This is a genomic window from Archaeoglobus sp. UBA230, from assembly GCA_002507545.1.
In the GTDB taxonomy this organism is placed as follows: Archaea; Halobacteriota; Archaeoglobi; order Archaeoglobales; family Archaeoglobaceae; genus Archaeoglobus.
This window is the reverse complement of sequence record DAVR01000003.1, coordinates 1-55,741: the sequence shown is the minus strand read 5'-3', so window position 1 is coordinate 55,741 and position 55,741 is coordinate 1. Positions and strand designations below refer to the sequence as shown.

The following is a 55,741-nucleotide window of genomic DNA, read 5'->3' as shown; positions in this document are numbered from 1 at the left end:
GCCCCTTTGCACTCCTCAGCCCACACAGCCCTCACTCTCATTCCCAGCCTCACATCCTCGGGTTTTACGTTCAGCAAGGGTAGGATCATTGACGATGATGTCCCCTCAAAGCGAACCATTGCCAGTATCACTCTCTCCCCCTCTTTCAGAAATCCTGCCTGCACCGCGTCGATTCCGGCAATAACAACCTTCCCCTTCTCAAGTGGCGGAGAGACGAGAAAAGCCATCACTTCTCCATACTGGCTTACCTCTACCTTCTCCGTTATCTCTTTAAAGCAGCGAGCACAAATTTCCCTTGGTGGAACGTAAACTCTTCCACAACCTCTGCACAGTGTCCCCGTAATTTTCCTGTCCTTGAAATTCCTGACGAACTCGTCAAGGTAGCCTTCAGGAGCCTTGTATCTGTAAGCTCCGACGTTCCACTCTCCCTCCACTTGCATCGTTTTCTCATACTTCTCCTTGATCAACCCCATCTCCCTCACCTCCTCTTTGGAGAGTCTCCAAGCACCATCACGGTGTTGAACTGCACCTGCCCTCCCCATGCGTGTGCAACAGCATTTCTGACATCCTTCGGAATCTGATGCTCCTCAGCCTTCCTCATTATCTGCAAAGCAGCCTCCACAACCCTCTGCATACCCGAAGAGCCAATGGCGTTGGTCGCATTTACCCCACCAGAGGGGCAGATGGGAAAGTCCCCATCAATCTCCGTAACCCCTTCTTCCACAGCCTTCCATGCCATCCCATCATCGAAAAATCCAAGCCTCTCGCTGAACATCAGCTCCTGATGCGGGAAGGGAGCGTAGATTTCCGCCATATCTATCTCCTTCTTTGGATCCTTAATCCCTGCCCTTTCATATGCTTTTATTGCAGAGATTACAGCTCCGGTCTGATCGGAATAGTCAGAAACAGCTGTACCCTGATACGATTCTCCCTGATCTGCCTCTTCATCGGCGTAGGCAGCAACTCCCTTGACCCATGCCACTGGCCTCTCAACCCCTAATCTCTTCACAGCCTCTTCACTTGCATAAATCACACAGGATGCTCCATCGCTTGCAGGACACACATGACCAAAACGCATTGGCCATATAAGCATCTCCGTCTTCGCTATGTCATCAGCCGTGCAGTTTGGCCACTTCAGATGTGCGTACTTGTTCTTTGCAGCGTTTCTTCTGGCTTTTGCAGCAACCATATCGAAGTGCTCTATCCTGCATCCCGACCTTGCCATATATTGTGCCGCCTGGTAGGCTGAGATACCAGCAGCCGCTCCGGCTAAACCCATTATTGCGAAGCTCCTCATGTCCATACCCACCTTCATCATGTAGCTGAGGTTTGCAAAGGCTACATGCAGCAAACCCGTTGTCGCTCCCGGCTCAGCACTGTCACTGTGCTTCTCCCATGATACTGCCAGCACAACATCATACATCCCAGATGCAACCTCGTAGTATCCCAGATGAGCCGTAGACCCTCCAACAGTTCCACCAGTCGCAACTCTCTGCATGGGCTTACCAACAGCCCCGATATACTCGGCGAAGATCAGGTCGGGCTGGGCTATTCCACCAAATCCCTGCATGTTTCCGACAGCATACGCCTCGATGTCTTCAGGAGCTATTCCGGCATCCTCTATCGCAGCCCACACAGCTTCAGCCACAAGCTCTGCTTGGTTTACATCTGTCCTCCTACCATGCTTTGCCTGTCCGCATCCGATTATCGCCACATTTCTTCTCATGGCTCATCACCCAGAATGAAAACCAGATTCTTCTGAGCCAGCAAACCCCACTGCGCGTGAGCCAAAGCAGTTCTGCAGTCTTCAACCTGATTCTCAGCCTCGCCCCTTATCTGCTTTGCAGCCTCAATCAGCCTTATCATGCCCGTAGCACATATTGGATCTCCAGCCAGTGCTCCTCCACTTGGATTTACTGGAATATCTCCATAAACCTCTGTCATTCCCTCCTCGATTAGCACTCTCCCCTTCCCTTCCCTACAGAAACCGAGTGCTTCATATGCCATCAGCTCCTGATGGGCAAACCTCTCGCTGATCTCAGCCACATCCACCTCCCTGAACGGCTCTTCAATCCCAGCCATTCTGTAAGCCCTTCTCGCAGCAATTTCAAGTGAATTGAGTCTTGTCAAGTCTCTGTCTCTTAGATAGTTATCACAGGCGTTCCCTATACCCTTTATCCAGACTGGGTTGGGACATATCTCCTTTGCCACCTCCTCCGAAGCAAGTACCACCGCTGCAGCGCCATCACATGGCGGGGAGATCATAAGCTCTGTCAGAGGGTCTGAATACATCTCAGCCTCAAGAACTTCCTCAGCAGTAACATCGTGAAGCTTTCGGAACGCGTAGGGAACATTTGCTGCATTCCTAAGGTTTTTAACGGAAATCTCAGCCAGATCAAGTTCATCGGCACCATAATTGTTCATGTATATTCTTGCCTGCAGGGCTCCAAGCGTTATCTCGTTAAGCAGATCATTCTGCCTATCGAACCAAGGCTCAAGCATGTAGTGTGAAATCTGATGGGGGTTGAATATCCAGCTGTGAGTGTGAGAAACTGCAAGAGCAATTTCATGAACACCAGCCATAATGCGCTGTGCTGCATACAGAGCAGCATACATCCCATCTTCCTCTGCCTTGCTTTCATCCTTCAGATAAGCTCCTGTCGCACCGATGAGCATGCAGTTGGATATCGTCCTGCCATCCAGAAAATCCGTTGACGCACTCACAACAGTACAAACATCCTTCCTATCAATGCCAGCATCTTCAATAGCAGACTTGGCAACCTCAAAAACATGTTCTTCTCTCGTCTTCTCCACATCCCATCCGAGATTGCTTATGGCATACCCGATTATAGCGACCTTCACGTTCTCACCCCGGCTTGAAGTAAAGCAGGTCGGATGGCTTTCCCTCCGGCTTCTCTGCCCACACAGGCACGACCTCCATTCCGGGCTTCAGTTCTTCAGCCTCAACTTCTCCAAGCCTGACAAAAATCTGAGAATCTGCCCCCTTCAGCTTGATTGCCGCAACAATTTCCGGTTTGTTAAGATCAATAAAGTTCCCTTTGCCATCGAGCTTCTTTCTTACCACAGTGTGGCTCAGAACGACTCCCCTGCCATCCATGTTGACCAGATTCTTCTCATCCATCTTAGAACTGCACTTTGGACATATCATACGAGGGGGGACAACTGTATAGCCGCAGTTTTCACATCTTGCTGCGATAATCTGTTTTTCAGCAAACTTTTCGTAGAACTTTTCCATTATTTTTCCCGTATTCCATCTGAATCGAGCTACAAAGGGTAGTCCTTCATATCTCACTACTCCCACACTATCACCAATTTCAATTATCAATGAGCAAATATTAAATTTTTAAGGATTTTACATGAGCATGTATGCTCAAAAGAGGGGTTCAGAGGTCTTTTCTCAAATCGAGAACTCTCTTTGCTTTTCCCTTTGATCTCTCGATGGTGCCCTTTTCCACAAGCTCAACGTTTGTTCTAAGTCCAAGTTCCTTCTGTAGCTCTCTCTGGACCTTCTGCTGGATTTTCTGCAGGTCTGAAAGCTCTCCGGTGAACACTTCATCTCTCATCTCCACCTTAACTGTGATCTCATCCAGCGACCCCCTCCTCGAAATCACCACGAGGAAATGATCGCCCACTTCAGGAATCTGCATCAGCACGTGTTCGATCTGACTCGGGAATACATTTATTCCTCTTACTACGATCATATCATCCGCCCTGCCAAGGATGCGGTGAATTTTTGGATGTGTTCTTCCGCACGAGCACTCATCGTCCATTATGAATGTGATATCCCCAGTTTTGTATCTAAGCAGTGGCAGTGCTTCCTTTGTGAGGGGTGTTAATACCAATTCTCCCCTTTCTCCCTCACTTACCTGTTCTCCTGTCTCAGGGTCAACGATTTCAATGAAGTAGTGATCTGCCCAGATATGCAGTCCATCCTGCTCTGGGCATTCGAAGGCAACTCCGGGGCCGTTCATTTCGCTCAAACCGTAGCTGTCATACGCCTTTATACCAAAAGTGTCTTCTAATCTCTTTCTTGTGTTCTTGCTCCAAGGTTCAGCTCCAAAACAGCCAATTCTGAGACTTAGTTTGTCAAAAAGTCCAAGCTCCTCTGCAACTTCCTTCACGTGCAAGGCGTAGCTGGGCGTGGAGTGGATCACTGTCGTTCCAAAGTCTGCCATATACTGAACCTGCCTTTCCGTATTACCGACTCCCGCAGGAATAACCATAGCACCGATAAGCTCTGCAGCATCGTGAAACCCCAATCCACCTGTGAAAAAGGCGTAGTTTACCATGTTCTGAAATACGTCGTAATCCCTTACCCCGACCATATACAGGCATCTTGCCACCATGTTCGTCCAGTTTTCAAGGTCTTTAGCAGTATAACCGACAACCTTGGGCTTCCCTGAAGTTCCGCTTGATGTATGCAACCTCACAAGACTTTCTTTGGGGACTGCGAACAATCCGAAGGGGTAGTTCTCTCTTAAATGTTCTTTGGTTGTGAATGGGAGCTTGACTATGTCATCCCTCTTTTTGATGTCATCTGGCTTGATCCCAGAATCTTTCAGCTTTTTGTGGTAGAACGGAACATTATCGTAAGCATGCCTTACAATCCACTTGAGCCTTTTTAGCTGAAGTTCTTCCAGCTCTTTCTTAGGAATTACCTCTTCTCTCTGCCAGTAAATCTCGTTGTAGGGCATAGCATCACCATGTTACCTTGTTTCTTTCTGTCTCAGCTTTATGGATTAAATAGTTGACGTTTTTGCTCACGATGATTATCAGCAATAGCAGTTAAGGACAAAGTTAAAAAACAATTACTGCAAGAAAGCAGAAAGGGGCCGTAGGGTAGCCTGGTGATCCTCTCGGCTTTGGGAGCCGGTGACCCGAGTTCAAATCTCGGCGGCCCCACTCGTATTTTGTAATCTTAAGACCGTTAGATGATATAAAAGTGGAAACTATATTACTTAGCTCTTCAATTTTATTTTCCAGCTCAGATACTCGTTTTTCTAAGTCAGAATAACTACCAGGTTTTATAACTTCATCGCAAATCACGATAAGAAAAGCTCTGTTTCCCTGATACTCTGTCTCGAAGATTTGAGCTCTCTTCCCTATAATCTCGGCAAACTCAGACGGTAGACGAATTAATGGATACGTTATGCGTGGTTTAGGTGTTAGCTTTCCGATCTTAGTTTCTCCAATCCTTTTCATAGCGAACTCCTCCGTTATTTAACGTTAGATAACCAGCCCACATTTGAGTTTCGGAAATAAAAATAAAAAGAGTTTAAGGCCTCACGGCAGGGTGCCACCAAATGTCATCGAAGTTGGCGTAAAGGGGCTTCAAGGTTCCAACGTCCTCCAAATTCTCCCACTTGACATTTTTCGCTCTATCCATAGTTACTTTTGCTTGAAATACTTTCTCAATCTTTTTGTTACCTTGCATATCAATCATGGTCGTTTTCCCAATAATTGTTACGGAATCTATTTTATCAGCGTGCTTTACTAAAGTAGCCATTATATCAAAGGTGGCATAACAGAAGGTATCCCTCAAATGGCTCTCGTCCCAGACCGCCTCTTTGACAAACCAGACATTTACATGTCTTGTGGTCTCGAAGTATTCGACTTTCTCGATGTCTGCCCAAATAGTCGTAATTTCCTCTTTTAGTTGGTCAGCAAATGGCTTTAGTGTAGTTTCCTCCTCTTTTGAAGATTCCTCCCCAGGCCCAGGTGACAATACTACAGCCAAAAAGAACAGCAAAACAACTCCCAAAACAATCCATCGCTTTTCCATAGCCAACCCCGGGACTATATCGGATTTTTCAGATATATAATTTTTACGGAACATACGAATATTATCACTTAATGCCTGTTATTAGCAAAATTAAACTAAGAATCCTTAAAGAACTTGAAAAAGAACCATTACATGGCTACGCTCTCTCCAAAAAACTTAAGGTATCTGTTTCTTCGATTTATGCTCATCTTTATGAACTCGAAAAGAATGGTTTTATAGCATCTTCAGAATCAGATAGAAGAAAGGTATATCGTCTAACTGAGAAAGGAAAAGCTTTGCTTGAGTTAGTTACAAAATAATTTTTTCTATTCAACTTTAATAGCTTTTCAAGATGATGTAAATAGCTTTATTAATCTTACAGAAGTATTCTACGTTTGATGAAAACGAAGAATATTAAAGTTAGAATAATCAAAGAAAAGGACGGTTTTATAATTGAGGTTGGCGAAGAACCAGAAGGAATTACTTATGATGTTCGCCCTAATCGTCCACATCGAAAAGCTTAGATAAATACTGAGTATTCATCTTTTCCTCTGCAACATCTTTTTCAACATCTTTTAGCTTTTTGTAATTCTTTTAGCTTTTTGTAATACCAACTCCATGAAAATACACCGTATTCCTTTTCCAACATTTTTGCTTTTTCTTTTGTAACCTTGTCTGATTCCATCATTTCTACCTCTGTATCTATAACCTTTTCTAAGATTGGTTTATACCATCTCCTAAGTTCCTTAATAAGTGGCTCAGCCCACTTCTTGGTGATTTTTTCGTAATTGTTGGAATTCTTTTTAGGAAAGTTACCAAGCTTGATTTTCTTAACGAAACAGCCAATTTGAGGAATAAAATCTTCTCCATTGTCAATTGTGATGTTTCCGACGATTACGATTAACTTCGGCTCATCTCCCTCTCTTACTATCCTCGCAATCGCTTGAATAACTGAATTCCTAACTGGTTCTTCGGTATCTATACCATACGCTTGAATCAACTCATACATCATGTTAACATAACATCGCAAATCTATTTTGGCGTGAATTTCATTCTTATTTTTATAAGCTTGGCTTATATTTTTACAATTGCTGAATAACTCCCTATCTTTGCTTTTTTGTTTGCTCACGAAAATCCGTAACTGAGCAAAATCTTTGATAAATGGTGGTCTTATGAAAAAAGATGGTGGTAGAAAGGATATTCCGGTTATGATACCCTTAGATATATTACTAAGATTATTAGTTCCTAAGCTTCCCTTTCCGTGAAGTAAAATCCGAGTTAATTCATAATTGCCATTATTTTCAGTAGTAACGGTATTAGAGACGTTTTCGAATCTCTCATCTCCTCGCTTTTTTCTTTGAAATAAGTTTTTATAGCACTCACGAATAATTCTCAAGCACGACTCTGATGTAAATAAAACTATAGATTCTCTCTTTGTATTTGCGAAAAATTCATCCAGTAATTCGTTAATTCTGTTGAACTTCTTGTTCTTGCCAGTTCTAACATCAAAAGAACCAAATTTCGAGTCAGTTATTTGAATTATTGTCGTGTTTCTTCTCGTAGGGGGATCTTTGCTTATCGGCTTAACAGGATAACTTGATAGTTCTTTGGAAAGTTCTAATTCGATTTCAATTGGTGTAGCATTCAAATACTCAATCCTCTTATTTCTAAAATTTCTTTTATCGTAACGTTTAACGACGATTCGAATTATTTTCTCACCATTCTCTTTAAATAATCCGTATACCCAAACTTTTTTTGCTTTGATTAACAATGATAGGATTTTTGCCTTTATCTTGTTATCTCTTATTGTTTCCCAATCTTCCGATAAGTTGGAGTATTCATTTTCTAATATGTTTTTGTATTTCCTTACGAAAGTTGTGATTTCCTTTCCAATATCTTCGAGAAAACCCACTTTTTCCATCATAGTGGTAGTGAGTTTTGCTAACGCTGTGTAATTATGTTTGAGAAGGTAATTATTGAGTTTTTGCAAATCTGCTGGTGTTATATCCTCGTAAGGATAGATAAGGTTTATCAGCGACACATCATCTAAAACGATAGTCTTTGGCTTAAACCACTTTAAAGCAAGCTCCAAATTTTGTGGCACTGTGTAGATATCATTGCCTTGTCCTTCTTCTCTTTGTTTAAAAAAGCCACAAAAATCTGTATTTTGACAACCCTTACATTTTGGCATTATGAAGTCGTAGACGTCCTCATCTATTCTGTCACATAGTTGAGGTCTACCCTTCAAAACGTAGGCGTCAGGACTCTCTTTTACTTTTTCTTCACACACATAATAATCTGGAAAAATATGAAGGTATCCTTTTCCTTTGTTTCTAAGTATTGATTCGGTCGTTTTTCCTGCCCCAGGGTATCTCAAATCAATCAAAGAAAAATTATCAACCGTAAAACTTAAATGGTTTAAAATATAACTCATTATAATCCTCCCTATACTGCTCGATCTTTACTTTCTCGTTTTTTTAATCCCCAACCTCCACGACCCGCATTTCAATTTTGTCTTCATCTACACATACATAAAACGGAGGCTGAGGGATGCCATCGTCATCGGATATCTCAATAAGCCACGATAGATCGGGTATGTTTAGCTTCTTACTAATCCTTTTACATTCTTGTTTTGCCTTCTCTAAATCATTGAATTCACTGATCACTTTTCCATGTGGTTTGTTGCTTATGAAAACGGCGAGATTAGCTTTAATAGCCAAACTTTCGAGTTCTATGATTTTCTTTTTCAATTGCTTAATGTTCTTCATAACTTACCCTCCTTTCAAGTTCGTCAATCCTTCTCTTTAACTCCTCGATTTCCGTATCACGTAAAATGGTGTTGTAAGTTCTTATAATCTCACAAAACAAATGATCGTATCTAATTCGTAGCCTTTCGATCTCAGGCTTCGTAAATCTGCCATAAAACACCTTATTTCTCATTTTCATAGTTAGTTCTGTTAACATCTTCAATAGGTCATCACGAGTTAAAATTTCAACATTCTCAAATCCAATTAATTTCTTTGTCTTTTCCATTTACGCCACCTCTCCTTTTTTATTCATTTTAATAATAAAAAATAAAGGACATTTAGATAAATCTAATTATCTGATCTTTACTCGCCATAAATTTTTCATACAACCTATGGTACCTAACTGCGTTCAATAGAATCTCAACTTCTGATTCCAACAATCCTACTTCTTCTGCTATCTTAGCTACCTTTGGCCCTGGATTTCGAGTTTTTTCTATCGCTTTAATTGCCTTTATACATTTCAAAAAGAATTGTGCGTTTGCTTCAGACAATTGTTTCTTTTCCATCTCTTCAAGTTGTAAAAGTTTGTCATCATTTAGTTTTTTGCTGATTTCCTTAATTAACTGCGGTCTCAAGACATCATTAACGTAATTCCTAAACCATTCAATAAATTCGATCTTTTGTTCGTCTATTTTCCTTCCGATTGCTAAGAAGTTTACCATGCCACCCACCTACCATCACGGTATTTTCCAATCGTTAATTTTTGGCCTACCTCCACTTTTTCTGCCTCTTTGTCTATATCGGGGAGAATCGAGGCCACTCTTTTGTAATCTTCCGTAGTTGCGTTTCCTAATTTTAGAAAATCAAGTGCTAATCCTGCGTAGATTCTTGCCTGTATCCTTTGATTTACATCACTTAAATCGAATTCTCTCGCTTTCCTCGCCAAATTTTCGGCTAATCTGACTAACTTTTCATTACGCATTTTTCATCACCTCGTTTCGAATTTCAAAATTTCCTCTAACGTTTTCAAACCGATAACCAAAACCGCTTTTCTATTACGTAGATTGGTCTTCTTTTGTAATCTGGCTAATAGCTTCCACGTCTCTTCATCGAAATAAAACTCGTCATAGAATTGCAACGCTTTGCGAATGATTTCCGATTTATTGTAGCCCTTTTCCTCGAAAGTTGATAATATCCTGGCTGTTTTTTCATCCGGTTTGAAACTAACTGCGTTCTTCATTCCATGAGGTATAGAAATTCCTATTTCTTATAATATATAAGCTTTTCGGTTGATAAATAAATAAAATAAAAATTGTCAAACATCTAAAACTTCTCGTAATTTTGGTATTACTTTTTTATAAGCAACAATTGAGTTGTGAAGTTTTTCGAGGTAGTGATTAAAAAGCGTAGAACCGTTACTATGTCCAATCATGAATTGTATTACTCCCTCATTTATCCCTAATTGAACAAGTTTATTCACAAACCAATTTCGTCCATATTTCAATGGTAAACCTCGGCTTGTAAAGTAACTCTTTACACCATATTCGGAGATATCCATCTTGCTTAGTGATTTAGCTAAATCAGAAGGTAGAAAACATTTGAATGCTTTTTTGTTACCTCTTTCCCAATCTAAGTCATAATATGCAACTTCATCTATGATGTGTAAGTTTTTGGGATCGAATTCTCTTAGAATCTTTAAGGCCTCTACGACCCTAACGCCACTGTAATAGATAATTTTCATTATAAGTTTGTAGTCTTCTCTCTCGCATTCATTTAAAACCTGTTTTACAACCTCATCATTTGGAACATAAGTGTCAAAGCCACTTTTCTTCAGTTTCAGTATTTCTTTAAGCTCCAAAGCAAATTCTTTTGAAATTAAACGTTTATCGAGATGATAATTAACCAAGTTACGGACAGCTTTAACAAAATGATTCCAACCAGCTTGGACCATCAACGAAACTTCAGTTAGATCATCCGTGTTTTTAATTATTACACCAGCCAGATACCTATCCAGATAACTTAGGTAGTCCTTTGCAGTTTTACTTTCTACCCGTGAGTTAATCCAATTTACAAAATCTCTCTTTACTGAATTGTAATCGAGAAAATCTTCATCTTCGTTGTTGAATTTCGCCTTTGGGAGCCGGTGACCCGAGTTCAAATCTCGGCGGCCCCACTTTAGATTGGCTGACAGAGTTAGATGTTGGAAAGGATTTCAGAAAGTGTTTCTATTATGCAGTCACTTCCTGTTTTTGATCATCTCTATCCAAAAGAGCCAGAATTTCCATGTCGAGTCTCTTCAGAGTTTTGAACAGGTTGTTTTTCTTAACCCTGTACATCTTGGCTCTGTTTACGGTTCTCGTGTATTCAATCAGACCGAATTTCTCCAGCGTGCCCCAAACCTCGTTTACCGTCTTCCAGCTGACACCAGTTTCTCTCGCCACATCGGCCTTAGAGAAGTCCAACTCCCACTCGTCGAGCAAGAAGTCCAAAATTTTTATGATTGGGGCGTCCCCAAACAAGTAGCTTAACATATCATCAACACCTCTCTCTGTCTCTCTAAAAGATTGTGAGATTCATACTATTTAAACTTTTTTAAATATTCTTTTAAACTTCCAAAATGTTATTATATCAAAAATAAGTCAAAAAATATTTAAATCAAAAGATACGATACTTATCGTGCAGTCGGAAAAAGTAAGAGTCAAAATCTTATGGAGGCTGTACAGACACAGGTATATTGGAGGCAAACATACTGACATAAAGAATCTCCGAAAGGGCTTTCCGAGGAATAAATACGACCTTATTGATGAGGTAATCAACGAGCTAATTCGTGAGGGGCTTTTACTTGTTAAACCAACCCATTACGGTAAACAGGTTTCACTAAATCCGAGACGATTGGGAGAAATAAGAAGCATTATCGAGAAGTTTGAAGAGTAATCAAAACTCAATTCTAATTCCGACACCTTAACCTCCCATCATAAACTTCATCCGCATAGCTTCTCCCTACATTACCCAACAATCGGAATACTAACCTCTATCTCGTTGTAGGGCACCATTGATTCTCTACTCTACCGAAGTAATGCTGTGGTACCCTCCTTTCCCCTTTCGTTGTTGTAGCCAAGAACTCTTTTCCCCCCTTCCGGTCAATTTTGATGTAATCAGCGAGTATTTCACACCCTCCGGGAAGTCTTCGGACTTTGGAACCTTGCATATTCGGATCTCCGGCCCCACTTTATTACTGTTCCCTAAGGGGTGGGATAAACTTTCATGCAGAGTTAGCTACTTTAATTCTCTTTTTCTTTATATGAACTTCACCCACTTTCTGGTCATCGCCACAGTCTTTGATGTTTTTCTCACAACTTTTTCAGGAAATAAACCCATCAGAAAGTTGTAGAGGAACATCTTCTCTGAGGCGCCAATAATGGTTATGTCGAAGTTTTCAGCTTCATTCGCAATCCTTTCGGAAGGTCTTGGGTGTATTGCAAATTCCTTCTCTACCTTCAGACCATCAAGTTCTTTTGCAGCCTCATCGAGTACCTTCTCTGCTTTCTCTCTTTCCCTCTCGTGATTGCTCACATAAAGTAGCTTTACAACTGCCTCCCTTTCTGTTGCGATATCCTTAGCGATCTCACACGCCAGCTTGGCGTGGGGACCACCGACCGTTGGAATGAGAACACTCCTGAAGTCGGGCATTTTCTCTCCTGGCTCGAATCTTATCACAACAACATCACACTTTGCCTTCATCATCACCGGATCAATTGTGCTGCCCAGCACCACATCACGTCTAAATGTCCTCCCCCTCCAGCCCATGACCACCATATCTGCCTTCCACTCTTCAACTGCACTCAAAATAGCCTCAGAAACATCGTGTCCCACTTTAACTACTCCTCCAGCAGGCACGCTCAGATTCATGAGCTCTTCCACTCTCTCTTTTGCCTTCTTAACTTCCTCCGCAGGTGTCGAAATAGGAGTTTGAGGTGGGAGCTTCACGGTGTTCATAATCACAACTTCGCCGTCTCTCTGCCTCGCGATTAACTCGGCAAACCTCACGAGCTTCTTGGCTACAACAGGATTTGCAATCGGAACAAGAATGACATATTTCTTTTTCTCAACGGGCGTCTCCTTGTATACAGTCATCACTTCCTCCTCTACTCTCTTTTCCATCTCCTTCTCGGAGTATGCATAGTAAACCAGAGAACCGAGAAACATCCATGCAACCGTCATGAAGAACACCGATATTCCATGCTCGATGTGGGTGATGAGGAAGTAGGTGATCACTATCTGGAAAATTATTGCGACAAAGGGCAGAAAGGGAACGAAGGGGAGTTTGAAGCTGCGTTTTATATCAGGTCTCCTCAACCTGAGGATTACAAGTGCCGTGTTGACAGATAGAAACAGAAAGATGAACATCAGGCTCGCAGCAGACGCCACAGCCTCTATTGGGGCTAAAGATGAGATAGCAATGATAATGTAGCTGAAAAAGATTGCATAATGCGGCGTCCTCGTCCTCTCGTTAATCCTTGCCAATGCCTTGTTGAGGTAACCTGATCTACTCAGGGCGAAGACAACCCTTGAGGATGAATAGATGGTGGCGTTCATGGCACTCACAGTTGAGATCAAACCGCCTGCGAGGATCATCCACCCGCCCAAGGGCATGATCTGGTCAGCCACTCTGACGAGGCTGAGCTCTGCCAGCTTACCGAGGAACATCCAGCTCGGAACATCAGCTCTAACTGCTCCAAGCAGGGAAAAGGCTACGAGAATGTAAATTCCAACCGCAATCCAGAGAGAGACTATTATGGCCTTTGGTATGTTTTTATCAGGATTCTTAACTTCTTCACCGCTCTGAACTATTATCTCGAAACCCTCAAAGGCGATGAAAGTTAAACCCATCGCAGCGAGCACTCCAGCCAGCCCAGTGGGCATGAAGGGTGTGTATGCACTCGCCCAGTCGGGATAGGAAGTCATGTGGTAGATGCCGAAGAGAGCAAAGATGACTAAAATGAGCACCTTCAGCATTGTTACGAATCCACCAAGTTTTCCACTCTCTTTTGCCCCAATGTAGTTTACATACGCCAGAAAGGTGACCATCGCAAGGGCAGAAAGCTTGGCAAGAAGTGTGTGGGATAGGGCAATTCCCATGAAGTTTACAATCATCTCGGCGAAAAAAGCTCCAAAGGTTACGGCATAGAGGGCACAGGCGATTGTGTGTGCTGCCCAGTCTATCCATCCAGCCATAAATCCAGCGTAATTTCCCATGGCTTCTTTTATCCACAGATAACCCCCACCAGCTTGGGGCATCGCAGAACCGAGTTCGGCATAAGCCAGTCCTGTGAGCGTAGCGATTATACCATTGAGAAGGAATGCGAGGAGAATCGCAGGACCAGCAATACCCGCAGCAATGCCAGTAAGGGCGAAGATACCCGCCCCAATCATCCCGGCGATGCCAATCATCGTGATGTCAAAGAATGAGAGGTCTCTGCTCAGAGAAACCTGCACTTCTCTCGATTCCATCACTCTGAAAGGTTTTGCGGGTAATATAAAATTATTGCAGGTAATAGGAGTAGATTCCTGCCAGTATCAGAAAAGTTCCGAGTAGAGATCGGGTAGTGAAGACTTCCCTCTCTCTGAGAAGGATAAAAGTCAACATCACGGTGAAAAGGGGATACGCGCTCGTAATGGGCTCGACTACTGTTACGGGTAAGTCTTTAAGCACGACGTATCTCACAAAGTGTGCAAGCCCGGCTGTGATGCCTGCGGCAAAATACCACTTCGCCCCCTTCAAGGACAGGTTTTTTGCGGCAATCGGGGTCATGAGGGCTGTTGACACCAGAAATCCGATAAACGTCGCGAAGAGCGGGTTGTATTCCACAGCATTCCCGAACTTGACGAGGAAGGAGGAGAGGGCTGTAAAAAACCCGGTCAGTATTCCAAGGGTTACTCCGACGTAATCTGCTTCTCCACTTGGTCTTGAGATGAGAACGATTCCTGCGAAGATCAGGATGGACATCAGCGAGACCCTTAGCGTCAGTATCTCGCCCAGAAATATTCCAAGTATGGCTGCGAAGAAAACCCTCGTGGCTGATAGTGGTGCAGATAGGTTCGCTCCGATTCTGCTTATCGCATGGTAGAAGCATATTCTTGCAGCGAAGAAATGTAAAATTCCTGCTACAAGCATGTAACCCAAAAATTCTCTGTCAAGACTCGGATTGACTATTGAGGGGAGAAAAAGCAGTGTGGAAGCGATCTGACTGACGTAAATTCCGCTCATCGTATCCACTTCTCTGCTGCCGAACCTGACAAGTATCTGGTGCACGCTGAAAAGGAGAGGGATTAGCAGAGCGATAAGAGCCATTCTATCCCTGCTTCAACCCAACCTTGGGACATTCATCTCTGAGGGGACATTCATCACAGAGGGGTTTTACAGGCTTGCAGACGGTCTGACCAAAGCCAACAAATGCTTTGTTCACCCTATCCCACATGCTGACGGGAAAAATCTCTTTGAGCATCTCCTCAGTCTGCTCAGGTCGGGTAGTGTTTACCAGCCCAAGACGGTTGGATATGCGGTGAACGTGGGTGTCAACGGGTATCGCAGGAATGCCTGAATAGGCAAGAACAACGTTGGCGGATTTTCTTCCTATGCCGGGGAGCTTTACAAGTTCATCAAATTTCAGCGGAACTTCAGAGTTGTATTCTTCGACAAGCTTTTTCGCAAGTTCCTTCAGCCTCCTCGCTTTAACCCTGTAAAATCCCACACCTCTTATTAGCTCCGCTATCTCCTCCTCGTCCATCCCAGCAAGTTCTTCTGGAGTTCTTATTCTGGAGAAAAGCCTTTGAACCGCTGATGCAGTAGCCTCGTCCCTCGTCCTTGAGCTTAGCAATGCTGCCACGAGGTGCTGAAAGGGTGTCCTTACCTCTCCCTTAAGAGTATAAATTGGAGCACCTCTTTTCCTCGCCTCTCTTTCCATCAATTCTACCATTTTCTCAAGTTCCACATAGCTGATAGGCAATATTTTAAAAAGAGTTTCTGAGTTGTATCATGCCAAAGCTCGATTATGCAAAGGCGGGAGTTGACATAAGGGAGGAGGAGAGGGCGATAAAATCCCTCGCGAGAGTCATAAAGCACGTCAGAAAGGGTTTTGGAAAACCAATACTGACGTCTCACTATGCCGGGGTCATAGATTGCGGAGATTTTGGCATTGCCATCACAACAGATGGTGTAGGGAGCAAAATTCTTGTTGCTGAGGCAATCAACAAGTTTGACACCATCGGGATTGACTGCGTTGCGATGAACGTGAATGATCTGGTAGCTGTAGGGGCAGAACCTCTTGCCATGGTGGACTACATCGCAATCGAGAAGCCGGACGAAAGGATAATGGCTGAGATAGCGAAGGGACTTGAGGAGGGGTGCAGAATTGCCAATATAACCCTCCTCGGTGGGGAAACTGCGACGCTTCCCGAAATAATCAGAGGCTTTGATCTTGCGGGAACGGCAATAGGTGTTGTGGAGAAGGATAAAATCGTAACTGGCGAGAGAGTTGAGCCGGGAGATGTTATTGTTGCCATTCCAAGCAGCGGGATACACAGCAACGGCCTCACCCTCGCCCGGAAGGTTGTGGAGATGGCGGGGATGAGTTATCATGATAAGTTTAACGGAAAGACGATAGGGGAGGAACTTTTGACCCCAACGAGAATTTACATGGAGGTTCTCGATGTGTTGAAGCGCTGCGATGTGCACGGACTTGCCCACATCACAGGCAGCGGATTGCTGAAGCTTAAGAGGCTCAGAGGTGATGTTAAATACGTTGTGGATAAACCCTTAGAGCCGCAAAAGATATTTAGGCTCATTCAGGAGCTTGGGGAGGTTGACGAGGATGAGATGTACAGAACCTTCAACATGGGTATGGGTTTCATGATCGTGCTGCCTGAAGATGAAGCTGGGAAGGCTGTGAAGCTATGCGATGGCTCTGTTGTTGGATACGTGGAAAAGGGAGAGGGAGTTTACGTTAAGGATTTGAGGCTTGATTGAGATTAGAGTTCAAAGCCCGATTATCGTGTAATCCTCAAGCTTATCCTCTGCCTCGTCCATTTTTTCCTGATGTTCCTTCAAAAAGTTCCTCACGAGTTCAGCAGCGTTTTTCTTGCATTTTCCACACAGAAGTTTCCCTCCTCTGCAATTGCTCTCTATTTGCCTCAGCTCATTGTCATTCTCAATCAGATGGTAGCTGTAAAGCTCGAAAACGACGCATTTATCTGGTTCCCCTCCGAGTCTCCTCTGCTCATCTGCTGTAACTCTTCCACCAGTAAAGGCCTTCATTACCTTTTTCGCTCCCTCGTCGGGGGAGTCAAGGAGAGAAATGTAGCTTTCTGGCTTGCTTGAACTCATTTTTCCTCCTGTCAGGCCAGTAGTAAATCTGTGGTAGGTTGAAGAAGGAGGGATAAAAGCAAATCCTCCAAGTCTTAACTCTACTTCCCTCACTTCCCTCTCAATTTCATCAACACTTCCAGAAACATCAACATGCTCTTCGTAGAACCTTGTCTCCAGATTCAGTTCCTTCAGAGCTTTCAGATACTCATTACCCTTCCTGCTTCTAATCCTCAGACCACCTTCAATTGGCTCAAAGGAGAAGATACTCGCTCTTGCTGCCAAATCCCTTGTGAGACGCATGTGGGGGTCCTGATCAGCACCAACTGGTACAACAACCGGCTTCGGGCCACCAAATTCTTGAAGCTGAGGGTGGAGGATATCAGCAGCCTGTACAGCTGTTATAAACATCTTGGCGAGCTTGGTTTCACCGTTAAATCCATATATTGCCCTCAGCTCACTGAAGTTCACCTCCGCAGAAAGCTCGAAGGCCAAATCCTTGACGTGATTGCTTTTCGACTGGAAGTATATGACCGCATTGCTATCCAGTCCGAGAGCGATGATTGACTTTATATATTCCAAACCGATTTCTCTTGTCTTTTCCCAGCTCAAACCTCTAACTGAGTGTGCCTCCATATCTGCTATGGCGACGAATGCCTTTCCTCCTGCCTTCTGGTGCCAGACTATTTCATCCATCGTCATCTTGTGACCAAAGTGCGGAAGACCAGATGGCATGAACCCCGACATTACCGCCCATGCCTCTCCTTTTCTCATGGCATCCACGATCCTCCAGTAATCTCTGTGACCGAAAATAGCGCCCCTTTTCATCAGGATGTGCGGATTCTCGATCTCCTCGAGTACCTCGTTGAAAGGTCTCATTCCGAACTCCTCGATGAGCCTGTCGTAGTCAATGACCCCCTCGACATCCCATGGAGTGACTTGCATGGCATTCAGTAGGCGGCAGGTTAATATTCTTTGTGCAGATTGCAGTTCGATGAGAGTGCAGATAATGGGTGCAGGTGCACTTGGGTCTCTTGTGGGAGCATTGATGCAGCTTTCCGGATTCGATGTTATTTTTGTTGCAAGAGGCAAACAGCTTTCAGCTTTAAAAAACCGTCTGAGAGTTTCAGGGCTTATTGAAGCTGAACTTGATGTTCATGCTGTGGCCAAGCCTGAAAATGCAGATATTACCTTTGTGACTGTCAAAGCCTACGATACCGAAGAGGCTGCGAAAAAGCTTGCAGAAGTTGATCCGGGAATTGTTTGCAGCCTGCAGAATGGTGTTGGGAATGAAGAAATTCTTCAGAAATACTGTGATAAGGTTCTGGGCGGGGTTACAAGCTATGCTGCAAATCTGGCGGATTACGGGCATGTTGTTTATGCTGGTGAGGGCTTAACGTATGTTGGCGAGCTGGATGGAAGAATGAGTGATGAGGCATTTAAGGTGGCAGAAGCTTTGAGAAGGGCAGGTATTAAAGCTGAAGCTGTCAGTGATATTCAATTCCGGATATGGGCAAAGGCTGTTGTCAATGCAGCCATCAATCCCATAACAGCCCTTTGCAAAGTGAGGAACGGGATGGTTGTGGAGAACGATAACCTCTGGAAGGTTGCCAGAAGTGTTGCTGAGGAGGGCAGGAAGGTTATGCTGAAAATGGGCTACGATTTCGATGCTGTTAGTGAAATCAAGAGAGTTGCGGAAATGACGGCAAAAAACAGATCGTCAATGCTTCAGGATGTAGAAAAGGGTAAGAGAACTGAGATTGACTTCATAAATGGAGCGATAGTCGAGAAGGGGAGAGAGATGGGAATTGACTGTCCCGTTAACGAGACCTTACTCCATCTGATCAAAGGAATTGAGAGGGGGTAGGGTGAACGATCTGATTAAGGTTCTGCTTGTCGCCATGCTGCCTATATCCGAGATCAGGGGAGGTTTGCCGCTCGCCCTCTACCTTGGCTTCGATCCCGTTGAGGCCTACATAATCGCCCTTATCGGAAATATCATGCCAATCCCCGTTCTGCTTGTTCTGCTGGATTTTCTCATCAGTCTTGCAACGAAAGTAGGTTTTGTTAAAAGGGTGTATGGAAAGATACTGGAAAGAGTTGAAAGAAAGAAAGGTATCGTTGAAAGATACGGCTATTTGGGCCTTATGCTTTTCGTTTCTGTTCCACTACCAATTACGGGAGCTTGGACTGGAGTGTTAATCGCTTCTCTGCTTCAGCTCGACAGGATAAAGTCCTTTTTCTCGATAACAGTAGGTGTTTGCATTGCTGGTGTTATTGTTCTCCTCGCCTCGCTTGGCATAATTTCAATTGCAGGTTTTATTAAATAAAACAAAACCAAAACCTTCTTTTTTATTCAGCCGAAACTGATAACGTGATCGAGATATTTACCTCGACGAGGGTTCAGATACTCTCGAAGCTAAGGGAAAGACCTTTCACGGTTTCAGAGATTGCAAAGCTCACAGGATACTCTAAAACGACTGTAAGCTATCATTTGAGCAAGTTGAGCGAAGCTGGGCTTGTGGAAAGGGTTGAGAGGGGAAAGTGGGTTTACTACAGGATTACGCACAGGGGAGAGAGGAGGATAAAGGTTGAGGCTGCGGTGTCAATTGCTTCCTTGGTAGGGGCAGCGGTATCTATCGTGTGGTTCGCGGTGATAAGGATGCAGAAGGCAACCGTTAAATTAGTTTCCAGTGCGTTAGAGAGGGGCATAGCACCCGTTTATAAAATTCAGAAAGTAGGTGGATTTGAATATGAATATCTGCTGGTTGCAGTTGCTGCAGCTTTGATTTGTGTTTTTCTGTATTTGAAATTAAAGAGGTGAGCGGAAAGTATTTTTTGACGTAAATCTACATATTTTATGTTCCGGAAACCTTTAATTTTGATTTTAGTTCTGATTGCACTGTTGATCGCAGGATGTAGTCAGGAGAAACAGTATCCCCAAACCCTTACAATCAGATCGGTTTTTGAAAATGGAGGCGAAATTCCTAAGAAGTATACGTGCGATGGTGCTGATGTCTCTCCACCTCTCTTTATCGAAGGACTCGACAGCAAAGTCAAAAGTCTCGTCATAATCTGCGAAGACCCTGACGCTCCTGTGGGCGTTTTCACTCACTGGATTGCGTGGAATGTTGAACCAATTTCACAGATACCCGAGAACATACCAAAGGCCAAAGAGGTTAGCAATCCAAAAATGGTTCAGGGAAAGAACGACTTTGGCAGATTAGGCTATAACGGCCCATGCCCGCCGAGCGGAAAGCACAGGTACTACTTCAAAGTCTACGCCCTCGACACAGAGCTTGATGGTGATTTTAGCAGGAGAGAACTTTTGAAGGTGATTGAAGGTCACGTCATTCAGTATGGTGAAATTTATGGGATATACGGTAGATAATCCAGAGTAAAGTCCCAATCTTAGCTGATGTGGATAAGCCCGAAAAAGTCATCTTCTTTTCTGCTAATATCGGGATATGACGTTTTGTTGAACATACAATCCTTTATTCTTGTTTCGAGTATTAGAAAGAGGTAAATTTTTTATTCTCTTTCTCGTGGGCAGTTAAGAGGTGGTTAAAATTCTGATTGAGGTAAGATTTCACGGGAGAGGGGGACAGGGAGCGGTGACAGCAGCCGACCTGCTTGCGGTTGCTGGATTCAAGGAGGGTTACTATACTCTGTCATTTCCCATGTTCGGAGCTGAGAAAAGGGGAACTCCAGTAGTCTCATTCCTTAGAATTTCTGATGAACCAATTGTTGCAAGAGATGAAGTTTACAATCCGGACTACGTTGTGGTTCTTGATCCGACAGTTATGGAAACCGTAAATGTTGTTGCAGGTTTAAAAGAAGGGGGAATGCTTATAGCAAACTATCCTAAGGGGAGTGAGGATTTAAAGGCTGAGCTTAAGGCTGATGATCTTGGTTTTAAGGTTGCAACAATTAATGCAACGAAGATGGCGATGGAGGCTCTTGGAAGACCAATAACAAACACGACAATGGTAGGAGCTTTTGGTGGGGCTACAAGGCTTGTTGCACTCGAAACAATAGTTGAAGTTGTTAAAGAGTGGTTCAAAGGCGAGCTGGCAGAGAAAAACGCAAAGCTGGTTGAGAAGGCTTATCGTTATATGATGGAGGTGTGCAGATGAAGATTAAGATAAACCTTGGTGCGATTTCAGAGCCAATGCAGTCAGAGAAGCTTAAAACAGGTGACTGGGGAACGCATTACCCAGTTGTTGATAAAGAGAAGTGCACAGCATGCAAGACTTGTGAGCAGTACTGCCCTGACCTGTGCATTGAGGTTGAGGAGTTCGGAGAGGAGAAGTATGCGGCTGTGGACTACAACTACTGCAAGGGATGCGGAATCTGCTCATCGGTCTGTCCATTTGAGGCGATAAAGATGGAGCTCAAGGATATATTCAAATTTGAAGTTTGCTGAGGTGGTAAACAATGAAACAGGTTGTTAGGGGTTTTTACTCGGTTGCATATGCCGTCAAGCTCTGCAAACCAAATGTTATTTGCGCTTATCCGATCACGCCCCAGACTGAAATTGTCGAAAATCTTGCTGCAATGTATGCAAACGGAGAGCTGGGGGATGCTGAATACATCACTGCTGAGTCAGAATTCGGTGCTGCAAGCATGCTTGTTGGAGCCTCTGCTGCGGGAGCGAGAGTCTTCACGGCAACCTGCAGTCAGGGTCTGATTCTGATGAGCGAGGTTCTGTTTAATGCAGCAGGAATGAGGTTGCCGATAGTTCTTGTAAACACCAACAGAGCTCTGTCAGCTCCGCTAAGCATCTGGAATGACCATCAGGACAGCATGGCAATGAGAGATGCCGGAATAATGCAGGTTTACGTGGAGAACAACCAAGAAGCCCATGACATGATTCCCCAAGCCTATAAGGTTGCCGAGAACAGAAAGGTTTTGCTCCCATTCATGATCTGTATGGACGGATACAAGCTCACCCACGCTTATGAACCGGTTGATTTGCTTGATCAGGAGACTGTTGACAGTTTTCTTCCACCATACGAGCCTGCTGCCTACATGACCACCAGAAAGCCGCTCGCATTCGGATGCTATGCTCCTCCACACATCTACATGGAGTTCAGGGTTGCTATGCAGCAGGCGATGGAAAGGGCGAGGGATGTAATGCTGGAGGTCTATAAAGAATGGGCAGAGGTCAGCGGAAGAGACTGGGGAGGGCATATTGTTGTGGACTATCCCGATTCAAAAATCTTCGTGGTAGCGATGGGGTCTGTTGTGGGCCTGCTCAGAAAGGTTGTTGAGGAGTTGAGAAATGAGGGTTTAAGTGTTGGATTAATCAAGATTAGAACCTTCCGACCCTTCCCGATTGACGAGCTTAGGAAAGCTCTAAAGGATGCAGAGAGGGTTGTGGCTCTTGATCGCTCAGTAAGTTTCGGCTATGAAGGGCCGGTGTCTATTGAACTAAAATCTGCGATTTACGGTCACAGCTCTGCCGAGGTTTATTCCTACACTGTTGGACTTGGAGGGAGAGACATGCCGAAGGACTTTCTCGAAGGAATAATCAGGGATGTGGTGGAGGGCAAGGAAAAACCGGGATTCGCCTTTAAGGGACATCACGACTTTGAGGAGGTGGTACCATGAAATACTTTGGCAGTGGTCACGGAGCATGCCCCGGATGTGGATTGCCGATTGCAGTTAAAACTGTCCTGAACGCTCTTGATGGCAAGGTTTTTGCAGTCAACTCGACAGGTTGTCTCGAAATCATAAGTTCTCAGTATGGTAAAAATGCGTGGAATGTTCCTTACATCCATTCGCTCTTTGAAAATCCTGCAGCTGTTGCTGCTGGAGTTGAGGCGGCACTGAAAGCTTTGAAGAGAAAGGATGAGGGTTATGTTGTGGTATTCGCTGGGGATGGTGCAACTGCAGACATAGGAATCGGAACGCTGAGTGGAGCATTTGACAGAAACCACGACATTCTGTATATCTGCCTTGATAATGAGGCTTACCAGAACACTGGGCATCAGCAGAGTGGCTTAACCCCTCCGGGCGAGTCAACCACGACAACACCGGCAGGAAAGGTTCTTCCGGGCAAGATTGGTGGGAAGAAGGATATGATCTCAATTGCAGTTGCTCACGGCATTCCCTATGTTGCCTCATCATCTGTTGGATACGTGGCTGATATTCGCAGAAAGGTCAAGAAAGCTGTTAAATTTGAGGGGGCAAAGTACATCCAGATTCACTCTCCCTGCGTTACAGGATGGGGAATTGATGGAGAAATGTCAATAAAGGTAGCAAGACTTGCCGTTGAGACTGCACTCTACCCGCTCGTAGAATACGAGTACGGAAAGCTAACTTCAGTGAGGAAGATAAAGGAAAGAAAACCGGTCGAAGAGTATCTGAAGCAGCAGAGGAGATTTAGACATCTCTTCAAACATCCGAAAGGAAAGGAAATGATCGAAATGCTCCAGAAATTTGCTGACGAGAACGCAGAGAAATATGGGCTGGATTTGAAGAAGGATGAGGAGTAAATTTTCTTATTTTTAAATGCTATCCTTCATTCTGAAAGTGGTGCTTATCAGCACATCAGGAGCATTGGCTCCCGGCCCTTTAACAGCAGCCACCGCTGCGAGTGGCGCTAAGCATAGGTGGAAAGGTGGATTCTGGATTAGCGTAGGGCACACGGCAGTGGAACTTCCGCTTGTAATACTCATAGCCTTCGGCGTCGCTACGGTTCTCACGAGGCAGGATATTGCAGCGATACTGAGCTTCCTTGGAGGGGCGATGCTTCTGTTCTTCTCATATCTCACAGCAAAAAGTGCCTTTGAGGTTAAATCCCTTGGCGGGAACGGTCGCAGCACTTCTCCTTTTCTTACAGGGTTGGGTCTAACAGCATTCAACCCTTTCTTCATCGCTTGGTGGGCAGGAATTGGGGCAAGCCTGATAAGAGAGGCTCTGAGCATCTGGGGATTTGCCGGGCTTGCCATACTCTACACAAGTCATGTCTGGCTGGATTTTGTTTGGCTTATCCTTCTTGCCCACGTCACTTCTCTGAGCAGCTTCAGCCTCAGAATTTACAAATCGTTACTGTTAATCCTTGCCCTTCTCGTAGCCCTTTTTGGTGTTGACTTCATTTACTTCTCAATCACTGCAAGTCATCTTTTATTCTAAGACGTCAAGCTTCGGCATTCTCAGAATTCCCTTCTTCTCAGCCAGACTGTAGAGACTCCTTAGGCCATCAACCACACTTTCTGGCATCTTGTAGGTGTATTCGTTTACATACATGAGAGCGAACTTCTTCGCCCTTTCTCTATCCAAACCTCTTGAGTACTTCATCGCGTACTCGATTGCCTCATCAACGTTCTCCAGAGCGTAACGAATGCTCTCCCTCATGGCTCTCAGAAACTCGCTCTGCGAGTCCTCATCCAAATCCCTTTTAATCGCGTTGAGACCGAGGGGCAGGGGAAGATTGAACCGTTCTCCCCACCACTCCCAGAGATCGAGGATACATAGCAATCCGTAGTCAGAGTATGTAATCTGCCCCTCGTGGATCAGCAAGCCAGCATCACACTCATCGTTGAGAACAGCCTCAATTACTTTGTCAAAGCTCATTTCAACCGGTTCGAAGTCATTAACGGCAAGCTTGAGGAGAAGATTCGCTGTGGTGTACTTTCCCGGAACAGCTATTCTGCTTCCCTTAAGCTCTATTTTCTTCTTGGCCACAACAACTGGGCCATATCCATCTCCGACGCTCGCACCAGCGGATAGAATTCTATATTTATCATCCAGAAGAGCGTAAGCGTGGGCAGATATTGCCGTAACCTCATACTCACCCTCAAAGGCTTTTCTGTTCAGAGTCTCAATGTCCTCAATAACGTGCTCAATCTCAAGCCAAGTATCAATCTTGCCGTGGGTCATGGCGTAGAACATGAATGCATCATCAGCATCGGGTGTGTGAGCAACTTTTATCTTCATGCACCGAAAAGGGAATTGAGTTAAATAAATCTTAACCCTTTAGTTTCCTTATCTCTTCCACGAACTCATTGAAATCCTTTGCTATCCCCTCCGCCTCTCCTGCTGAGTGCCATATACATCTGATCCTTTCAGGTTCAACTCCAGCTTCCTTGAGTGCCTCTCTGAGTGCCTCAAATCTTTCCTTAGCTTTGTAATTTCCATACTTGAAGTGGCACTCCCCAAGCCTGCATCCGGCGATTATAACCCCGTCCACTCCCTTCTTCAAAGCCATTAAAACCCACTTAGGATCAACCCTACCACTGCAGAGAACTCTGATGATCCTCACATTTGGTTCATACTGTATCTTCGTTGTTCCTGCCAGATCAGCCGCACCATAGCTGCAATACCAGCAAGCGAAGGCGAGGATTAAGGGATCAACGTTTCTCTCCTCAACCAATGCATCAATCATCGCCTCAATTCCCTCATCGCTGAAAAAGCCCATATCAATAGCATCTGCGGGACAGGCTGCTACGCAGATGCCGCACATGGCGCATGCATTGGGGTCTATCTTTGCCTTCTTATCAACTGTTACCGCATTAAATTCACACACCTTCTCACAAATTCTGCATCCGATACATTTCTCCTGATCCACGAAGGCACTGTAGGGGTCGAATTCCGTCTCCCCAGTCAGAACAAGCTGAGCTGCCTTTGCTGCAGCTAAGCCCGCTGAAGCCACACTGTCCTGAATATCCTTCGGGCCACTTGCACAACCAGCGACGAATATGCCCTTCACGTTTGTCTCTGCCGGCCTCAGCTTCGGATGTGCCACCTCGAAAAATCCGTCCTCTCCCACTCCAATACCCAGCTTCGCCGCCAGGTCACCCGTCCCTTCGATACCTACGGAAAGAACTACTAAATCGAACTCCTCCTCCCTTATCTCTCCTTCAAGGGTGCTCTCATAGCTGAGGATCAGATTGCTGTTCTCAGTCTCGACTATTTCCCCAACCTTCCCTCTGACGAACCTTATATCCTTCTCCTGCACTCTCTCATAGAACTCCTCATACATTCTCCCAAATGCCCTGATATCAATGTAGAATATTGTTATCTCAGCATCCGGATAACGCTCCTTTATCGCGTAGGCATTCTTCAAACTGACCATGCAGCAAACTCTGCTGCAGTATCTGTTAGTATTTTCATCCCTGCTCCCCACACACTGAATGAAGGCAATCCTCTTTGGCACCGTCGAGTCTGAGGGCCGAAGAAGCTTGCCCATTGTCGGCCCACTTGCGGATAATAGTCTCTCAAGCTCTATGGTTGTTATAACGTTCCTGAATTTTCCGTAACCGTATTCCGTTTTTCTGCGCGCATCAAATACTTTGTAGCCAGTTGCAACGATTATTGCTCCAACGCTGAGCTCCACTACCTCAGGTTGCTGGTCAAAATCTATCGCCTCAGGTAGACAGGCTTTTTCGCAGAGTCTGCAGCCTATGCATTTTTCCCAGTCTATTGCAGCGTAAAGAGGTGTTGATTGTGGTATCGGGATGTATATGGCTTTTCTCACTCCTATTCCATAATCAAACTCATTGGGAACTTCTACAGGACAGACGCTGCTGCAGTCGTCTATACAACCCTTGCACTTGGACTCGTCAACATACCTCGGATGCTTGAGAATCTTAATTTTAAAATTTCCGACACTTCCGTTAATCTCCTCAATTTCAGCATTGGTTATAACTTCGATGTTCTCGTGATTCCAGACATCACTCATCTTCGGAGCGAGAATGCAGATTGAGCAATCATTTGTCGGAAAAACTTCATTTAAAGTAGCCATGTGTCCTCCAATCGTCGGATTTTTTTCTATCAAGTACACTTTTATTCCAGAATCTGCCAGTGTTAGGGCCGCCTCTATCCCTGCAACCCCACCTCCAATAACTGCCACACTTTTCTCAATCTCAGCCCTTCTTCTTTCAAGTGGTTTGTCCGCCCTTGCCTTTGCTACTGCCATCCTGATGAGGTCTTTGGCTTTGGCAAGCGCAGCTTTCGGCTTGGTTTGATGAACCCAAGAGCACTGCTCTCTTATGTTGGCAATTTCCACCATGTAGGGGTTCAAACCAGCTCTGATTGCTGCTCTCCTGAAGGTTGTTTCATGGAGCTTCGGACTGCAGGCGGCAACAACAAAAGCATCGAGGGACTTTTCCTTAACTGAATTAACGATCTCCTCTTGACCGGAATCCGAGCATGCATAGTCAATATCTTCAGCATGGACAACCCCTTCAAGGGTCTTCGCATACTCAACAAGCTCCTTTACATCAACAACCCTTGCAATGTTCAGACCACAGTGACAAACGAATACGCCAATTTTCATTCTTTAGTCCTTCCTATATTCCCAGTTTTAAATCTTTTCATAACAAAATGCTTATAAATGCCAGCAATACGTGCTGTATGGAAAGGATATTCGCACCTTGGAGGATTAGATATATTCTCGCTCCTAAGCCAAAAGATTGCGTATTCTGTGAAGCACCAAAGGAGAAGGATGACAAAAAGAATCTGATCCTATACAGGGGTGAAACGTGCTACACCATAATGAATCGAAATCCGTACAATCCCGGTCACGTAATGGTCTGTCCGTATCGCCACATCCCCTCAACTGAAGATATGAATGAAGACGAATTACTCGAATCCATGAAGCTCGTAAACTTCGCTGTTAGTGTTATAAGAGAAGTCATGAATCCGGATGGTTTCAATATCGGTATCAACATCGGAAAAGTGGCGGGAGCGGGGATAGCAGATCACCTTCACATCCACATAGTGCCGAGATGGAATGGAGACACATCCTTTATGCCAGTGTTAGCTGATGTGCAAATAGTCCCCGAAGCGCTTGAAGATACCTATGATAAGCTAAGGGAGGTAATTATATACAGAAAAAATTTTAACCAGTGTGTGAACAAAACCGGAAAATTTTTATAAGATTAATGTAACGATTATTATGATGGTTACTATACAGAGTTATATCCTCGAGGTCAAGAATAAAAGAAATTCGGCTATTATCTACATTAGAGATCAGAATATTGAAGTGTTAGAGTGCTCCAACTCCGTATCCTGCAGGATACAGGGCGTGAAGGGTTTGGGCTGTCCCCAGTATTGTCCGTTTATTGTTGATGCGAAAAAATACTTGCATGGTATGAAGACTAAGAACAAGGTAGAGGTTTTGAACACACCCAGTTAGTTTTTTCATGGAGCAGGTGTTTGTTTATGTAACTGGAACTGCAGGCTCAGGGAAGACGTACCTAACCAAGGCTTTTGCTGACTGGCTTAATCTGAAAAATTTAGATTATATGGTGGTAAATCTTGATCCGGGAGCAGATTTTGTGCCATATTCAGCCGATATTGATGTAAGGGAGTGGTTCACTCTTGAAGACATAATGGAGAAATACAATGTTGGTCCGAATGGGGCGCAGATTATAGGTGCTGACCTTGTCTCTACCCTCGTTGATGATATAAAAGACGAAATTGAACTTACATCCTCGGAGTATGTGCTGATAGACACCCCCGGGCAGCTTGAGCTTTTCACACTGCGCGAGAGCAGCAGAATTTTAATAAAAGCCTTGAATCCTGAGAGAAGTGTGATGGTTTACCTTTTCGATCCTGTTGTCTCCAAAACACCATCAGGCTTTCTCTCAATGCTTTTCATGGCCTCATCTGCTGTTTTCAGACTTGAAATACCTCAGGTGCTTGTTTTGTCAAAATCTGATATCCTATCGGAAAACGAGCTTGAAAGGGTTATGGAATGGAGTTCTGATCCAGAAACGCTATACGACAGCCTTGATTTAGAGCGAAAAACCCTAAATCTCGAACTTTTCCTTATTTTAAAGGAAGCAGGATTTTTCAGACCGCTCATTCCTGTCTCTGCGGTAACGGGTTATGGTATGGAAGACATTTACGACGCAATTCAGGAAATTTTTTACGGAGGTGACGACTTGGAAAGAATACTCTTCTAAGGATTGATTACAGGAAAACATTTACCCGGCCTTAGAGCTTTTTTAACACTCTCGAGCACAAAAATCCTCGCCTTTCTTACAGCGTCCTCAAGGGCATTGCCGAGCCCAAGATAGCAGGCTAAAGCTGTGCTGTAAACACATCCAGTCCCGTGAATATTAACAGGCGAGAATTCTGCAGAGACAGTGTATATCTTTCCTCTCTCACAAACAACATCTTTTCCACTAAGTTCTCCTCCTGTAATGACAACATCACAGTCATATTTTTTGTTTAGGCTGATTGCCAGCTCCTCAGCCTCCCTGAGTCTGTCTGCACTTTTGATTTTGGTTGAGGCAAAACTCCTCGCCTCGACAAGATTGGGTGTTGTAACACTGACCTGCTTCAGAAGCTTTTTGTAGGCCTCAACATCCCCAATTTCCCCGCCCGCTCCAGCAAAGATTACAGGGTCAAGAACCGTTGGGACGTCGAGCCGCGAAATTTCTTTGACAATTGCATCCGCAACATCAACGGAGGAAATTAAGCCTATTTTGATGCAGTTTATTCCAATGTCCTCAACTACTGCTCTGATTTGTTGCTTTATTATTTCAGCGTCCACAGAATGGGCAGAAGTGACGGAGCAGGTATTTTGAACTGTTAGGGAAGTTATTACTGAAGCAGGATATAGTCCGATTGCCCTTGCAGTTTTAATGTCTGCATGCACTCCTGCCCCACCAGAAGGGTCGAGACCAGAAATTGTCAAAATAGTTTTCATAAAATAAATTAGAAGAGTTCGTTCAGATTGATAATGTGTTTTCCGAGCTTTCCACCGTAGTTTCCTGCTGTGATCTTCACAACTCCCGGAATCTTTGTTGCAGCGAGAATTCCAACCCTCGTTGCCTCCTTGATCGCGTCTGCATTCAGACCGTTTATGACTATCTCGTAAACTGCCTTAACACCTTCTGGAATTTGCGTTCCCTCAACCTGATCCCTTATGCTTGGGGCGAATTTCTCGTTTGTTGAAGCCTTCAGGAACTTATATTTGTTAGCTCCCACTTTCGAACCTGAAGCAACAATACCACCGGGGAATGGTGTGATTACCCCCTCTACGTCGTTGATGGCATCAACAGCTGCTTTGGCAGCAGCAAGAGCGGAAGGCTGGGTTTCGGCCATTATGAAGAAGTTACCTCCAGCAATACCGTTCGTGTAGCCGATGTCATTCTCAATGATGAAGTCACCTTCCATCATCGGAACAGCCCAGCACTTCCTTCCTCCTACCTCCAATTCCTTCTCGTAACCGTCTGCGAAGAACTTGAGCTTGAAGCCTGTGTCGAACTTCTCCTCAGCATCAGGCAGACCGTTGAAGACTGCCGCTGTTGGAGCAGTTAGCACACACTGACCAAGTCTCGCAAGAAGCTGCTCTTCAAGCCCTTTCTTGCTCATGTGGCATATCTGGATGTAGTAGCCCGGTCTGCCGTCAGGGGTGTCGGAAGGTTTGACCTTGAGCTCTATTCCGGCCTCGGCAGGGCACATGATTACAGACGTGCCAAAACCTGTTGCCTCGTTTGCAGCCACCCAAGCCCAGTAATAGTCGTAGCCCGTTATCAAAACCCTTGCGATTTTTATATCAAAGGCCTCAGCAAAAGTCTCTTCTACCTCAACACCGTTTACTTTCATTCTATCACCCGAATTTTGTTTGAATGCAGCGATTTAAATCTTTTTATTTTTGAACACTGGAAAATTTTTAAAGAAAAAGGGCTTTTTGGTAGCGCAAACAATCAAGCATACATCAGAAGGCTTGTTCGGGATGTTTATGAGGCAACTGAGTCTGTAGATATGAATTTGATCCAGAAAAATGTTTATGAAGCACCAATCCTTAATTTTGTAGTGATGTGAATGTTCAGGGACGTTGACGTCGCTGTTTACACCACCAGAGGGGAATCTGAAGTATTATCTCAACTTGGGTGCCAAACTGGAGATGGAGTTGTCAGTCCCGGGTTGATGTTGTTCCCATTGATTCGCTCCTCTGGTCTAAACTCGCCACCAAGTAAACATCAGTGATAATACATGTTGTTCCCATTGATTCGCTCCCCGCAAAAATTCAGACATTATGTCCTCACCAAGGGCAAGATAATTGTCGAAGAAGTTACGGGGCTCTACGAAGCCTTCTTAAAACAAACTCTTGACCAAATCTTTCTTCTTGAGATGGCAGACGTTTGAATTGAGAATTCAACTAAATAACCCCTCCGTATCTGTCAATTTCTCCCCTTTTGATTCTCGTGGAGGAAATTGGCTTGCCATCTTCGGCCATCACCCAGTCCACCTTGACGATCGTGATCTTCCTTTTTCCCATCTCTTCTCTCTTTTCATTTATCTTCAAAGCCATTTCGTAGGTTTCTGGAGAAACGACAAGATAATCAAAATCAACTTCAAGTGTTTTCCCATAGGGGTTGGTTATTTTTACAATTTCTGGTTCAAATCCATACTTTCTCAAAACGTACCTTCTCACATTCTCCGCCCTGATGGAGAAGGGCAAAACGCTCCTAATTCTCGCCCTCGCCATTCTGTCGCTTGTTATTCCAATTGTTATACCTCTGCCCCCAAGCTTAACTGCAACCTCTATGAGCTTTTTGTGTCCCTCATGAAGGGGCTCAAAGGTTCCTCCAAGAGCGACCTTCACAGAAGGTGGAGATGTTCAGGGATTATAAGCTCTTTCCTCATCATCTTCGAAAATCGTCAGCAAGGCTGACAGTGTAACGGGGATGGTCTGCTCTGTAGCAAAAGTGATGTAGGGCGCCAAATCAATAACGAAATCTGCCAGGCGAAACAATCCCTTTGGCACGCCCACTCTGCTCCCGGCAAAAACAACGATCTCATCTGCGAACTTCATTTTTCTGACAAGCTCATCTCTTATTCCTGAAAGTTGCTTCCCAGTAGGGTCAGTGACTATCAGGACGTTCCTTCTCCTTCTTTTGTCTCTTGCAGTCTGATAGATGTCTCTGACAAAAACCGGGACTTTTCTTACCTCTCTCGCATACGCCTTCTCCTGGACCTTATACCTTGCAAGCTGCCCCCTCCTAACCCCCTTGATGAAGTATTCGAGTTCAAAGGCGTTGACATACTCATGAGGCGCAATTATAAGCTCTTTAATCTCAAACGCCTGAGCTGCCCTTCCAACCCTCTCACCGATCTCAAGTGCAGCTTTCGTGTCCTCAAGATATGGCATCTGGACGAAGCTGATTTTTCCGAACAGCTTTCTTGAATCCACCTTTTCAGGAGTGTACTTTTTTCTCTCCTCGCTACCATCAACAACTCCGATTAAGACCCTCTTGTTGATGATCTCCACGTAAACAGACTTATCAGGAAAGTTGAGGTCAACCTCACATCCGGTAAGCTCCCTTATCCTATCTCCGAGGTCAAGATTTACGTCAAGGCTTGAAAAATCGTGTGTCCCCCTTCTCTTCGTTCTGATGGCGAAAGTTTTGGCATCTTTCAATTTTTCGGCAATAATTTCGGCTTTTGAAATAATTTCATCTAAATCAGCGTTACATTCAGTTAAGACAGGAATTATGGTCTCTATTTCAGGAATATCATCCAGTTTGTCTCTCAAATTCTCGTCACAGTGAACAATGAGAAGACCGAGAAAGCCCGATGGTCTGACTTCAATCTTGACATCTCCAATCGCATCTTTGATGTGAGAAGCGGCAACATACTCCATCCCTCTCTGGGTCTTTATGAGTAGCATGTTAGGCTTAGGAGGTAAAGGTTTTTAGAGTTATCCGGCTACAGGAGATATGGAGCACACCAACATGTGTAGAGGGTTTAATCATTTTAAAACTGGGAGGGGTTGAGACTATGATTGGAAGGTTTGTTGCAAATGGTAGGATTTATGAAGGTTATTTCGAGATCGTGGATGATTTTTTGGTGTTTGATAACTATGAAGTGCCGATATCTGCCATAAAGTTCCTCCCCCCTGTAATCCCCACAAAAATAATCGCCGTTGGTCTTAACTACATTGACCATGCTGAAGAACTGAATATGCCCGTGCCTGAGGAGCCAATACTCTTCATGAAACCCTCCACTGCCGTCATAGGTCACGAAGATTGCATAATTCTTCCCAGCATCTCACAAAGAGTTGACTATGAGGGAGAGCTTGCGGTTGTCATAGCCGAGGACTGTAAAAATGTGGCTGAGAGTGAAGCGGCAGACTATATTCTTGGTTATACGTGTTTTAATGATGTTACTGCAAGAGATTTGCAGGCGAAGGATGGGCAGTGGACGAGGGCAAAGAGCTTTGACACCTTTGCACCCATTGGTCCGTATATTGCCGAGATCAATGATCCGGGAAAGCTGGGGATTCAGACGAGGGTTAACGGCAAAGTTGTGCAGAAATCAAACACTTCAAACCTGATTTTCGATGTATTTCAGCTTGTATCTTTCATATCATCCATAATGACGCTCAAAGCTGGAGACGTCATTGCCACCGGCACACCAGCTGGGGTGGGGATGCTCAAAAACGGAGACGTCGTGGAGGTTGAGATTGAGAAAATAGGTGTTCTGAGAAATCATGCTGTGAAGATTGACAGACAGATTCGATGTGAGTGTTGAGGCGAAAATTATATTTCGTCACATTAAGGGGTGTTCACATGGAAATCAGGAAGGACTACAATGCTCATGAGGTTGAGGAGAAGTGGCTCAATTTGTGGAAGGATGAGATGTATTATTTTGACTGGAACTCTGAAAAGCCGCACTACATAATTGACACCCCTCCCCCTTACCCCACAGGCTCATTTCACATCGGCCACGCTCTGAACTGGTGCATAATTGACTTTATCGCGAGATACAAGAGGATGAACGGCTATGAGGTCATGTTCCCACAGGGTTGGGACTGTCACGGTTTACCGACGGAGGTTAAGGTTGAGGAGTCTTACGGGATAAAAAAGGGTGATGTGCCAAGGGAGAAGTTTAGAGAGCTTTGTGTGAAGTTTACAGAGCAAAACATCGCCAAAATGAGAGAAACAGCAAGAAGAATGGGCTACAGCATAGACTGGAGCAAAGAATACATAACCATGTATCCTGAATACTACTCCAAAACCCAGCTCTCCTTTGTGAGGATGTACAAAAAAGGGTTGATTTACAGGGACTACCATCCGGTCGTTTTCTGTCCGAGGTGTGAAACAACCATTGCACTTGCCGAAATCGAATACAGGCAGGACAGAACGAGGCTGAACTACATCAAGTTCGACGATGATGTTATCATCGCAACAACCCGTCCTGAACTCATTCCTGCTTGCGTAGCCATTGCTATTCATCCAGATGATGAGAGGAACAAACATCTGGTTGGAAAGAGGGTAAGAGTGCCCACTACCGACTACTATGCCGAGGTTATCGCCGACGAGGAGGTTGATCCTGAATTTGGAACGGGAGTGGTGATGATCTGCACATTCGGAGACAGGCAGGATGTGAAGTGGTGGAAGAAGCACAAGCTTGAGCTGAGGAACATCGTTGGAAGGGATGGAAGGCTGAACGAGAAGGCGGGGAAATATGCTGGCATGACTATTCCAGAGGCGAGAGAAGCAATTCTCGAGGATTTAAAGGAGGAGGGGAGATTGCTAAAGCAGGTTGAGATTGACCACAATGTAGGAGTATGCTGGAGATGCAAGACCCCCGTTGAAATCATCCCCGCGGAGCAGTGGTTCGTTAAGGTGGAGAAGGAGAAGATTTTGGAAGCGGCGAGAAAGATAAAGTGGGTTCCGGAGCACATGTACTCAAGGCTGGAGAGCTGGGTTCAGTCAATGGAGTGGGATTGGGTTATAAGCAGGCAGAGGATTTTTGCCACTCCAATACCAGCCTGGTACTGCAAGAACTGCGGAGAGGTTGTTGTTGCGAAGGAGGAATGGTTGCCCGTTGATCCAACCGCTGTCCAACCTCCAGAGCCATGTCCGAAATGTGGTTCGACTGAGTTCAGAGGAGAGACTGATGTGCTCGACACATGGATGGATTCGAGTATAACACCGCTTATGATATGCGGATGGCCTGAGTTGAGGGAGTATCCCACCCACCTCCGTCCTCAGGGGCATGATATCATCAGGACATGGGCATTCTACACGATTCTGAGGTCACTGGCTTTGGAGGATCAGATTCCGTGGTATGAGATAGTCATAAACGGGATGGTTTTTGGAGAAGATGGCAGGAAAATGAGTAAGAGCCTTGGAAACGTTATAGTGCCCGAAGAAGTTGTTGAGAAGTATGGAGTTGATGCTCTCAGACAATGGGCGGCGAGTGGAGTAATTGGGGACGACATCATCTTTAGCTGGAAGGATGTTGTTGCTGCAAGCAGATTTCAGCAGAAGTTCTGGAGCATAACGAGGTTCACGCTGATGCATATCGCAAACTACAAGCCGAGCGAGGAGGACAGGCAGTATTTGAGGAGCACGGATAGATGGATTTTATCAAAGCTGAACAGGCTTGTTGGAGAAGTGAGGAAGCACATGGACAGTTATAGGTTTGATGAAGCAATTAAGGCGATCAGGACGTTTACTTGGTATGAGTATGCTGACAACTACCTTGAAATCGTGAAGAACAGGCTTTATTCCGGCTCGGAGGAGGAAAAGAGAGCTGCCAAGTTCGTTCTCCATTATGCTCTCGATGTGCTGACGAGGCTGCTGGCTCCAGTCACACCCTTTTTAGCTGAAGAGTGCTGGAGTCATTTTAAGGAAGGAAGTGTTCACTTGCAGAGCTATCCGGTGGTCGAGGAGGAGTTTCTGGATGAGAAGGCTGAGAAGGCTGGAGAGGAGATAAAGGAAATAGTGGCGGCTGTGAGGAAATTCAAGCACGATAAAGGATTGGCCCTTAATGCACCGCTGAAGAGACTGATAGTTTACTCAAAGCTCGACGGTCTTGATGTCAGAGACGTGGCAGGGGCGACAAACTCTGAGGTGGAAGTTGTGGAAGAGATGCCTGAAGTGAGGGAGAGGGTTGTAGCGTTAAAGCCAAAATTTGCGGTGATCGGGCCAATGTTTAGGGATAAGGCGAAGAAGCTGATAAAAGCTGTAGAGGGACTGAGCGAGGAGGAGAAAGAGCGATTGCTTAGAGAGGGAGCAATTGAAATTACACTGGATGGTCAGAATGTGGAAGTTAGGGCGGAGTGGTTTGATGCTGTAACGGAGAAAAGTATTGAGGGCAGAGAGGTGGAGATGCTGGAGACTGCAAGCAGTGTGATTTTTGTAGAGATTTAAGTGTTCTAAAGAATTAGTTTTATATACAACTAATCGGACTGTAGATAAATGCGAGACTCTTTCAAAATACCCGATTTAACTAAGGGAGTCGGTTTACCGGTCAGCAAAATTGGAGGTTACACAATTTTACTATTATTCTTCTGCGGAATAGCTGCATATATAACAAGTATTTATGACCCAGCATTCGAACCATTATTTCTCGCTCTGATATTTGGGATAATCGCAGGTAACTTTCAGAATGATGAGAAAATGAAAAGAATCTCAGAAAAATCTCTTATGGTGCTTCTGCCGCTTGGTATAACCCTTTATGGCCTCAATATAAACATTCCCTATCTTGGAGAGTTCAGACCTGAGATCGTAATTTCTACCCTTCTTATTGCGAGTGTGATGTTCGTAACTATAATATGGCTTTCAAAACTACTCAAAATTAGCAGGCATTTGTCTCTCCTTCTTGCGTGTGGAAGCGGAATCTGTGGTGTTTCGGCAATTGCAATTGTTTCACCTCTTTTGAGACCAAAGAAAGAGGAATTTTCAGCTGCGATAATCATCATAACTGCTGTAGGTCTTACTGGAGCGATAACTTATCCAAGTATAGGTCATTTTACAGGCATTTCCCCCGATGATTACGCCATCATGGCTGGAGCAACTCTCCATCAAACAGGATTGGTCAAAATATCATCTCACTTGGTTGGTGTCGAGGATGAAGCTCTTGCAGTGAAGGGGATAAGGATTGCAATGATTGCCCTCGTTGCCCTTGTTCTGTCCATACTCTATTCCGAGAGCCGCCTCTACGTGCCCTGGTATATCGTTACCTTCCTTGCCGTTGCCCTATTCGCCAGCACCTATCTCCCGAGTCAGATTGTAGAGATGCTGAGACCGGTTGCAACGGTTGTTTTCTCTATGACACTTGCTGCTATCGGCTATAGCGTTGACATCAGAAAGGTACAGAGGGTGGGAATTAAACCTTTGCTCATTTCTTACGTCGGATGGCTCACCGGCTTGGCTGTTTTCGCAATACTTCTGTGGGGTGGTGTGTTATGAGGATTTTTACCAAGTTTATCCTAATCTTATTTTTAATCTCTGTAATCTCATTGATTCTTGGTGTCTCTATTATAGATGTGAGTGGAGTAAGCCCGTCCTATATAGCCTACGTTGCTATCGTTATTTTGAGCGTGGCACTTTTTGCGGCTGGAAGCATCCTCGAGCCGATAGAAAAGATGAAGGAAGCCTTTGAGAAGGCGGTTAAAGGTGAGCTTGAAACAGTTGAGGTCACAACAGGCGATGAATTTGAGGAACTTGCTTCTGCGTTTAACTGGATGGTAAAGGAGTTGAGGAGAGAAAGAGATGCATTAAAGGAAAGTGAGGAGAGATTCAGGAGTGTGGTTGAGAAAATTGATGGCTGGGTTTTTGAACTCGATAGAGATTTAAGAATCATTTACACAAGCCCAAAGGTTAAAGATTATCTCGGCTATAATGAAGAAGAGGTTTTGGGAAGGAAAATCAATGAGATTTTAGAGAATTTTCCTGTTGATTTAATCAAAAATAACGAAAAGTTCGAGTTCGAGCTTGTGACCAAAACGAAGAAAGTGCACCCCGTTGAAGTTACTGTTAGCGCATCCGGGGACTGTTACAGATGCTTTGCGAGAAGTATTGAAGAGAGAAAGAAGATAGAGCGAGAGCTGGCGTTTTTCAGAGGAATACTTGAGCACTCTATTGATGCCATCGTTATTCTGGACATTGATAGCAGAATTGTCGCATGGAACAGAGGGGCAGAGATAATGTTTGGTTATACTGCTGAAGAGGCAATTGGGAAGCCAATTGCATTCCTTCTCCCGGAAGATCAGTGGAACCAGTGCAGAGAGAATTTCAGGAGAGCGGTTTTAGAAGGACATGTAAAGGATATCGAGTCTGTTAGATACACGAAGAGTGGAGATACTGTCATCGTTGACCAAACTCTTACAAGCATTTATGATTCTACAGGTGAGCTTGTGGGATTCGTTGCTATTATGAGGGATATAACGAGGAGGAAGAAGGCTGAAATTGAGTTAAAGAACACGTGCGAAGAATTAGAAAGGAGAACAAGGGAAATTCTCGAAGTTCAGAAGGAACTGTATCATCTCGCCAGCATAGTTGAGAACTCGAACGATGCAATTTATTCCGTTGATCTTGAGGGGAAGATAACAAGCTGGAACCGAACAGCGGAGAAAATGTTTGGATGGAGCAAGGATGAGGCTATAGGGATGGACTCCTCAGATTTGCTACCGGATGAAATTAAGAATGAAACAGATTTCATCCTCAGAAGGTTAAGAGACGGTGACAGTGACCTAAGATTCGAAACACGCAGATTGACCAAGAGTGGAGACATCATAGACGTAGAAATAGCGATTTCGCCACTACTGGATGAGGTAGGGGTGCTGAGAGGTTTCTCTGTTATTGCGAGGGATATATCGCTTAAAATAGAAAGTGAAAGGGATGCTGAAAGGAGAATGCTCAGGTATGAAGTTGAAAGGGGAAGGGTGTATTTCACAGATAGCTTCGATGTTGCAGTTGGTGTTATCAACGATCTGATAAAATGCGGATACGATGGGAAAGTGATAAGCAGGCGATATCCCGAAGTTATTGGAGTCCGTGAAGACGGCTATTTAATGATGGCAAATAGAAGAAAAGGTATAACAGTAGAACCAGACCCAGCAAAAATATACAGGGAGATAGTTAGGATGCCGGGATGGAAAAATGCTGTCCTTCTTGATCTCGACTATCTTCTTGTTAAATGGCCCTTTGAGGAAGTTTACGAGCTTTTACAGAGGTTAAAGGACTTGTTTTTTGTTTTGAATAAAGGCATATTAATTGCAGTGTCAGAAAGTGGTGTGCTAAGTGAGAGAGAGTTAAAACTGTTGAAGATGGAATGTGGTGTGATAAGGAGTAAAGGAGTAGATTTACCAGAGGAGATGTACGAACTGCTCAGGTTTGTTTATTCAAAGAACAGATTTGGAGAAAAACCCTCCATCAAGGATATAATGAGTAGTTTTAACATCACGAGAAATACGGCGAAAAAGAGGATCAGTTATCTGGTAGAGAAGGGATTAATTAAAATGATTAAAGATGGACGAATGAAGGTTCTGGAGGTCACAGAAGATGGAAGAGAGGTTATGCGTGCTGCCTGACACTGTTTGATGCTTTTTTTGACGATATTCTAATATTTGTTAAAATTTGAATTATGAATGTGGGATTTGTTGCTGGAGTTGTGTGAATGTGTTGAGAGGTGGTGGTATGGCGGAAGAATTGTGTCCAAACTGTGGTTCGTTGATGGAAATAGTGAAAATGGAAGAAGAGGACATTCTGAGATGCACGTCCTGTGGTTTAGAGAGACCACTCATAGCAGTTGAACCATGGGACCCAATGGAGGGAAAACTTGTAAAAGCAGCGATACTGGCCGGAATAATTGCAACGATAGTCCTCTGGGTGGTGATATACTCCACGATACTGGTGCATTATTGAGGTGAGGGGGTATGGCTGAAGAAAGAAGATGGTATACGGGAATGTTCTCTACAGAAGACTGGTGGGCGTTCTGGCTTGGAACATTCTTTGTGTTCCTTGGCATAATAACAATGCTGACCGGATTTGACCTTGTAGGCTGGATTGTGAAGTTTGGCAAGTGGGTAACGATCGAGAAAGCATTCAAGGCTTCAAACCCAGACCTCTGGAGTCCAGTGGCTTCGTTAATTGCCACGTATGTTATAATACTGGTAACGACAACGATTGGCGCCTTCTTCATGAAATGGGACATCAAGAAGTATTTAGTAGCTTTCACATTGGTCTTCTGGATTTCGGTTATCTGTTATATCATTGGTGAGAACGCATACATAGCCGCTACGGAACTCGACAGAGCAAAATACGGCATTGATTGGAGCCTCTCTCTTGGTGGAGCCTTCTACATTACAGCTTTGATCGTCGGTCTGCTGATAGGAAATCTGGCACCGAAAGGGTTCAGAGAATTCATTAAACTTGGAGCAAGGCCAGAATGGTTCATCAAAGTTGCCATCGTTATGCTTGGTGCGAAGCTTGGTTACCTTGCAATGAAATCACTCGGCTACGCTTTACACATACTCGTTGCTGGAGCATGTGCGACGATTGCTGCTTATCTGCTATTCTGGCCCTTAGCTTATGCGACGGGCAGAAAGTTGTTCAATCTGTCGAGAGAGTGGTCAGCATGTCTTGCTTCAGGTATCTCGATATGTGGTGTCTCTGCAGCAATCGCAACGGCAGGAGCTATCAAGGCAAGACCGATCGTTCCTGTTATGATCTCAGCATTAATCGTCGTCTTTGCGGTCATTGAACTCATAGTTCTTCCAGGTGTGCTTGTGGCCTTCTGGTTCCATGAACCAATAGCTGCTGGCGCGAGCCTCGGTCTAACTGTTAAGACTGATGGAGCCGATGCTGCTGCAGGAGCAATACTGGATGAACTGATGAGATCGAGAGCTGCATTGGATCTCGGAGTGCAGTGGGAAGAGGGCTGGATTCTGATGTCTGCAGTTAACACTAAGATCTGGATTGACATGTTCATAGGCGTCTGGGCGTTTGTTCTCGCTGCGGTGTGGGTCTACTACTTTGAAAGAAGGCCGGGAGAGAAAGTCCAGAAGATGGAGATCTGGTGGAGATTTCCAAAGTTCGTCCTTGGATACTTCCTTGCAATGGGACTGTTAGTAATTCTCGGGCTGAACCTCTATCCAGACCCGACTACGGCATACAAAGCCATGACACCAGGAATCAAGCCGGTTGAGGGAGCTCTGAGAAAGTTCTTCTTTGTTCTAACGTTCACAAGCATCGGAATCGTCACCGACTTCAGAACTCTCAGACAGGAAGGTCTTGGAAGACTGGCTCTTGCCTACGCATTCATCCTCGCAGTGATCATCATACCCATTGGCTGGCTTATTGCCTATCTGTTCCACATGGGTATGACCCCGCCAACAGTAACACCTTAAAATTTTTCCCTTTTTTAAAACCATGAGAACCATATGTTTTGATCTCTACCACGATGGGGTTAGATGGATAGCGAAGAATGATCAGATAGTTGTTACGGGGAAAACATTGGAAGAACTCGACGAAAATTTGAAACTCAAGCTGAAAGATATCTTTGAAAACGAGAGAACGGTTAAGGTGAACATGGAGCTTGACTACAGAAAAATGATCCCGCATTGGATGTGGCAGTACCATCCTTATTACTTCTATAGAACAGTTTATCTGGAGATGGACTAAACGGACCAAGCCTTGTAGCAGCTTCTGCATACATCGGGCAAAGCTGGAAGCTCGAGAGGTAGATATTGGTAGAGAACCTGTAAACGCTTCTCGAATGTTACTCTGATATCGCTTTTTCTCCATTGGGTTATGCTACCAAAGTAAACTTTCGGAACTTCAACCCTTTTGCCCCTGAAGTGCCTGACTATATAATCCGATCGGGTGGGCAAATGAAGGTAAACGCAGGGGGCAATTTTGCCATCAACTGTGATGAGGCAGTTATCAACGGGGTTTTCGGCACAAACAAGAGCTTCGTCCATCACAACTTGCTTTGCGACAAATCTGATCCCGGCATCCTTAGCTTTCATCTTTATTTGATCCAGTATCTCTTCAACTTGTTGGTTGGATTGTAAGCCAAAAACCTCCTGCCCTATTAAGCTTTGTGAGGGGATGTAATCAAGGTTATTCGCAATTACTTCATCAGCACCACATTCAAGGGCAAAATCTACTATTCTCGGCAGTGTTTCGATTGTATTCTTCAGCATCATCGTTGCTATGACGATTTTTGGTTTACTCTTGGCTTTTCTGCTTTCAGAAACGAGTTTGATGTTCCGCTTTAGCTTTTCAAGGTTAAAGCCTCTTACGGCGTGGTGAGTTAGTGGATTGGCGCTGGCAACTGATACAGAAAGCAAATCCAGCTTCAGCACTACCCCTAAATAACGTTCTATCAGCAAACCGTTCGTGGTTAAGCCAACTTTGCAGTGCTTTCTCGCCATCTCAATCATCTCATCAATGTTTGGGTTAAGCAAAGGCTCACCCCACCCCTGTAGGTGCGCATATCTGAACCTTTTGAAGGGGATCAGGGTGAAGGTGTTCAAATCCATATCCTTTGATATCCACTCATCCTTAAAACAAGAGCGGGGGCACATCGGGCAGTTGAGCTGGCATTTCGTTGAAACTTCAACCTGCACGAATCCGAGCTTCCCCATACCCGTTGTTGATTTAGAGACTTAATATGCTTGTGCCACCCTTGACGGAAAGGATGGAAAGGATTTAAATTTTGACGATCGAGTTTTTTCAATGACTGAGTTTGAGATGTATGACAAATATGTTGACAAGGACTACGAACCCGATTTCAGCATTGATGCTGTAGCTGTTTTCCGCATTAAACCTGCTGAGGGGTTCAGTATTGAAGATGTTGCTGGTGCTGTAGCTGCTGAAAGCAGTACAGGAACTTGGACGACCCTTTATAACTGGTGTGATGGGAAAAGGGTTGAGAAGCTGTCAGCTAAGGCTTATGATTTTCACAGTATGGGTGATGGTTCGTGGATCGTCAAAATTGCCTACCCCATTGAGCTGTTTGAAGATCACAACCTGCCTGGACTGCTTGCTTCAATAGCCGGAAACGTTTTCGGAATGAGAAGGGTGGCAGGTTTAAGATTGGAAGACATCTATCTGCCTGAAAAGTTCTTGAAGGATTTTAAGGGTCCAGAAAAGGGAAAGGATGGTGTTAAGAAGATTTTTGGAATAGAAAATCGTCCCATTGTTGGAACGGTGCCAAAACCAAAGGTCGGGTATTCTCCGGAGGAGGTGGAGAGACTCGCATACGATCTGCTTAGGGGAGGAATGGATTACATAAAAGACGATGAGAATCTCACAAGCCCCGACTACTGCAAATTTGATGATAGGGCAAATAGGATAATGAAGGTCATAGAAAAAGTGGAAAAAGAGACAGGAGAGAAAAAGGCTTGGTTTGCAAATATAACCTCAGATATCAGGGAGATGGAGAAGAGGCTAAAGCTCGTTGCAGAACTTGGCAATCCCTACGTAATGGTTGATGTTGTTGTAACGGGATGGGGAGCTTTGGAATACATCAGAGACCTTGCCGCTGACCACGGCTTGGCAGTTCACGGTCACAGAGCAATGCACGCTGCTTTTACGAGAAATCCTCACCACGGTATTTCGATGTTTGTTCTCGCCAAACTTTACCGAATTATTGGTATTGACCAGCTCCATGTCGGCACTGCTGGGGCAGGGAAGCTTGAAGGTGGGAAATGGGAAGTTGTGCAGTATGCGAAGGTTTTCAGTGAGGCAATTTACGAGCCCGATAGCAGCGATGTTTTCCATCTCAAACAGGAGTTTCACCACATAAAGCCAGCAATGCCAGTATCCTCTGGAGGTCTGCATCCCGGAAACCTTGAGCCGGTGATTGATGCTCTCGGCTCTGAAATAGTCATTCAGGTCGGTGGTGGAGTTCTCGGACATCCAGATGGGGCTTTAGCTGGTGCCAGAGCTGTGAGGCAGGCTTTAGATGCAATAATAGATGGCACCTCTCTTGAAGAATATGCGAAGACACACAGAGAGCTTGCAAGGGCTCTGGAGAAGTGGGGAAGGGTGAGACCTGTTTGAAATTTTATACGCTTATCCTGAATTCCGCTTCCCACGCACAGAACAACATGACTGACAGTATTATCACTGCAAGCAGAAAGTACAAACCTCTCTTGTAAAACAGAATCCTTCTGTTTATCAGCATGGATAAAAGAAGGCAAAACATGCCAGCAATACCACCGTATATCATTATTGCAATCCCAAGCATCGCCACACCGTCTCCATTGGCTGCTACCGAAAGAAACCAGTATCCGTAGGGTTCGGAGTGGATCGAACTATCTCTAACCCACAAAACATCCTCACTGTAACCCCTCAACAGGTCCTGTACAGTCATTGAATAGTTAAAGATAGAATTTCCAGACAGCCCAACTGCCACACCTATCAATCCGATTACTATTCCTAAAATTGACATCCAGCCACTAACTTCTCCATAAATCCTACCCTCAAGCGGTGGTTTTAAATCCTCAGCATCCATGCTCCCACCAGAAGGAGTTTTATCCCGGCAAAAAGCAGTAAAAAGGTGAGAATATTTCTGACATATTTTGCCTTTATCTTCACTGCGACAGATGAACCAACCCTAGCTCTGCTCATAAGTCCAGATACAGACGGAATCGCAAAAATCGGTATAATAGAGCCTGACATCATGTAGGGGAAAACAGCTGCAGTATCTCCTATACTTATCACAACTGCACTGGTCGTTGTTGCAACTTTGAGAGGAGCCAACATCACGAGGTTTATTGTCGGAACGATCGCCCATCCCGCCCCAAGACCGAAGGTGCCGGAAATGAATCCAACAACACAGCACAGAAGAAGGGCAAGCGGAGCTCTTCTCAGCTTGTATTCAATGATGGAGTTGAGGGACCTTTCATAATAGGGTATTTCCAAACCCAGCTTTTCGGTTATGGCGTCGCTTCTCGCTGCTGGATATTCGGACCTTTTAACGAAAATATACATTATACCTATACAAATTATAATCAGGCCGAGTGCGAGTTTAAGAGCTCCAATTCCTATGTTTCCAAAATGCTTAGTTAGATATAACCCAAAGTAGGAGCCGCAAACTGCAAACAATGTGTATGGAGTAGCTAAAAGAAGGGCCAGTCTTATGTTAGCTATACTTCTCAGATAGTTTTGCGCTCCAATCCTTGTGCCAGCTATTGCTGCGAGAAGACTCGTTGCCCGCACAATATCAGGATGAATGGATGTAAATCCAAGCAAGAATGACGTGAACAGCACACCTCCTCCTGTACCTGCTATTATTGCTACAAAACCTATCGAAAAGCTCAGAGCAAATACTGCAACAATAAAAGCTAAAGGATTTGCTATAAACAATCCCATCAGATTCATCATCCGTCCTTGTAATCTTACTTAAATATTTACTAAAGTTGCGAAGGTCTAAGCGAACTTAAATTTTACACTCACGAGTAAAACCGTGATAAATCTTATAAACAGACAAAACATCCTAATTAATCGTTATAGGTGGTTACCATGAAGATCAATATGAAATACTGGGCGGATGAAGTGGGTGGCAGAAAAGAGAGGATGGAGATTGAACTGAAGCCCTTCGGCTACAGAATGGTACCCATAACACAGTGGAAGACACTTATTGCAAAGGAAACCGTCGAGGTAAGGAAAGGAAAGCCATGCATAATCGAGATAAAGCCTTTTTCGATCCCCGGTGACACCATGGTCGGGCCTTTGCACATAATGAGACACGCACTTGGCACCGTGCTTGACGTTGTGGAGTGTGGCATTCCTCAAAGAGTAGAGGACGAAAAATGTATAAATAAAGTTCTCTTTCTTCCTGTGGAGGATGGAGTCATAGAAAAGGGCGACATTGTTGGTGTTCTCAAGGTATTTTTCATAAAAACCGGATTATTGTCAAGAATATTAAACTTGAAGCCCGCAAGGGTTGAATTGAGAGAGGAAATAATTGAAGCAAACATAACATGGAGGGATAACGGGAACATTTATCGGAAAAGGATGAGAACTGAGGTCTTTGGATACACAAGGACAAACGTTGGAGTATGGGAGGTTCTGGTATCGGAAGAGGATTTGACTTTTAAAGCTGGAGACATTTTAAGGGTTAATATAAGGGAGGTAAATCTTCCTCCAAACACCGTTGTTGTGCCGCTGTCAGTCACAAGAAATCCATACGGTGTTGTTGTGGACGTTGTTCAGCTGGGGAGACCAGCAAGGGTTGAAGAGAGTAAAAAGATACAGCAGGCTATCTTTGTCGCTATAGAGGATGGAGAAATAAGGAGGGGTGACCTTATCGGGGTTGCTAACGTTTACTATGTTGGCGTCAAAAAACTTGAACCCATTATGCTTGAAAAGCAGAAGCAGAAATTCACGATGGTTTACAGGAAAAACGGAGAAATAATAAGAGAAGATGTAGAGATAAAGCCCTATGGGTACAGAAGGAGTCCCATTGCAAGATGGGAAGTCGTCGTTGCTGCCGAGGACAGGGAGGTTGTAGCAGGAAAGCCCGTCAGAGTAAAGATTAAGGAAATTGATATCCCTTCGAATACCATAGTCTACCCGTTACAGATTATGAGGCACTCTGATGGTGCTATTCTCGATTTAATATGTGACTGTAGACCTTGGAGAGTGGAAGAAGGTGGAAGTGTGAGAGAGGCGGTTTTCATGCCAGTGTTTGATGGACAGATATCCAAAGGAGACCTTCTGGGCGTTGTTAATCTCTACCGCATTGAGGTAAGTCCAATTGAGAAAATCCGGGAGATTTATAATAAATTCGTTAAAATGTCGGAAGAAGAACTTATGAAATATGTAGAGGGATTGCAGTAATTCCGAAAGGGGAATGATAGGATGGCGAAGTTCCTTTTGGTACTCGATGATACGGAGAGAGGTAAAATAGCCTTTCAAAAAATCTACGAGCTTGCAAAACAAGGGTTGAGAGGAGAAGTGTTTCTTCTCTATATTCGGGAAATGGAAATACCACCGTTCGTTTCCGAAGAAAAGGAAATGAGTGCTTATCACAGGTTGATGACCCAGTCCATAGAAAAGCTTGAGAAATACAAGAAAGAACTTGAGAATGTCGGTCTTGTGGTTTCTGACGTTAAGGTTGCCTTTGGCAGTTATGCGGATAGGATTCTCATGCTTGAAAGAGAAATCAAACCCGATCTAATCGTAGTTGGATTGAAAAAGAGGGTGGTGTCACGTTTGTTCGGCAAAGACCCATGCGAAATTTTGCTCAAGAAATCAAGGGCAAATCTGCTAATATGCAGGGGATAACATGGAGATGGAGGCTTTCATATTCCTTTTCTCGCTTGTAATTGGTATAATAGCACCTTTATCCGGAGTTGGAGGAGGTGTGATGTTTGTTCCCCTCCTAACTGCTTTTTCTGGGATAAATGTTGATTATATCAGGGGTGGAGGGGTGATGGTTGCCCTTGCAAGCTCCCTCACGTCCTCTCCGACTGCCATCAAGAGGGGCTTCACGAACCTGAGGATGGTCTTACCCCTCATCCTAATCTCGAATCTAACAGCATTTGGGGGAGGTTATCTCGGCCTTTACATTTCCCGCGAATTTCCGGAGGGGAAGCACTACATCACTTTGATGCTTGGATTACTACTTGCTTTCATCCTTTTTATCATGTCCACAACCGAGAGAGTTGAGTTTCCTGAACCAAAGGGGCGAGACAAAATTTGTAGTTTTTTTCAGATGGAAGGAGAGTGTTTTGAGCCGAGTATAGGTAAAGATATAAGGTATAGTGCGAGCAACACGACAATTGCACTTGCGATGTTTGCTTTTGTGGGGCTCGTTGCTGGCATGTTTGGTCTCGGAGCAGGCTGGGCGAATGTCCCCGTCCTCAACTTAGTAATGCTTCTGCCAATCAGAGTTGCAGTTGCGACAAGCATGCTGATAATCCTGCTCAATACATCCATTGCAGCATGGGTTTACATGGCTAAGGGTGCTGTGCTACCCGAAATAACAGTACCAGCAATCCTCGGAATGACAATTGGATCGAAGATCGGGGCTGAACTGACACTCAGGGTTAGTCCACGCATTATCAGGTCTGCTGTGATGTTCATACTGCTCATAGCCGCTGCCACCAACATCATCAAAGGAGTGATGGGAATTGCGGGGATAACATGAGGGACGACAGAGTATTTGCCGAAACTGTTCGGATATCCTTCTACCTCATACTCGGCTTAATGACTGTTGTGTTCATTTTCAGCAAGTTTATGGGGGACAAGGTGGTTGTAACCAATGTCCTCTTAATGCTGACATTCATTCCCGCGCTATCCTTGATTACAGCTCTTCCGCTTGCACAGAGAAGAATAAAGTTTCTAATATTGGCCGTTCTTGCTGAAATGGTGCTTGCTTATTATCTCGCTTTCCACTCATGATGGGAAGTATTAAAAAGCCCATGAATCCTTTTTGGAATGTGAAATCAGAACTGGAAAACTTTTACATCAAGGATGAGGCTGTGACGGATGATAACTACGGCTGCTACCCCACTAAGAGGCCGATTGAGGAGTATATCAGAAAAGGCTTCGTTTGCATAGACAAGCCGATGGGTCCGAGCAGTCATGAAGTTGTTGTGTGGGTTAGGAGAATTTTGGAGGTAAAGAAGACGGGACACGCTGGAACGCTCGATCCGAGGGTGACAGGAGTTCTACCTGTTTTTATTGAAACCGCAACAAAACTCGTAAAATTTCTGCAGGAGTCGGGCAAGGAGTATGTGTGCTTGATGAGACTGCACGGAAATGCGAGGAGAGAGGATATTGAGAGGGTCATGAAGATGTTTGTGGGTAGGATTTACCAGAGACCCCCCCTTAAATCGGCAGTGAGAAAAAGGCTGAGGATAAGGGAGGTTTACGAAATCGAGATTCTGGAGATAGAGGGAAGAGATATCCTTTTCAGGGTTGTTACCGAGTCCGGAACTTACATCAGGAAGCTTTGCAGGGATATTGGAGAGGTGCTTGGAACCGGAGCGCATATGCAGGAGTTGAGAAGGACGAGGACAGGAAGGTTCGGTGAAGATATGTGTTACACTCTTCAAGATTTGCTTGACGCATACGTTTTTTGGAAGGAAGAGGGAGAGGAGAAGTATTTGAGGGAGATAATAAAGCCGATGGAGATGGCTGTTGCCGACATTCCGAAAATTGTTGTGAAAGACACTGCGGTTGATGCAATCTGTCACGGTGCAAACCTCTCCGTCAGAGGAGTGGCTTATGTTGAAAAGACAGTTGAGAGGGACAAAACAGTTGCAATATTCACACTTAAAAATGAACTCGTTGCGTTGGGCAGAGCAATGATGAATGCTGAAGATATTTTCAGGCTGAAAAAAGGGGTTGCTGTTGATGTTCAGAGAGTTCTGATGGAGAGGGGAACTTATCCCAAAGCCTGGAAGTCTTCCGAGTGACTTCTCTCTTGTTGTTTTTCAAAGGCAGATAGGGCAAAGAAGACTGCAAAAGACACCATCAGCGTCCATACTGAAGCAGGAATTCCAAGAGGGGATGCCGAGGTGTAGCTGAGCACTATTGCTGTTGTGAAGCCTGCAGTCAGCGTCGCTATCCCGGTAACCTTTCCACCCCTTGAGAAGTGGAAAACGCCGAGAATCAGCGGAAGCTGACACAGCAGTATTGTTGAACTCAATACGGCTAACTCTACTATGTAGTTGGGTCGCTGGAGGGCAAAGATAGATATTGCAACGGTCAGAATTAGCAGCAGAACTCTACCAATTGCAACTCTCTCACTGCCGAACAAATCTCTGGTCAGCATTGATGAGAGTGTGAGGACGATGGAGTTTGCCGTTGTTATTGCTGCAGCAAAAATGCTTATTGAGATTGCAACCGCCAGCCACGGTGGAATCAGTCTGAGCAAGGTTGGGGTTACAGCATCCCTGTCGCTCACAACTGGAAACCTTCCAGTTTCAGTAAGAACTCTCAGCTCAAGTCCGAGGAAAGTCACAAGAATTGTGTAAACCAGTCCGAAAAAGCCAAACAGGATGACCATTCTCCTCAGACTTCCTCTGTCCTTCGGTATGTAAAGGCGCTGGAATACCTGCGGGTTTGTGAGAGCAAAGAAGAACCACGGAACTACGAGAGCGATAAATCTAACAGGAGTCCAGATTTTATTCGGAACAACCAGCAAGTCTCCAAGCTTTGGAACTTCATCGAAAAAGCTCGTATCCGAGAAACCGTAACTATAAACCCAAAAAACTGCTGCAATCGCCATAAAGAGCATGAAAACTCCCTGAACAGCATCAGTCCAAGCAACACCCCTCAAACCACCAAGGAGAGCCCAGAGGGCTATAAGAATTGCAGAAATGGCGATTCCAACTTCAAAACTCATGGCAGAGGTTTTTTCCAGAATTAGGCTGACGCCGATTAGCTGGACTGATATGTAGGGTATGAGGGCGACAGAGACGATAATGGACATGACCATCGAGACCTCTCTGCCATACCTCATGGCTATCATATCTCCGGGGGTTATGCATCCCTTCTCTCTGGCTATCTCCCATACCCTTGGTGCATAGTAGGAGAGGAGGAAGAGTGTGCCAACGAGGTAGAACAACTCGAAACCAAGCGCTCCCACACCTGACGCGTAAGTAAGTCCGACCAATCCAACCATCATGAAAGCTGAGTAGGTGGTGGCAGCGTAGGTCAATGCTGAAACAAGCCCGCTGACTTTCCTGCCGGCAATGTAGTATTCTTCCTGCGTTCTCACACCTTTCATTGCCATAACTGCTATGGCTGTTCCTATTACCGCATAGGCTGCGAAAGCATAGAGAAACTCGTTCATTCTTTCACCACCTCGCTACAGCGATGTAACAGAGATAGGTTGCTGAAATTAAAGTCCAGTAGGTGTATGTAGCCATATCGTAGCTTTTTATAGCAATGAATGGGATAAGCATTGCTAATACAACAATTAAACCCTCCAGTGCTTTCATCGAACATATGTTCGATCAAATAGATTTAAAAAAATTTTGGTATGCTTGTCCCTCAATTCAACAAAATCTAACAGTAAAACAGGTGATTTTGGGATTAAGATTTATAATCCGATTCTACTACTATCTCATATGATATTCTTCCTTGATCCGGTATACATGCTACTGGCAATGCTTGGATACCTTCTGATGTTGGTGTTAGCCAGTACCATCGCACCGAAGGTGGCAAGCAGGGTTTCGGGGAAGTTCTCTCTCTTTGCATCAATGGTTCTGCTGGCATTTATGATAGTATCAATATCCACAGCTACAATATACATTATTCTCAGCTTTGCAGGATACTACATCAGCTTTTACGGGCTGATCTTGTTCATGATAGCTATAAATCTGCTGATGTACCTTGTTTCACCTTTCATCATAAACGTATCCTACAGAGCTAAAAGGGATGAGAGGCTTCAGATGGTGGTCAACAGCGTTGCGAGAAGGTTGAACATCAAGCCTCCAAAGGCTGTTGTTGTTTCCACCCCACCAAACGCCTTCGCCTATGGGAACATTCTGAGTGGAAAATATGTTGCAGTTTCGGACACTTTGATGAGTATGCTTGACAGAGATGAGCTTGAAGCCGTGATTGGCCATGAGCTGGGACATCACAAACACAAAGATAATCTCGTCATGCTTTTCTTCGGCCTTCTACCATCTGTGATATTCTACCTCGGCTATGCACTCATCCACGCATCATTCAGAGATGATAGAAGAGGAATGCAGCTTGCTGCAATTGGCTTTGCAGCAGTTCTTGTTTCATTCATAGTCCAGATACTCGTTCTGGCTTTCAGCAGACTGAGAGAATACTATGCGGACTTTGAGGGTGTGAGGGCAACAAGTAAAGACGCAATGCAGAAAAGCCTTGCCAAGATACATCTTTTCTATCATCGCTATCCAAGATACGCGGACATCATTGCAGATAGTAAATTCAGAACTCTGTTCATTTACGCTCTCGTCAATGCAGTTGCAGAGCCGATAACAAGAATGGACATAGAAAGACTGAAGAAGGCAAAGGTTTCACCACTTCAGGAGTTTCTGTCAACACATCCGCCAATTCCAAAAAGACTGAGATTTATTGACACAATCAGAATTTTCTAACACGGAAAAACATTTCTATAAATTTACCAAACAACTTTACATGAAGCTCAAATCAAGGGGTTGCAACGTTTATCTGATTGATGATGAGAGGTTTTACCTCATTGACACCGGGACGAATGCTGATCTGATTTTGAAGCAGGTTAAGGAGCTTGACGGAATAATTATCACCCATGCTCATTTTGACCATTTCGCTGCTGCTTACAAAGTTCAGAAAGAGTTTGGTTGCCCCGTATTTGCCCACAGGATAGACATCCCGTATCTTCTGGGTGAGAAAAAGTTCCAGTACTCAGGCTTACTCGGTTTACTGGCAAAAATAGGTGAGAGGTTGTTCAGAGCGAAACCTCCTGAGGAGGTCAGGGATGTAGATAATTTGGATATTAAAGCTCAGATCATCCACACTCCTGGCCATACACCGGGGAGTATATGTATATTAAAAGAAGAAAAGCTCTACTGCGGTGACTTGCTGAGGGGTAGGAACGGGCTTGACCTATCCCCAAAAAGCTTCTGCTCGGATTACAACCAGTATCTCAACTCGGTTAAGAAAATAGCAGAACTTCAGTTTGACGTTGTCATGCCCGGACACGGAAGTGCTGGAAGCAGAGAGCATTATGATGAAATTCTTAGAAAAATAATTTTACCCTGAGGGGATACAAGAACTGATGAAAGAACTGATACTCGCCCTTGATGTAACAGAGAAAGAGAAGGCTGTTGATATCGCAAAAGATGTAGCTGAATTCGTTGACAGGATTAAGGTTAACTATCCTCTCGTGCTATCCACCGGAATTAGAATGATTAAAGAATTATCTGCCTTTAAGCCAGTGATAGCGGATTTTAAGATAGCCGACATCCCGTATACAAGTTCACTAATTGCAAGAATAGCCTTTGAAAATGGTGCAGAATCTGTTATTGCTCACGGTTTTGTTGGTAGTGACACTCTCGATGAGGTCTGCAACGTTGCCAAGGAATATGGCGGAAAGGTTTATGCGGTAACAGAGCTTAGTAGTCCCGGTGGGAAGGAGTTCATGAGCGCAGTTTCGCTGAGAATTGTTGAGATTGCAAGAAAAGTGGGTTGTGATGGATTGATAGCCCCATCAACGAGAATTGAAAGGCTGAGGGAGATAAGAGAGGTAGCAGGAGATATGGAAATCCTCTGCCCCGGAATTGGGGCGCAGGGTGGGAGTTTGGAGGCTTTGAGGTATGCAGACGGGATAATTGTGGGTAGAGGGATTTATACTGCCGAGAATCCGGGAAAGGCGGCTATGGAGTACAGAAGGGTGATTGAAGGTGTTTGACCTCATAGCCTTTGATCTGGATGGCACACTCATAGAACTCAACATTCCCTTTGATGAGATAAGAAGAAAACTTGGAATAGAGCAGAGGTTCATCCTCGAGTCAATAATGGCAGAGAGAGATGAGAATAGGAGAAAGGAGATGTTCATGGTGCTTGAAGAGTATGAGATTAGAAGTGCGATGACCGCGAAGCCAGCCTTCTATGCTCAGGAGCTTTTAAGTGCTCTGGATGACAAAGCAATAAAAGGGGTCATAACAAGAAACAGCAGAAAGAGTGTTGAGCTAATATCCAAAAGGTTCGGGTTCAAATTTGATTTTGTCATTGCGAGGGAAGATGGCGAGCCAAAACCCTCGCCGCAGCCAGTAAAACTCGCCCTGAGTAGGTTCAATGTAGAACCTTCGAGGGCTTTGATGGTTGGGGATTTCCTCTTTGACCTCCTCGCAGGAAAAGAGGCGGGGGTGAAAACCGCCTTAATCATTACCGAGAAAAACAGAGGAATGGCAAAGTCTTTTATCCAGTATGCAGATTACGTGTTTGAATCGCTCAAGGAACTTGCAGAGTTTCTTAAGGTGGTGGAATGACCGAAATACCGAAGACCCATCCGAGATACCTGTCTCTGACGATGAGAGAAAGGTTGGTTGAGGGTGTAAAGCTTGGCGTTACGGCGATGCAGGGATTAATAGCCCACGGAAGAGGAGAGGCTTTTGACTACATCCTCGGAGAAAAAACGAGGGATTTTGCCATAAAGGCAGAAAGAGCTGCAGTTGCGATGATGCTCCTTGCGAGGCATCCGGTAATCTCTGTAAATGGCAATGTTGCAGTTCTTGTCCCTGAGGACATCGCAAGACTTTCAAAGGCAGTAGGAGCGAGGGTTGAGGTCAATGTATTCCATTATACTCCCGAAAGGGTGGAGAGGATAAAGAAATATTTGGAGCAGTTCGATGTTGAGGTTCTCGCTGCATGTGATGCAGTTCTTGAAGGTCTTGAGTCCGCGAGGAGGATTGTTGACAGTAGGGGTATACTGATTGCTGACGTCGTCCTTGTTCCACTTGAGGATGGTGACAGATGTGAAATTCTGAAGAAGCACGGAAAGAAGGTTATAGCGATTGATCTGAACCCTTTATCAAGGACTTCAAGGATGGCAGATGTGACGATTGTTGACAACATTGTCAGGGCAATTCCGAGAATGGTTGAGATGGCTGATGAAATGAAGAATTGGGGGATGAAAAGGCTTGAAGAGATCGTTGCAGAATATGACAATTCAGAAGTTCTCGCTGAAGCGGTCAGAGAAATAAAGAGATACTTGGAAAAGGTGGCTGATGAGCTTTAGCTCCGGTTTAGCCTTTCATTCCCCTGTTTACGATGTAGAATGTTGCAGTTCCAGTGGCAATAAGCTCACCCTTCTCGTTTCTCACCTCTCCGTAACCCACCGTCACCTTACTGCCTATGTGCAGAGCTCTTCCAGTTCCCACGATTTTGCCTTTCAAAGCTGGCCTGACGTAGTGGATGTTGAGCTGTGCAGTCACGGCAGTCTTCCCGAGCTTGACGACCTCTTTGTTTACGTTTAACCCTATTGCAGAATCGAGAACACTTGCAATCGCTCCGCCATGTGCCATTCCCAGAGCCTGAAAGTGCTTTGACTCATCCAGATTCATCTCTACGATGATTTTGTCCTCTTCAATTCTCGGCTCCATTCCTATCAGCCTATACCACGGAGCCGAACCCACGACCTTCAAGACTTCCTTAAAATCCATAAAAAATCAAAAAAGTTCGAAAATATAAACCTTTTACCAACTTTGTTCTAATATAGCATTACAGTTGGACAGGCAAATTTATTAAAAAATTTGAAATTTTACTTAAATTTTGGAATTATCTCCTTACCGATCAGTTTTATGGACTTTTTCTTGTCCGGGCCTATTGGGCTTCCAGCTACGACCTGTGTAACCCCAGCCTTCGAAAGTTCGTTGATCCTCTCTACGACGTCATCGGGTGTCCCGCTGACGGAGAAGATATCAATCATCTCATCTGTCACACTCTTTGCTACACCGCCCCAGTCTCCCTTTGTGAAGGCGTTATTCAGAGCCTCCCTGACACCGTTTACAGCCTCCTCGCTCAGACCGTGCCTCTCAAGAACCGTTGGTGGACTGCCAGCAACGATAAAGGCAACGACAATTCTTGCAGCGTTCCGTGCCTTGTCTCTGTCCTTGTCAACGCTCATTGATGCGTAGGCAACTGTATCAAAGGCATCTCTGCTCTTCCCTGCTTTAGACAGCCCGGCGTCAATGTTCTCCTTTGCCACCTCAAAGTCCTTGGGGTGTGATGCGTTGATCAGAACTCCATCTCCAAGTTCTGCAGCGAGCTGGAGCATTTTTGGACCTTGAGCACCGATATATATCGGAATACTTCCGGTCTTGAAACCAAGCTTCGCACCGTTAAATTTGAAAATCTCTCCATCGTATTTTACAGCTTTTCCCTCTGTCAGCTGTCTTATAATCTCAACTGCCTCTCTCATTCTCTTTAAAGGCTTCTCCCAGCTTATGCCGATTCTTTCAAAGGTAACCTTATCTCCCGCTCCAATTCCAAGAACTGCCCTTCCACCGCTAATTTCGTTTATTGTGCCAATAGCGGATGCGGTCAGAGCAGGACTTATGTGGTATGGATTTGTCACACCCGGACCAAGTTTTATTGTTCTCGTCTTCAGGGCCAGAATTGTCAATATCGAATAGACGTTTCTGTTGTTGTAGTGGTCTGT

63 protein-coding genes and 1 tRNA gene (1 of these 64 cut by a window edge) are annotated in these 55,741 nt (G+C 44.6%); 34 read left to right on the top strand and 30 right to left on the bottom strand.

Annotated features, from left to right (window positions below):
• The 5 genes in view from BP688_RS00390 to BP688_RS00370 are tightly spaced (at most 58 nt apart) and all read right to left on the bottom strand, a layout consistent with a single transcriptional unit that may run on beyond the window.
• Window positions 1-473, bottom strand: partial view of a Zn-ribbon domain-containing OB-fold protein gene (locus tag BP688_RS00390; RefSeq protein ID WP_290623719.1) — the 5' portion only. The gene continues 52 nt to the left of window position 1, outside the view; only the first 473 of its 525 coding nucleotides appear in the window; the start codon lies at window positions 471-473; the stop codon falls past the left edge of the window.
• 5 nt (window positions 474-478) lie between these two features.
• The gene (locus tag BP688_RS00385) at window positions 479-1,726 is read right to left on the bottom strand and encodes a thiolase domain-containing protein (protein ID WP_290597711.1); all 1,248 of its coding nucleotides are present in this window, start codon (window positions 1,724-1,726) and stop codon (window positions 479-481) included.
• The gene (locus BP688_RS00380; protein WP_290623718.1) at window positions 1,723-2,862 is read right to left on the bottom strand and encodes a thiolase family protein; all 1,140 of its coding nucleotides are present in this window, start codon (window positions 2,860-2,862) and stop codon (window positions 1,723-1,725) included. Before BP688_RS00380 ends, BP688_RS00385 begins: the two co-directional genes overlap by 4 nt.
• A gap of 4 nt (window positions 2,863-2,866) precedes the next feature.
• Window positions 2,867-3,346 (bottom strand): Zn-ribbon domain-containing OB-fold protein, encoded by a 480-nt coding sequence (locus BP688_RS00375; RefSeq protein ID WP_290597712.1) that lies wholly within the window; start codon window positions 3,344-3,346, stop codon window positions 2,867-2,869.
• A gap of 58 nt (window positions 3,347-3,404) precedes the next feature.
• A complete protein-coding gene (locus BP688_RS00370) occupies window positions 3,405-4,715 on the bottom strand; it encodes a phenylacetate--CoA ligase family protein (protein ID WP_290597713.1) in 1,311 nt (436 codons plus the stop codon).
• A gap of 134 nt (window positions 4,716-4,849) precedes the next feature.
• Here BP688_RS00370 and BP688_RS00365 point away from each other — a divergent pair.
• Window positions 4,850-4,923: transfer RNA gene (locus BP688_RS00365), tRNA-Pro, on the top strand.
• A 373-nt stretch (window positions 4,924-5,296) separates the two neighbouring features.
• Here BP688_RS00365 and BP688_RS00360 read toward each other — a convergent pair.
• Window positions 5,297-5,803, bottom strand: coding sequence for a hypothetical protein (locus BP688_RS00360; RefSeq protein ID WP_290623716.1), 507 nt, complete (start codon window positions 5,801-5,803; stop codon window positions 5,297-5,299).
• Between the two features lie 71 nt (window positions 5,804-5,874).
• On the opposite strand from BP688_RS00360, the gene BP688_RS00355 reads away from it, so the two are divergent.
• Window positions 5,875-6,102: a PadR family transcriptional regulator gene (locus tag BP688_RS00355; protein ID WP_290597714.1), complete on the top strand. Its 228-nt coding sequence runs from the start codon at window positions 5,875-5,877 to the stop codon at window positions 6,100-6,102.
• A 245-nt stretch (window positions 6,103-6,347) separates the two neighbouring features.
• Here BP688_RS00355 and BP688_RS00350 read toward each other — a convergent pair whose 3' ends face one another.
• The 7 genes from BP688_RS00350 to BP688_RS00320 all read right to left on the bottom strand — a co-directional run bounded on the left by BP688_RS00350 (window position 6,348) and on the right by BP688_RS00320 (window position 11,060).
• Window positions 6,348-8,168, bottom strand: coding sequence for a hypothetical protein (locus BP688_RS00350; protein WP_290597715.1), 1,821 nt, complete (start codon window positions 8,166-8,168; stop codon window positions 6,348-6,350).
• 91 nt (window positions 8,169-8,259) lie between these two features.
• The gene (locus tag BP688_RS00345) at window positions 8,260-8,550 is read right to left on the bottom strand and encodes a hypothetical protein (RefSeq protein ID WP_290597716.1); all 291 of its coding nucleotides are present in this window, start codon (window positions 8,548-8,550) and stop codon (window positions 8,260-8,262) included.
• Window positions 8,537-8,815, bottom strand: coding sequence for a hypothetical protein (locus tag BP688_RS00340; protein ID WP_290597717.1), 279 nt, complete (start codon window positions 8,813-8,815; stop codon window positions 8,537-8,539). The genes BP688_RS00345 and BP688_RS00340 overlap by 14 nt, the downstream gene beginning before the upstream one ends.
• Window positions 8,816-8,867: 52 nt before the next feature.
• Window positions 8,868-9,260: a hypothetical protein gene (locus tag BP688_RS00335; RefSeq protein ID WP_290597718.1), complete on the bottom strand. Its 393-nt coding sequence runs from the start codon at window positions 9,258-9,260 to the stop codon at window positions 8,868-8,870.
• Entirely contained in the window at window positions 9,245-9,511 is a 267-nt protein-coding gene (locus BP688_RS00330) for a hypothetical protein (protein ID WP_290597719.1), read from the bottom strand. The genes BP688_RS00335 and BP688_RS00330 overlap by 16 nt, the downstream gene beginning before the upstream one ends.
• Window positions 9,512-9,844: 333 nt before the next feature.
• Complete coding sequence (locus tag BP688_RS00325) at window positions 9,845-10,687, bottom strand: integrase (RefSeq protein WP_290597720.1); 843 nt, start codon at window positions 10,685-10,687, stop codon at window positions 9,845-9,847.
• Window positions 10,688-10,757: 70 nt separating this feature from the next.
• Window positions 10,758-11,060: a hypothetical protein gene (locus BP688_RS00320; RefSeq protein WP_290597721.1), complete on the bottom strand. Its 303-nt coding sequence runs from the start codon at window positions 11,058-11,060 to the stop codon at window positions 10,758-10,760.
• 145 nt (window positions 11,061-11,205) lie between these two features.
• Here BP688_RS00320 and BP688_RS00315 point away from each other — a divergent pair, with 145 nt between their 5' ends.
• Window positions 11,206-11,463 (top strand): hypothetical protein, encoded by a 258-nt coding sequence (locus BP688_RS00315; protein ID WP_290597722.1) that lies wholly within the window; start codon window positions 11,206-11,208, stop codon window positions 11,461-11,463.
• Window positions 11,464-11,826: 363 nt separating this feature from the next.
• Here the strand turns inward: BP688_RS00315 and BP688_RS00310 are convergent, their stop codons facing one another.
• From BP688_RS00310 to BP688_RS00300, 3 genes are read right to left on the bottom strand one after another with little or no spacing between them, the layout of a single operon-like run.
• Complete coding sequence (locus tag BP688_RS00310) at window positions 11,827-14,040, bottom strand: amino acid permease (RefSeq protein WP_290623714.1); 2,214 nt, start codon at window positions 14,038-14,040, stop codon at window positions 11,827-11,829.
• 31 nt (window positions 14,041-14,071) lie between these two features.
• Window positions 14,072-14,881: a DMT family transporter gene (locus BP688_RS00305; RefSeq protein WP_290597724.1), complete on the bottom strand. Its 810-nt coding sequence runs from the start codon at window positions 14,879-14,881 to the stop codon at window positions 14,072-14,074.
• Window position 14,882: 1 nt separating this feature from the next.
• Complete coding sequence (locus tag BP688_RS00300; protein WP_290597725.1) at window positions 14,883-15,521, bottom strand: endonuclease III domain-containing protein; 639 nt, start codon at window positions 15,519-15,521, stop codon at window positions 14,883-14,885.
• A gap of 44 nt (window positions 15,522-15,565) precedes the next feature.
• On the opposite strand from BP688_RS00300, the gene purM reads away from it, so the two are divergent.
• On the top strand, window positions 15,566-16,555 hold the full coding sequence (purM, locus tag BP688_RS00295; protein WP_290597726.1) for a phosphoribosylformylglycinamidine cyclo-ligase: 990 nt from the start codon (window positions 15,566-15,568) through the stop codon (window positions 16,553-16,555).
• A gap of 9 nt (window positions 16,556-16,564) precedes the next feature.
• On the opposite strand, the gene BP688_RS00290 is transcribed toward purM, so the two are convergent.
• Complete coding sequence (locus BP688_RS00290; RefSeq protein ID WP_290597727.1) at window positions 16,565-17,836, bottom strand: tryptophan--tRNA ligase; 1,272 nt, start codon at window positions 17,834-17,836, stop codon at window positions 16,565-16,567.
• 49 nt (window positions 17,837-17,885) lie between these two features.
• Here BP688_RS00290 and BP688_RS00285 point away from each other — a divergent pair, with 49 nt between their 5' ends.
• From BP688_RS00285 to BP688_RS00245, 9 genes are all read left to right on the top strand, one after another.
• The gene (locus BP688_RS00285) at window positions 17,886-18,758 is read left to right on the top strand and encodes a ketopantoate reductase family protein (protein ID WP_290623712.1); all 873 of its coding nucleotides are present in this window, start codon (window positions 17,886-17,888) and stop codon (window positions 18,756-18,758) included.
• A gap of 1 nt (window position 18,759) precedes the next feature.
• Window positions 18,760-19,221, top strand: a complete 462-nt coding sequence (locus BP688_RS00280) for a COG2426 family protein (protein WP_290597729.1) — start codon at window positions 18,760-18,762, stop codon at window positions 19,219-19,221.
• Window positions 19,222-19,265: 44 nt separating this feature from the next.
• Window positions 19,266-19,715, top strand: coding sequence for a winged helix-turn-helix domain-containing protein (locus tag BP688_RS00275; RefSeq protein WP_290597730.1), 450 nt, complete (start codon window positions 19,266-19,268; stop codon window positions 19,713-19,715).
• An 81-nt stretch (window positions 19,716-19,796) separates the two neighbouring features.
• On the top strand, window positions 19,797-20,282 hold the full coding sequence (locus BP688_RS00270) for a YbhB/YbcL family Raf kinase inhibitor-like protein (RefSeq protein ID WP_290597731.1): 486 nt from the start codon (window positions 19,797-19,799) through the stop codon (window positions 20,280-20,282).
• A gap of 181 nt (window positions 20,283-20,463) precedes the next feature.
• Entirely contained in the window at window positions 20,464-21,027 is a 564-nt protein-coding gene (locus tag BP688_RS00265; RefSeq protein ID WP_349681797.1) for a pyruvate ferredoxin oxidoreductase subunit gamma, read from the top strand.
• Window positions 21,024-21,317: a 4Fe-4S binding protein gene (locus BP688_RS00260; RefSeq protein ID WP_290597733.1), complete on the top strand. Its 294-nt coding sequence runs from the start codon at window positions 21,024-21,026 to the stop codon at window positions 21,315-21,317. The genes BP688_RS00265 and BP688_RS00260 overlap by 4 nt, the downstream gene beginning before the upstream one ends.
• 11 nt (window positions 21,318-21,328) lie before the next feature.
• Entirely contained in the window at window positions 21,329-22,504 is a 1,176-nt protein-coding gene (locus BP688_RS00255) for a transketolase C-terminal domain-containing protein (RefSeq protein WP_290597734.1), read from the top strand.
• Entirely contained in the window at window positions 22,501-23,391 is an 891-nt protein-coding gene (locus BP688_RS00250; RefSeq protein ID WP_290597735.1) for a thiamine pyrophosphate-dependent enzyme, read from the top strand. Before BP688_RS00255 ends, BP688_RS00250 begins: the two co-directional genes overlap by 4 nt.
• 16 nt (window positions 23,392-23,407) lie before the next feature.
• Window positions 23,408-24,031 carry a LysE family transporter gene (locus BP688_RS00245; protein ID WP_290597736.1) on the top strand — a complete coding sequence of 208 codons (624 nt, stop codon included), beginning with the start codon at window positions 23,408-23,410 and terminating at the stop codon, window positions 24,029-24,031.
• On the opposite strand, the gene BP688_RS00240 is transcribed toward BP688_RS00245, so the two are convergent.
• Window positions 24,023-24,835 (bottom strand): MqnA/MqnD/SBP family protein, encoded by an 813-nt coding sequence (locus BP688_RS00240; RefSeq protein ID WP_290597737.1) that lies wholly within the window; start codon window positions 24,833-24,835, stop codon window positions 24,023-24,025. The genes BP688_RS00245 and BP688_RS00240 overlap by 9 nt on opposite strands.
• A 31-nt stretch (window positions 24,836-24,866) precedes the next feature.
• Window positions 24,867-27,176 (bottom strand): CoB-CoM heterodisulfide reductase HdrA2, encoded by a 2,310-nt coding sequence (gene hdrA2, locus BP688_RS00235; RefSeq protein WP_290623708.1) that lies wholly within the window; start codon window positions 27,174-27,176, stop codon window positions 24,867-24,869.
• 77 nt (window positions 27,177-27,253) lie between these two features.
• Here hdrA2 and BP688_RS00230 point away from each other — a divergent pair, with 77 nt between their 5' ends.
• From BP688_RS00230 to BP688_RS00220, 3 genes are read left to right on the top strand one after another with little or no spacing between them, the layout of a single operon-like run.
• The gene (locus BP688_RS00230; RefSeq protein ID WP_290597739.1) at window positions 27,254-27,778 is read left to right on the top strand and encodes an HIT family protein; all 525 of its coding nucleotides are present in this window, start codon (window positions 27,254-27,256) and stop codon (window positions 27,776-27,778) included.
• 19 nt (window positions 27,779-27,797) lie between these two features.
• The gene (locus BP688_RS00225) at window positions 27,798-28,037 is read left to right on the top strand and encodes a hypothetical protein (protein ID WP_290597740.1); all 240 of its coding nucleotides are present in this window, start codon (window positions 27,798-27,800) and stop codon (window positions 28,035-28,037) included.
• Window positions 28,038-28,044: 7 nt separating this feature from the next.
• Entirely contained in the window at window positions 28,045-28,809 is a 765-nt protein-coding gene (locus tag BP688_RS00220) for an ATP/GTP-binding protein (protein ID WP_290623704.1), read from the top strand.
• On the opposite strand, the gene BP688_RS00215 is transcribed toward BP688_RS00220, so the two are convergent.
• The 4 genes from BP688_RS00215 to BP688_RS00200 all read right to left on the bottom strand — a co-directional run bounded on the left by BP688_RS00215 (window position 28,806) and on the right by BP688_RS00200 (window position 32,528).
• Window positions 28,806-29,558, bottom strand: a complete 753-nt coding sequence (locus BP688_RS00215; RefSeq protein ID WP_290597742.1) for a hydroxymethylpyrimidine/phosphomethylpyrimidine kinase family protein — start codon at window positions 29,556-29,558, stop codon at window positions 28,806-28,808. The two genes, BP688_RS00220 and BP688_RS00215, sit on opposite strands and share 4 nt — an antisense overlap.
• Before the next feature lie 8 nt (window positions 29,559-29,566).
• Window positions 29,567-30,460: a formylmethanofuran--tetrahydromethanopterin N-formyltransferase gene (gene fhcD / locus BP688_RS00210; protein WP_290623702.1), complete on the bottom strand. Its 894-nt coding sequence runs from the start codon at window positions 30,458-30,460 to the stop codon at window positions 29,567-29,569.
• 556 nt (window positions 30,461-31,016) lie between these two features.
• Entirely contained in the window at window positions 31,017-31,463 is a 447-nt protein-coding gene (locus tag BP688_RS00205; RefSeq protein ID WP_290597744.1) for a phosphopantetheine adenylyltransferase, read from the bottom strand.
• Between the two features lie 15 nt (window positions 31,464-31,478).
• On the bottom strand, window positions 31,479-32,528 hold the full coding sequence (locus BP688_RS00200) for an SPOUT family RNA methylase (protein ID WP_290597745.1): 1,050 nt from the start codon (window positions 32,526-32,528) through the stop codon (window positions 31,479-31,481).
• A 110-nt stretch (window positions 32,529-32,638) separates the two neighbouring features.
• Here BP688_RS00200 and BP688_RS00195 point away from each other — a divergent pair, with 110 nt between their 5' ends.
• The 7 genes from BP688_RS00195 (at window position 32,639) to BP688_RS00165 (ending at window position 41,277) form a co-directional block, all read left to right on the top strand.
• Window positions 32,639-33,391, top strand: a complete 753-nt coding sequence (locus BP688_RS00195) for a fumarylacetoacetate hydrolase family protein (RefSeq protein WP_290597746.1) — start codon at window positions 32,639-32,641, stop codon at window positions 33,389-33,391.
• Between the two features lie 38 nt (window positions 33,392-33,429).
• Entirely contained in the window at window positions 33,430-36,021 is a 2,592-nt protein-coding gene (gene valS, locus BP688_RS00190; RefSeq protein ID WP_290623700.1) for a valine--tRNA ligase, read from the top strand.
• A gap of 48 nt (window positions 36,022-36,069) precedes the next feature.
• The gene (locus BP688_RS00185) at window positions 36,070-37,062 is read left to right on the top strand and encodes a YeiH family putative sulfate export transporter (RefSeq protein ID WP_290597748.1); all 993 of its coding nucleotides are present in this window, start codon (window positions 36,070-36,072) and stop codon (window positions 37,060-37,062) included.
• A complete protein-coding gene (locus tag BP688_RS00180) occupies window positions 37,059-39,185 on the top strand; it encodes a PAS domain S-box protein (protein WP_290597749.1) in 2,127 nt (708 codons plus the stop codon). Before BP688_RS00185 ends, BP688_RS00180 begins: the two co-directional genes overlap by 4 nt.
• Before the next feature lie 106 nt (window positions 39,186-39,291).
• The gene (locus BP688_RS00175; protein WP_290597750.1) at window positions 39,292-39,519 is read left to right on the top strand and encodes a hypothetical protein; all 228 of its coding nucleotides are present in this window, start codon (window positions 39,292-39,294) and stop codon (window positions 39,517-39,519) included.
• Between the two features lie 11 nt (window positions 39,520-39,530).
• Complete coding sequence (locus BP688_RS00170; protein ID WP_290597751.1) at window positions 39,531-41,003, top strand: putative sulfate exporter family transporter; 1,473 nt, start codon at window positions 39,531-39,533, stop codon at window positions 41,001-41,003.
• A 22-nt stretch (window positions 41,004-41,025) separates the two neighbouring features.
• Window positions 41,026-41,277: a DUF5395 family protein gene (locus tag BP688_RS00165; protein WP_290597752.1), complete on the top strand. Its 252-nt coding sequence runs from the start codon at window positions 41,026-41,028 to the stop codon at window positions 41,275-41,277.
• Here the strand turns inward: BP688_RS00165 and BP688_RS00160 are convergent.
• Window positions 41,274-42,245, bottom strand: coding sequence for a radical SAM/SPASM domain-containing protein (locus BP688_RS00160; RefSeq protein ID WP_290597753.1), 972 nt, complete (start codon window positions 42,243-42,245; stop codon window positions 41,274-41,276). The two genes, BP688_RS00165 and BP688_RS00160, sit on opposite strands and share 4 nt — an antisense overlap.
• A gap of 91 nt (window positions 42,246-42,336) precedes the next feature.
• Between BP688_RS00160 and rbcL the strand changes: the two genes are divergently transcribed.
• Complete coding sequence (gene rbcL, locus BP688_RS00155) at window positions 42,337-43,665, top strand: type III ribulose-bisphosphate carboxylase (protein ID WP_290623698.1); 1,329 nt, start codon at window positions 42,337-42,339, stop codon at window positions 43,663-43,665.
• Window positions 43,666-43,669: 4 nt separating this feature from the next.
• Here the strand turns inward: rbcL and BP688_RS00150 are convergent, their stop codons facing one another.
• Together BP688_RS00150 and BP688_RS00145 are read right to left on the bottom strand one after the other, a co-directional pair.
• Complete coding sequence (locus BP688_RS00150) at window positions 43,670-44,119, bottom strand: hypothetical protein (protein ID WP_290597755.1); 450 nt, start codon at window positions 44,117-44,119, stop codon at window positions 43,670-43,672.
• Window positions 44,101-44,991, bottom strand: a complete 891-nt coding sequence (locus tag BP688_RS00145) for a sulfite exporter TauE/SafE family protein (RefSeq protein WP_290597756.1) — start codon at window positions 44,989-44,991, stop codon at window positions 44,101-44,103. Before BP688_RS00145 ends, BP688_RS00150 begins: the two co-directional genes overlap by 19 nt.
• A gap of 138 nt (window positions 44,992-45,129) precedes the next feature.
• On the opposite strand from BP688_RS00145, the gene BP688_RS00140 reads away from it, so the two are divergent.
• Genes BP688_RS00140 through BP688_RS00120 form a run of 5 tightly spaced genes read left to right on the top strand, consistent with a single transcriptional unit; the run spans window position 45,130 to window position 49,034 of the window.
• Complete coding sequence (locus tag BP688_RS00140; RefSeq protein WP_290623696.1) at window positions 45,130-46,449, top strand: DUF22 domain-containing protein; 1,320 nt, start codon at window positions 45,130-45,132, stop codon at window positions 46,447-46,449.
• 21 nt (window positions 46,450-46,470) lie between these two features.
• Complete coding sequence (locus BP688_RS00135) at window positions 46,471-46,896, top strand: universal stress protein (protein WP_290597758.1); 426 nt, start codon at window positions 46,471-46,473, stop codon at window positions 46,894-46,896.
• 1 nt (window position 46,897) lies between these two features.
• Window positions 46,898-47,761, top strand: a complete 864-nt coding sequence (locus BP688_RS00130) for a sulfite exporter TauE/SafE family protein (RefSeq protein ID WP_290597759.1) — start codon at window positions 46,898-46,900, stop codon at window positions 47,759-47,761.
• Window positions 47,758-48,015, top strand: coding sequence for a hypothetical protein (locus tag BP688_RS00125; protein ID WP_290597760.1), 258 nt, complete (start codon window positions 47,758-47,760; stop codon window positions 48,013-48,015). Before BP688_RS00130 ends, BP688_RS00125 begins: the two co-directional genes overlap by 4 nt.
• Before the next feature lie 20 nt (window positions 48,016-48,035).
• The gene (locus BP688_RS00120; RefSeq protein ID WP_394329818.1) at window positions 48,036-49,034 is read left to right on the top strand and encodes an RNA-guided pseudouridylation complex pseudouridine synthase subunit Cbf5; all 999 of its coding nucleotides are present in this window, start codon (window positions 48,036-48,038) and stop codon (window positions 49,032-49,034) included.
• On the opposite strand, the gene BP688_RS00115 is transcribed toward BP688_RS00120, so the two are convergent.
• Both BP688_RS00115 and BP688_RS00110 read right to left on the bottom strand, forming a co-directional pair.
• Window positions 49,004-50,416, bottom strand: a complete 1,413-nt coding sequence (locus tag BP688_RS00115) for a sodium:solute symporter family protein (protein ID WP_290623694.1) — start codon at window positions 50,414-50,416, stop codon at window positions 49,004-49,006. The two genes, BP688_RS00120 and BP688_RS00115, sit on opposite strands and share 31 nt — an antisense overlap.
• 4 nt (window positions 50,417-50,420) lie before the next feature.
• Window positions 50,421-50,564, bottom strand: a complete 144-nt coding sequence (locus BP688_RS00110; RefSeq protein ID WP_290597763.1) for a hypothetical protein — start codon at window positions 50,562-50,564, stop codon at window positions 50,421-50,423.
• A gap of 129 nt (window positions 50,565-50,693) precedes the next feature.
• On the opposite strand from BP688_RS00110, the gene BP688_RS00105 reads away from it, so the two are divergent.
• Genes BP688_RS00105 through BP688_RS00085 form a run of 5 tightly spaced genes read left to right on the top strand, consistent with a single transcriptional unit; the run spans window position 50,694 to window position 54,319 of the window.
• Entirely contained in the window at window positions 50,694-51,698 is a 1,005-nt protein-coding gene (locus tag BP688_RS00105; RefSeq protein WP_290597764.1) for a zinc metalloprotease HtpX, read from the top strand.
• A gap of 40 nt (window positions 51,699-51,738) precedes the next feature.
• Window positions 51,739-52,341: an MBL fold metallo-hydrolase gene (locus BP688_RS00100; RefSeq protein ID WP_290597765.1), complete on the top strand. Its 603-nt coding sequence runs from the start codon at window positions 51,739-51,741 to the stop codon at window positions 52,339-52,341.
• 16 nt (window positions 52,342-52,357) lie between these two features.
• Window positions 52,358-52,990 (top strand): orotidine-5'-phosphate decarboxylase, encoded by a 633-nt coding sequence (pyrF, locus tag BP688_RS00095; protein WP_290597766.1) that lies wholly within the window; start codon window positions 52,358-52,360, stop codon window positions 52,988-52,990.
• Window positions 52,983-53,570, top strand: coding sequence for an HAD family hydrolase (locus tag BP688_RS00090; RefSeq protein WP_290623692.1), 588 nt, complete (start codon window positions 52,983-52,985; stop codon window positions 53,568-53,570). Before pyrF ends, BP688_RS00090 begins: the two co-directional genes overlap by 8 nt.
• Window positions 53,567-54,319 (top strand): 4-phosphopantoate--beta-alanine ligase, encoded by a 753-nt coding sequence (locus tag BP688_RS00085; protein ID WP_290597768.1) that lies wholly within the window; start codon window positions 53,567-53,569, stop codon window positions 54,317-54,319. The genes BP688_RS00090 and BP688_RS00085 overlap by 4 nt, the downstream gene beginning before the upstream one ends.
• A 7-nt stretch (window positions 54,320-54,326) precedes the next feature.
• Here the strand turns inward: BP688_RS00085 and BP688_RS00080 are convergent, their stop codons facing one another.
• Both BP688_RS00080 and mer read right to left on the bottom strand, forming a co-directional pair.
• Window positions 54,327-54,743 (bottom strand): PaaI family thioesterase, encoded by a 417-nt coding sequence (locus BP688_RS00080; protein ID WP_290623690.1) that lies wholly within the window; start codon window positions 54,741-54,743, stop codon window positions 54,327-54,329.
• Window positions 54,744-54,841: 98 nt separating this feature from the next.
• On the bottom strand, window positions 54,842-55,741 hold a 900-nt coding region (mer, locus tag BP688_RS00075), incomplete at its 5' end, for a 5,10-methylenetetrahydromethanopterin reductase (RefSeq protein WP_290624463.1).

What these genes read in the sequence shown, in the direction of transcription:
- BP688_RS00355 (WP_290597714.1), top strand. Translation starts at nt 5,875, where the DNA reads ATGCCTGTTATTAGCAAAATTAAACTAAGAATCCTTAAAGAACTTGAA.
- BP688_RS00100 (WP_290597765.1), top strand. Translation starts at nt 51,739, where the DNA reads ATGAAGCTCAAATCAAGGGGTTGCAACGTTTATCTGATTGATGATGAG.
- BP688_RS00180 (WP_290597749.1), top strand. Translation starts at nt 37,059, where the DNA reads ATGAGGATTTTTACCAAGTTTATCCTAATCTTATTTTTAATCTCTGTA.
- BP688_RS00140 (WP_290623696.1), top strand. Translation starts at nt 45,130, where the DNA reads ATGAAGATCAATATGAAATACTGGGCGGATGAAGTGGGTGGCAGAAAA.
- BP688_RS00115 (WP_290623694.1), bottom strand. Translation starts at nt 50,416, where the DNA reads ATGAACGAGTTTCTCTATGCTTTCGCAGCCTATGCGGTAATAGGAACA.
- BP688_RS00165 (WP_290597752.1), top strand. Translation starts at nt 41,026, where the DNA reads ATGAGAACCATATGTTTTGATCTCTACCACGATGGGGTTAGATGGATA.
- purM (WP_290597726.1), top strand. Translation starts at nt 15,566, where the DNA reads ATGCCAAAGCTCGATTATGCAAAGGCGGGAGTTGACATAAGGGAGGAG.
- rbcL (WP_290623698.1), top strand. Translation starts at nt 42,337, where the DNA reads ATGACTGAGTTTGAGATGTATGACAAATATGTTGACAAGGACTACGAA.
- BP688_RS00195 (WP_290597746.1), top strand. Translation starts at nt 32,639, where the DNA reads ATGATTGGAAGGTTTGTTGCAAATGGTAGGATTTATGAAGGTTATTTC.
- BP688_RS00370 (WP_290597713.1), bottom strand. Translation starts at nt 4,715, where the DNA reads ATGCCCTACAACGAGATTTACTGGCAGAGAGAAGAGGTAATTCCTAAG.
- BP688_RS00290 (WP_290597727.1), bottom strand. Translation starts at nt 17,836, where the DNA reads ATGCAAGTCACTCCATGGGATGTCGAGGGGGTCATTGACTACGACAGG.
- BP688_RS00135 (WP_290597758.1), top strand. Translation starts at nt 46,471, where the DNA reads ATGGCGAAGTTCCTTTTGGTACTCGATGATACGGAGAGAGGTAAAATA.
- hdrA2 (WP_290623708.1), bottom strand. Translation starts at nt 27,176, where the DNA reads ATGAAAATTGGCGTATTCGTTTGTCACTGTGGTCTGAACATTGCAAGG.
- fhcD (WP_290623702.1), bottom strand. Translation starts at nt 30,460, where the DNA reads ATGAAAGTAAACGGTGTTGAGGTAGAAGAGACTTTTGCTGAGGCCTTT.
- BP688_RS00340 (WP_290597717.1), bottom strand. Translation starts at nt 8,815, where the DNA reads ATGGAAAAGACAAAGAAATTAATTGGATTTGAGAATGTTGAAATTTTA.
- BP688_RS00220 (WP_290623704.1), top strand. Translation starts at nt 28,045, where the DNA reads ATGGAGCAGGTGTTTGTTTATGTAACTGGAACTGCAGGCTCAGGGAAG.
- BP688_RS00310 (WP_290623714.1), bottom strand. Translation starts at nt 14,040, where the DNA reads ATGGAATCGAGAGAAGTGCAGGTTTCTCTGAGCAGAGACCTCTCATTC.
- BP688_RS00230 (WP_290597739.1), top strand. Translation starts at nt 27,254, where the DNA reads ATGGAAAGGATATTCGCACCTTGGAGGATTAGATATATTCTCGCTCCT.
- BP688_RS00200 (WP_290597745.1), bottom strand. Translation starts at nt 32,528, where the DNA reads ATGCTACTCATAAAGACCCAGAGAGGGATGGAGTATGTTGCCGCTTCT.
- BP688_RS00240 (WP_290597737.1), bottom strand. Translation starts at nt 24,835, where the DNA reads ATGAAGATAAAAGTTGCTCACACACCCGATGCTGATGATGCATTCATG.
- BP688_RS00245 (WP_290597736.1), top strand. Translation starts at nt 23,408, where the DNA reads ATGCTATCCTTCATTCTGAAAGTGGTGCTTATCAGCACATCAGGAGCA.
- BP688_RS00320 (WP_290597721.1), bottom strand. Translation starts at nt 11,060, where the DNA reads ATGTTAAGCTACTTGTTTGGGGACGCCCCAATCATAAAAATTTTGGAC.
- BP688_RS00110 (WP_290597763.1), bottom strand. Translation starts at nt 50,564, where the DNA reads ATGAAAGCACTGGAGGGTTTAATTGTTGTATTAGCAATGCTTATCCCA.
- pyrF (WP_290597766.1), top strand. Translation starts at nt 52,358, where the DNA reads ATGAAAGAACTGATACTCGCCCTTGATGTAACAGAGAAAGAGAAGGCT.
- BP688_RS00215 (WP_290597742.1), bottom strand. Translation starts at nt 29,558, where the DNA reads ATGAAAACTATTTTGACAATTTCTGGTCTCGACCCTTCTGGTGGGGCA.
- BP688_RS00225 (WP_290597740.1), top strand. Translation starts at nt 27,798, where the DNA reads ATGATGGTTACTATACAGAGTTATATCCTCGAGGTCAAGAATAAAAGA.
- BP688_RS00145 (WP_290597756.1), bottom strand. Translation starts at nt 44,991, where the DNA reads ATGATGAATCTGATGGGATTGTTTATAGCAAATCCTTTAGCTTTTATT.
- BP688_RS00130 (WP_290597759.1), top strand. Translation starts at nt 46,898, where the DNA reads ATGGAGATGGAGGCTTTCATATTCCTTTTCTCGCTTGTAATTGGTATA.
- BP688_RS00345 (WP_290597716.1), bottom strand. Translation starts at nt 8,550, where the DNA reads ATGAAGAACATTAAGCAATTGAAAAAGAAAATCATAGAACTCGAAAGT.
- BP688_RS00105 (WP_290597764.1), top strand. Translation starts at nt 50,694, where the DNA reads ATGATATTCTTCCTTGATCCGGTATACATGCTACTGGCAATGCTTGGA.
- BP688_RS00260 (WP_290597733.1), top strand. Translation starts at nt 21,024, where the DNA reads ATGAAGATTAAGATAAACCTTGGTGCGATTTCAGAGCCAATGCAGTCA.
- BP688_RS00305 (WP_290597724.1), bottom strand. Translation starts at nt 14,881, where the DNA reads ATGGCTCTTATCGCTCTGCTAATCCCTCTCCTTTTCAGCGTGCACCAG.
- BP688_RS00185 (WP_290597748.1), top strand. Translation starts at nt 36,070, where the DNA reads ATGCGAGACTCTTTCAAAATACCCGATTTAACTAAGGGAGTCGGTTTA.
- BP688_RS00125 (WP_290597760.1), top strand. Translation starts at nt 47,758, where the DNA reads ATGAGGGACGACAGAGTATTTGCCGAAACTGTTCGGATATCCTTCTAC.
- BP688_RS00250 (WP_290597735.1), top strand. Translation starts at nt 22,501, where the DNA reads ATGAAATACTTTGGCAGTGGTCACGGAGCATGCCCCGGATGTGGATTG.
- BP688_RS00285 (WP_290623712.1), top strand. Translation starts at nt 17,886, where the DNA reads ATGAGAGTGCAGATAATGGGTGCAGGTGCACTTGGGTCTCTTGTGGGA.
- BP688_RS00085 (WP_290597768.1), top strand. Translation starts at nt 53,567, where the DNA reads ATGACCGAAATACCGAAGACCCATCCGAGATACCTGTCTCTGACGATG.
- BP688_RS00385 (WP_290597711.1), bottom strand. Translation starts at nt 1,726, where the DNA reads ATGAGAAGAAATGTGGCGATAATCGGATGCGGACAGGCAAAGCATGGT.
- valS (WP_290623700.1), top strand. Translation starts at nt 33,430, where the DNA reads ATGGAAATCAGGAAGGACTACAATGCTCATGAGGTTGAGGAGAAGTGG.
- BP688_RS00255 (WP_290597734.1), top strand. Translation starts at nt 21,329, where the DNA reads ATGAAACAGGTTGTTAGGGGTTTTTACTCGGTTGCATATGCCGTCAAG.
- BP688_RS00160 (WP_290597753.1), bottom strand. Translation starts at nt 42,245, where the DNA reads ATGGGGAAGCTCGGATTCGTGCAGGTTGAAGTTTCAACGAAATGCCAG.
- BP688_RS00175 (WP_290597750.1), top strand. Translation starts at nt 39,292, where the DNA reads ATGGCGGAAGAATTGTGTCCAAACTGTGGTTCGTTGATGGAAATAGTG.
- BP688_RS00150 (WP_290597755.1), bottom strand. Translation starts at nt 44,119, where the DNA reads ATGGATGCTGAGGATTTAAAACCACCGCTTGAGGGTAGGATTTATGGA.
- BP688_RS00080 (WP_290623690.1), bottom strand. Translation starts at nt 54,743, where the DNA reads ATGGATTTTAAGGAAGTCTTGAAGGTCGTGGGTTCGGCTCCGTGGTAT.
- BP688_RS00360 (WP_290623716.1), bottom strand. Translation starts at nt 5,803, where the DNA reads ATGGAAAAGCGATGGATTGTTTTGGGAGTTGTTTTGCTGTTCTTTTTG.
- BP688_RS00330 (WP_290597719.1), bottom strand. Translation starts at nt 9,511, where the DNA reads ATGCGTAATGAAAAGTTAGTCAGATTAGCCGAAAATTTGGCGAGGAAA.
- BP688_RS00170 (WP_290597751.1), top strand. Translation starts at nt 39,531, where the DNA reads ATGGCTGAAGAAAGAAGATGGTATACGGGAATGTTCTCTACAGAAGAC.
- BP688_RS00120 (WP_394329818.1), top strand. Translation starts at nt 48,036, where the DNA reads ATGAATCCTTTTTGGAATGTGAAATCAGAACTGGAAAACTTTTACATC.